General features: G+C 68.3%; 45 protein-coding genes and 1 pseudogene (1 of these 46 only partly in view). 31 read left to right on the top strand and 15 right to left on the bottom strand.

The genetic code is table 11. The annotated features are described in order from the left end of the window. The 4 genes from FNH04_RS00730 to FNH04_RS00745 all read left to right on the top strand — a co-directional run. A protein-coding gene (locus FNH04_RS00730) for an FAD-dependent oxidoreductase (RefSeq protein ID WP_228030935.1) crosses the window boundary here: on the top strand, positions 1-1,360 show its 3' portion. The gene continues 455 nt to the left of window position 1, outside the view; only the last 1,360 of its 1,815 coding nucleotides appear in the window; its start codon lies beyond the left edge, outside the window; it ends in the stop codon at positions 1,358-1,360. Positions 1,361-1,407: 47 nt separating this feature from the next. Then, positions 1,408-1,905: an Hsp20/alpha crystallin family protein gene (locus tag FNH04_RS00735; RefSeq protein ID WP_152779212.1), complete on the top strand. Its 498-nt coding sequence runs from the start codon at positions 1,408-1,410 to the stop codon at positions 1,903-1,905. A gap of 280 nt (positions 1,906-2,185) precedes the next feature. Next, positions 2,186-4,204 carry an erythromycin esterase family protein gene (locus tag FNH04_RS00740; protein WP_152779213.1) on the top strand — a complete coding sequence of 673 codons (2,019 nt, stop codon included), beginning with the start codon at positions 2,186-2,188 and terminating at the stop codon, positions 4,202-4,204. Positions 4,205-4,239: 35 nt separating this feature from the next. Then, positions 4,240-4,893, top strand: coding sequence for a dienelactone hydrolase family protein (locus FNH04_RS00745; protein WP_322722222.1), 654 nt, complete (start codon positions 4,240-4,242; stop codon positions 4,891-4,893). A 200-nt stretch (positions 4,894-5,093) separates the two neighbouring features. Here the strand turns inward: FNH04_RS00745 and FNH04_RS00750 are convergent, their stop codons facing one another. Continuing rightward, positions 5,094-5,333 (bottom strand): hypothetical protein, encoded by a 240-nt coding sequence (locus FNH04_RS00750; RefSeq protein ID WP_152779214.1) that lies wholly within the window; start codon positions 5,331-5,333, stop codon positions 5,094-5,096. 145 nt (positions 5,334-5,478) lie between these two features. Between FNH04_RS00750 and FNH04_RS00755 the strand changes: the two genes are divergently transcribed. The 3 genes from FNH04_RS00755 (at position 5,479) to FNH04_RS00765 (ending at position 8,811) form a co-directional block, all read left to right on the top strand. Next, a complete protein-coding gene (locus tag FNH04_RS00755; protein WP_322722224.1) occupies positions 5,479-7,359 on the top strand; it encodes an MFS transporter in 1,881 nt (626 codons plus the stop codon). 227 nt (positions 7,360-7,586) lie between these two features. Further along, on the top strand, positions 7,587-8,015 hold the full coding sequence (locus FNH04_RS00760; protein ID WP_152779216.1) for a DUF2267 domain-containing protein: 429 nt from the start codon (positions 7,587-7,589) through the stop codon (positions 8,013-8,015). A gap of 430 nt (positions 8,016-8,445) precedes the next feature. After that, the gene (locus FNH04_RS00765) at positions 8,446-8,811 is read left to right on the top strand and encodes a hypothetical protein (protein WP_152779217.1); all 366 of its coding nucleotides are present in this window, start codon (positions 8,446-8,448) and stop codon (positions 8,809-8,811) included. A gap of 187 nt (positions 8,812-8,998) precedes the next feature. Here FNH04_RS00765 and FNH04_RS00770 read toward each other — a convergent pair whose 3' ends face one another. Beyond that, positions 8,999-9,472 (bottom strand): phosphate-starvation-inducible PsiE family protein, encoded by a 474-nt coding sequence (locus FNH04_RS00770; protein WP_152779218.1) that lies wholly within the window; start codon positions 9,470-9,472, stop codon positions 8,999-9,001. A gap of 554 nt (positions 9,473-10,026) precedes the next feature. Here FNH04_RS00770 and FNH04_RS00775 point away from each other — a divergent pair. The 8 genes from FNH04_RS00775 to FNH04_RS00810 are packed head-to-tail and all read left to right on the top strand — an operon-like array spanning position 10,027 to position 13,660. Then, positions 10,027-10,374: a gas vesicle protein GvpO gene (locus FNH04_RS00775; protein ID WP_152779219.1), complete on the top strand. Its 348-nt coding sequence runs from the start codon at positions 10,027-10,029 to the stop codon at positions 10,372-10,374. Positions 10,375-10,428: 54 nt separating this feature from the next. Continuing rightward, complete coding sequence (gene gvpJ, locus FNH04_RS00780; RefSeq protein ID WP_152779220.1) at positions 10,429-10,896, top strand: gas vesicle protein GvpJ; 468 nt, start codon at positions 10,429-10,431, stop codon at positions 10,894-10,896. Next, positions 10,893-11,648, top strand: a complete 756-nt coding sequence (locus FNH04_RS00785) for a GvpL/GvpF family gas vesicle protein (protein WP_152779221.1) — start codon at positions 10,893-10,895, stop codon at positions 11,646-11,648. Before gvpJ ends, FNH04_RS00785 begins: the two co-directional genes overlap by 4 nt. Position 11,649: 1 nt before the next feature. After that, positions 11,650-11,895 (top strand): gas vesicle protein GvpG, encoded by a 246-nt coding sequence (locus tag FNH04_RS00790; protein WP_152779223.1) that lies wholly within the window; start codon positions 11,650-11,652, stop codon positions 11,893-11,895. Continuing rightward, positions 11,892-12,329 (top strand): gas vesicle protein, encoded by a 438-nt coding sequence (locus tag FNH04_RS47180; RefSeq protein WP_322722231.1) that lies wholly within the window; start codon positions 11,892-11,894, stop codon positions 12,327-12,329. Before FNH04_RS00790 ends, FNH04_RS47180 begins: the two co-directional genes overlap by 4 nt. Positions 12,330-12,337: 8 nt before the next feature. Then, on the top strand, positions 12,338-13,168 hold the full coding sequence (locus FNH04_RS00800; RefSeq protein ID WP_152779225.1) for a GvpL/GvpF family gas vesicle protein: 831 nt from the start codon (positions 12,338-12,340) through the stop codon (positions 13,166-13,168). After that, a complete protein-coding gene (locus tag FNH04_RS00805; RefSeq protein WP_152779228.1) occupies positions 13,155-13,385 on the top strand; it encodes a gas vesicle protein in 231 nt (76 codons plus the stop codon). Before FNH04_RS00800 ends, FNH04_RS00805 begins: the two co-directional genes overlap by 14 nt. Beyond that, positions 13,382-13,660: a gas vesicle protein K gene (locus tag FNH04_RS00810; RefSeq protein ID WP_322722234.1), complete on the top strand. Its 279-nt coding sequence runs from the start codon at positions 13,382-13,384 to the stop codon at positions 13,658-13,660. Before FNH04_RS00805 ends, FNH04_RS00810 begins: the two co-directional genes overlap by 4 nt. Before the next feature lie 117 nt (positions 13,661-13,777). Here FNH04_RS00810 and FNH04_RS47185 read toward each other — a convergent pair whose 3' ends face one another. After that, positions 13,778-14,068, bottom strand: a complete 291-nt coding sequence (locus FNH04_RS47185) for a UBP-type zinc finger domain-containing protein (protein ID WP_322722236.1) — start codon at positions 14,066-14,068, stop codon at positions 13,778-13,780. A 113-nt stretch (positions 14,069-14,181) separates the two neighbouring features. On the opposite strand from FNH04_RS47185, the gene FNH04_RS47190 reads away from it, so the two are divergent. After that, positions 14,182-14,526, top strand: a complete 345-nt coding sequence (locus FNH04_RS47190) for a hypothetical protein (RefSeq protein ID WP_228030948.1) — start codon at positions 14,182-14,184, stop codon at positions 14,524-14,526. Between the two features lie 248 nt (positions 14,527-14,774). Here the strand turns inward: FNH04_RS47190 and FNH04_RS00820 are convergent, their stop codons facing one another. Next, positions 14,775-15,434 (bottom strand): hypothetical protein, encoded by a 660-nt coding sequence (locus tag FNH04_RS00820; RefSeq protein ID WP_152779231.1) that lies wholly within the window; start codon positions 15,432-15,434, stop codon positions 14,775-14,777. Beyond that, positions 15,412-16,005 carry a hypothetical protein gene (locus FNH04_RS00825; protein ID WP_152779233.1) on the bottom strand — a complete coding sequence of 198 codons (594 nt, stop codon included), beginning with the start codon at positions 16,003-16,005 and terminating at the stop codon, positions 15,412-15,414. Before FNH04_RS00825 ends, FNH04_RS00820 begins: the two co-directional genes overlap by 23 nt. A 255-nt stretch (positions 16,006-16,260) precedes the next feature. Between FNH04_RS00825 and FNH04_RS00830 the strand changes: the two are divergent. The 6 genes and pseudogenes from FNH04_RS00830 (at position 16,261) to FNH04_RS00845 (ending at position 22,553) form a co-directional block, all read left to right on the top strand. Then, positions 16,261-17,155 (top strand): annotated as a pseudogene (locus tag FNH04_RS00830) (universal stress protein). Between the two features lie 39 nt (positions 17,156-17,194). Next, positions 17,195-19,594, top strand: coding sequence for a phosphoketolase family protein (locus FNH04_RS00835; protein WP_152779235.1), 2,400 nt, complete (start codon positions 17,195-17,197; stop codon positions 19,592-19,594). A 929-nt stretch (positions 19,595-20,523) separates the two neighbouring features. Continuing rightward, on the top strand, positions 20,524-20,694 hold the full coding sequence (locus FNH04_RS46285; RefSeq protein WP_194236494.1) for a hypothetical protein: 171 nt from the start codon (positions 20,524-20,526) through the stop codon (positions 20,692-20,694). Positions 20,695-21,155: 461 nt separating this feature from the next. Then, a complete protein-coding gene (locus FNH04_RS46290; RefSeq protein ID WP_194236495.1) occupies positions 21,156-21,332 on the top strand; it encodes a hypothetical protein in 177 nt (58 codons plus the stop codon). A gap of 151 nt (positions 21,333-21,483) precedes the next feature. Then, positions 21,484-21,837, top strand: coding sequence for a hypothetical protein (locus FNH04_RS00840; RefSeq protein ID WP_152779238.1), 354 nt, complete (start codon positions 21,484-21,486; stop codon positions 21,835-21,837). A gap of 17 nt (positions 21,838-21,854) precedes the next feature. Next, positions 21,855-22,553 (top strand): HAD family hydrolase, encoded by a 699-nt coding sequence (locus FNH04_RS00845; protein ID WP_152779240.1) that lies wholly within the window; start codon positions 21,855-21,857, stop codon positions 22,551-22,553. A gap of 583 nt (positions 22,554-23,136) precedes the next feature. On the opposite strand, the gene FNH04_RS00855 is transcribed toward FNH04_RS00845, so the two are convergent. Then, a complete protein-coding gene (locus FNH04_RS00855) occupies positions 23,137-24,570 on the bottom strand; it encodes an NAD-dependent succinate-semialdehyde dehydrogenase (RefSeq protein ID WP_152779242.1) in 1,434 nt (477 codons plus the stop codon). A gap of 290 nt (positions 24,571-24,860) precedes the next feature. On the opposite strand from FNH04_RS00855, the gene FNH04_RS00860 reads away from it, so the two are divergent. Further along, complete coding sequence (locus FNH04_RS00860) at positions 24,861-25,331, top strand: hypothetical protein (protein ID WP_322722242.1); 471 nt, start codon at positions 24,861-24,863, stop codon at positions 25,329-25,331. Here FNH04_RS00860 and FNH04_RS00865 read toward each other — a convergent pair. From FNH04_RS00865 to FNH04_RS00895, 7 genes are all read right to left on the bottom strand, one after another. After that, complete coding sequence (locus FNH04_RS00865; protein ID WP_152779245.1) at positions 25,297-26,037, bottom strand: IS5 family transposase; 741 nt, start codon at positions 26,035-26,037, stop codon at positions 25,297-25,299. The genes FNH04_RS00860 and FNH04_RS00865 overlap by 35 nt on opposite strands. Positions 26,038-26,043: 6 nt before the next feature. After that, complete coding sequence (locus FNH04_RS00870) at positions 26,044-26,895, bottom strand: aminoglycoside phosphotransferase family protein (RefSeq protein WP_322722244.1); 852 nt, start codon at positions 26,893-26,895, stop codon at positions 26,044-26,046. A 170-nt stretch (positions 26,896-27,065) separates the two neighbouring features. Continuing rightward, positions 27,066-27,566: a helix-turn-helix domain-containing protein gene (locus FNH04_RS00875; protein WP_152779249.1), complete on the bottom strand. Its 501-nt coding sequence runs from the start codon at positions 27,564-27,566 to the stop codon at positions 27,066-27,068. A gap of 39 nt (positions 27,567-27,605) precedes the next feature. After that, entirely contained in the window at positions 27,606-29,033 is a 1,428-nt protein-coding gene (locus tag FNH04_RS00880) for a glutamine synthetase family protein (protein ID WP_228030937.1), read from the bottom strand. Continuing rightward, positions 29,033-30,565 carry an amino acid permease gene (locus FNH04_RS00885; RefSeq protein WP_152779251.1) on the bottom strand — a complete coding sequence of 511 codons (1,533 nt, stop codon included), beginning with the start codon at positions 30,563-30,565 and terminating at the stop codon, positions 29,033-29,035. Before FNH04_RS00885 ends, FNH04_RS00880 begins: the two co-directional genes overlap by 1 nt. Positions 30,566-30,647: 82 nt before the next feature. Then, a complete protein-coding gene (locus FNH04_RS00890; protein ID WP_322722246.1) occupies positions 30,648-31,499 on the bottom strand; it encodes a hypothetical protein in 852 nt (283 codons plus the stop codon). A 363-nt stretch (positions 31,500-31,862) separates the two neighbouring features. After that, a complete protein-coding gene (locus FNH04_RS00895; protein WP_152779255.1) occupies positions 31,863-32,057 on the bottom strand; it encodes a hypothetical protein in 195 nt (64 codons plus the stop codon). A 348-nt stretch (positions 32,058-32,405) separates the two neighbouring features. Here FNH04_RS00895 and FNH04_RS00900 point away from each other — a divergent pair, with 348 nt between their 5' ends. The 4 genes from FNH04_RS00900 (at position 32,406) to FNH04_RS00915 (ending at position 37,098) form a co-directional block, all read left to right on the top strand. After that, positions 32,406-33,923 (top strand): helix-turn-helix transcriptional regulator, encoded by a 1,518-nt coding sequence (locus FNH04_RS00900; RefSeq protein WP_322722249.1) that lies wholly within the window; start codon positions 32,406-32,408, stop codon positions 33,921-33,923. Further along, the gene (locus FNH04_RS00905; protein ID WP_152779257.1) at positions 33,920-34,648 is read left to right on the top strand and encodes an HAD family hydrolase; all 729 of its coding nucleotides are present in this window, start codon (positions 33,920-33,922) and stop codon (positions 34,646-34,648) included. Before FNH04_RS00900 ends, FNH04_RS00905 begins: the two co-directional genes overlap by 4 nt. Before the next feature lie 144 nt (positions 34,649-34,792). Beyond that, positions 34,793-36,226 carry a helix-turn-helix domain-containing protein gene (locus FNH04_RS00910; protein WP_228030938.1) on the top strand — a complete coding sequence of 478 codons (1,434 nt, stop codon included), beginning with the start codon at positions 34,793-34,795 and terminating at the stop codon, positions 36,224-36,226. Then, positions 36,223-37,098, top strand: a complete 876-nt coding sequence (locus FNH04_RS00915; protein ID WP_152779261.1) for a phosphotransferase — start codon at positions 36,223-36,225, stop codon at positions 37,096-37,098. Before FNH04_RS00910 ends, FNH04_RS00915 begins: the two co-directional genes overlap by 4 nt. A 66-nt stretch (positions 37,099-37,164) precedes the next feature. Here FNH04_RS00915 and FNH04_RS00920 read toward each other — a convergent pair whose 3' ends face one another. Further along, entirely contained in the window at positions 37,165-37,524 is a 360-nt protein-coding gene (locus FNH04_RS00920; RefSeq protein WP_152779263.1) for a hypothetical protein, read from the bottom strand. A 239-nt stretch (positions 37,525-37,763) separates the two neighbouring features. Continuing rightward, entirely contained in the window at positions 37,764-38,177 is a 414-nt protein-coding gene (locus FNH04_RS00925; RefSeq protein WP_152779265.1) for a YciI family protein, read from the bottom strand. A gap of 539 nt (positions 38,178-38,716) precedes the next feature. On the opposite strand from FNH04_RS00925, the gene FNH04_RS00930 reads away from it, so the two are divergent. From FNH04_RS00930 to FNH04_RS00945, 4 genes are read left to right on the top strand one after another with little or no spacing between them, the layout of a single operon-like run. Continuing rightward, positions 38,717-39,073, top strand: coding sequence for a hypothetical protein (locus FNH04_RS00930; protein ID WP_152779268.1), 357 nt, complete (start codon positions 38,717-38,719; stop codon positions 39,071-39,073). Positions 39,074-39,077: 4 nt separating this feature from the next. Continuing rightward, positions 39,078-40,379, top strand: a complete 1,302-nt coding sequence (locus FNH04_RS00935; protein WP_322722255.1) for a radical SAM protein — start codon at positions 39,078-39,080, stop codon at positions 40,377-40,379. Next, a complete protein-coding gene (locus FNH04_RS00940) occupies positions 40,376-41,284 on the top strand; it encodes a radical SAM protein (RefSeq protein ID WP_322722256.1) in 909 nt (302 codons plus the stop codon). The genes FNH04_RS00935 and FNH04_RS00940 overlap by 4 nt, the downstream gene beginning before the upstream one ends. A 3-nt stretch (positions 41,285-41,287) precedes the next feature. Then, complete coding sequence (locus FNH04_RS00945; protein ID WP_152779272.1) at positions 41,288-42,073, top strand: hypothetical protein; 786 nt, start codon at positions 41,288-41,290, stop codon at positions 42,071-42,073. The last annotated feature ends 37 nt before the right edge of the window (positions 42,074-42,110 follow it).

The raw sequence follows: 42,110 nt of genomic DNA on the forward strand, positions 1-42,110 counted from the left end.
CGACCTGGTGCTACAGGCCTGCCTGGGCCGCCGCGCGCTGCTCGTCGGACAGGGCGCGGGTTTTCGCATCATCGGCTCGCGCTACTCGCCCGACACCCGGCGGCTGCGCGAGTTCGCCGCCCGCAACCGGCTGCCGCACCGCTGGATCGACCTGGAGACGGACCAGGAGGCGGAGGCGCTGCTGCGCCGCTTCGGCGTCGGCCCGGAAGAGACACCGCTGGTCATCTGGCGCGACACGACGCTGCTGCGCAACCCCGGCAACGCGGAACTGGCCCGGCTCATCGGGCTGCCCTCGCTGCCCGCGGACAACCACCGGGGCGACCTCCTCGTCATCGGGTCGGGGCCGGCCGGTCTCGCCGCCGCGGTGAACGCCGCGTCCGAGGGGCTCAGCACCACCCTGGTCGAGGCGATGGCCACCGGCGGCCAGGCCGGGACGTCGTCCCGTATCGAGAACCTGATCGGCTTCCCCTCCGGCATCTCCGGAGCGGAACTCACCGAGCGTGCCGTGCTCCAGGCCAACAAGTTCGGTGCCCGGATCAGCCTTCCGGCGGAGGCGACGGGCCTCCGTCCCCAGGACGGCCACTACACCGTGACATTCGCCGACGGCAGCGAGATCGCCGCCCGTGCCGTCGTACTCGCCACCGGTGCCCGCTACCGCCGGCTGCACATCCCCGGCATCGAACGCCTTGAGGGTACGAGCGTCCACTACTCGGCGACCGTGTACGAGGCCCAGCAGTGCCGCGCCGACCCGGTGGCCGTGGTCGGCGGCGGCAACTCCGCGGGCCAGGCAGTGCTGTTCCTCACCGGATTCACCCCCCGGGTCTACCTGCTCGTCCGCGGGCCCAGCCTCGCGGCACACATGTCCCGCTACCTGATCGACCAGGTCGAACGCCACCCGCGTGTGCGGGTGATGCTGAATACGGAGGTCACCGAGGCTGTCGGCCAGGAGACGCTGGAGGAACTGCGCGTGGTGGACAGCCGCGCGGGACAGCACCGCAGGCTCGCCGTCCGTGCCCTGTTCGTCTTCACCGGCGCCGAGCCGCACACCGAGTGGCTGGCCGGCACCCTCGCCCTCGACGACCGCGGCTTCGTGCTGACCGGGAACGAGGTCCAGGAAGGTCCGGCGCCCGAGGTGTGGCAGAGCCAGGGACGCGCCCGCATGCCTCTGGAGACCAGTCTGCCCGGTGTCTTCGCGGCCGGGGACGTGCGCAGCGGTTCGGTCAAGCGGGTGGCCTCGGCGGTGGGCGAGGGCTCCATGGCGATCCACTTCGTCCACCGGCACCTGGGGCACACGGCCGCTCCCGGCAACAGCGACAGATCCCCGCACACCCGCCGCAAGGAGTCCGCCTGGCTCGCCTGACCCGGGCGGGCGATGAGATCACGAGAAGGAGAAGGAGGCGATGCGCGATGGCGACGCCCGCACGGCGCCACCCTCGTGGCGCACTTCAGGAACGGCCCGTGGGCTGGGCACGCAACCCCCTGGTCGAGTTCGACGACCTGCTCAACCAGATGAGCGGGCTGCTCGAATCGACGGTGGGCGGCGCGGCGCCCGTAGTCGCGTGGACCCCGTCCGCGGACGTCACGGAGTCCGATGACGCCTTCCAGGTCGAGCTCGAACTGCCCGGCGTCAAGAGCAACGACGTCGACATCGAGGCCAGCGGTCATGAGCTGGTGGTCACCGGAGAGATCAAGGAGAAGGAACGCAAGGGTGTCCTGCGCCGCAGCACCCGGCGCACCGGATCCTTCGAGTACCGGCTGCGGCTGCCCGGAGAGGTGGACACCGACAAGATCACGGCCGACATGAAGGACGGTGTGCTCACCATCACCGTCCCCAAGGCCGAGGTCGCCAAGCCCCGCCACATCGAGATCAAGGAGAGCGACGAGCGCGGCGAGAGCGGCGGCTGACCACCGACCCTTCGGTGCCGGACACCTGTCCGGCACCGGAGGCCGAACGCGTCGTCGACCGGCTCGAAGCCGCAGTGCGGGAGGAGGAGCGAGAGGAGGGGGCCAGGACCTGCCCGAGCCGGCCGAGGCCGTCACCGTCCGGCAGCGCGACGCCATCTCCAGGAGACCAGTTCGCCCAAATGCAGCCGTAGCCGACCGTCGGACCGCGAGCACCACGCCTCCCCCAGGCCATGACTTCAAAACGACCATCAACCGGCCGTCACGCCGCAGAGGAGTGATCATGCAGGAGCGTTTGTTCCGTGATCGCAGAGATGCCGGACAGGTCCTGGCCGGCCTTCTGGAGCACCACCGGGGCGCGCCGGGGCTGATCGTCCTGGCACTGCCGCGCGGCGGTGTGCCAGTGGCCTATGAGGTCGCGGCGGAGCTGGGCGCGCCGCTCGATGTCTTCCTGGTCCGCAAGCTGGGGGTTCCCGGCCAGGAGGAGGTCGCGATGGGGGCGATCGCCGACGGCGGGGTGCTGGTCCTCAACGACGATGTCATCAGGGGCATGGGCCTCCTGCCGGTGACGGTGCGAGCCGCCGTCGAACGGGAGGGCCGCGAGCTGCTCCGGCGCGAGGATGCCTACCGCGAGGGCCGGCCCGCGCCCGAACTGGCCGGCCGTACGGTGATCCTCGTCGACGACGGCCTCGCGACGGGCGCCAGCATGCGGGCCGCCATCCACGCCCTGCGCCGTCATCGCCCAACCCGGGTCGTCGTTGCGGTCCCGGCCGCGCCCGAGGCGACCTGCCAGGAGTTGTCCGACATGGTCGACGAGGTGGTGTGCGCCACCACCCCGTCGCCGTTCTTCGCAGTCGGCGCCTCCTACTGGGACTTCGCCCAGACCACCGACGAGGAGGTGCGGGACCTGCTGCGCGTCGCGTCGAGGCATCCGGCCGCGCCGGGCGCGCAGCCGCGGGGAGACGTGGCGGTGATCCGGGCCGAGGCCGCCCCGACCGAGGACGGGGTGCCCTCGGACGAGCTGCTGTTCGACCTCGTCGGCGATGCCCACTACGTGCTGATCGGTGAAGCGTCGCACGGCACCCACGAGTTCTACGCCGCCCGTGCGCGCATGACCCGGCGGCTCATCGAGGAGAGGGGCTTCTGCGCGGTCGCCGCCGAGGCGGACTGGCCCGATGCCTACCGCGTCAACCGCTACGTCCGCGGCCGGAGCGAGGACGCCACCGCCGAGGAGTCCCTGCGCGGGTTCCGGCGCTTCCCGACCTGGATGTGGCGGAACGCCGCCGTGCTCGACTTCGCCGGCTGGCTGCGGCAGCACAACGAACGGTACGGGCGCGACGACGAGCGGGCCAAGGCCGGCTTCTACGGACTCGACCTCTACAGCCTGTACCGGTCGGTCGAGGAGGTCATCACCTATCTGGATCGCGTCGACCCGGACGCGGCGGCCCGCGCCCGCGAACGCTACTCCTGCTTCGACCACTACCAGGGAGGGGAGGACGATGCGCAGTCCTGGGGGTTCGAGGCCGCCTTCGGCGCGGGCGAGACCTGTGAGCAGGAGGTCGTTGACCAACTGGTCGACCTCCAGCGGCACGCGAGCGACTACGCGCGCCGCGACGGGCTCCTCGCCGAGGACGAACTGTTCTACGCACACCAGAACGCGCTCCTGGTGCGCAACGCCGCAGAGTACTACCGCACCATGTTCGGCGGCCAGGTGTCCTCCTGGAACCTGCGCGACCGCCACATGACCGAGACTCTGGAGGCGCTGAGCGAGCACCTGAGCCGGCAGCGGGGCACCCCGGCGAAGGTCGTGGTGTGGGAGCACAACTCCCACATCGGTGACGCGCGGGTCACCGAGGCGGCGTCCCGGGGCGAGGTCAACGTCGGCCGGCTGGTACGGGAGGCCCACCCGCACGACTGCCGCCTGCTGGGCTTCACCACGTACACCGGCACGGTGACCGCCGCGGACGACTGGGGCGGCCCCGCCGAACGCAAGCGGGTACGGCCGGCCCTCGCCGACAGCGTCGAGGAGCTGTTCCACGAGGTCGGGGAGAAGGAGTTCCTGCTCGCCTTCGACCATGCGCCCCGCACCGCGGCAGCACTCCGGACGGCGCGCCTGGAACGGGCGATCGGCGTCATCTACCGCCCGCACACCGAGCGGGCCAGCCACTACTTCCGTGCCCGGATGGCGGACCAGTTCGACGCCGTGATCCACATCGACGAGACCCGGGCGCTGGAGCCACTGGAGCGTACCGCCCGGTGGACGGAGGGCGAAGTGCCCGAAACCTACCCGGCCGGGGTGTGACCCGACGTCGTAGGACTGGACTGGAGGAGGTCGCTGTGGACGCGGTCATGGAAAGCGTGCGGGTAACCGCCGCGGGTGTCGTGCTCGACGCGGACGTGGTGGTGCCCTCGAGGGCGCAGGGCGTGGTGCTCTTCGCACACGGCAGCGGCAGCAGCCGCAGCAGCCCACGGAACCGATACGTCGCCGGTGAATTGCAGACCGTCGGCGTCGGCACCATGCTGGCCGACCTGCTGACCCGGCAGGAGGAACGCCTCGACACCCTGACGGGTGAGTACCGTTTCGACATCGGGCTCCTCTCGGCGCGGGTGATGGAACTCGCCGACTGGCTCCGGGAGTACGAGCCCACCATGGACCTCGGCATCGGGCTCTTCGGAGCCAGCACGGGCGCGGCAGCCGCGCTCGTCGCGGCCTCGGTGCGGCCCGACTCAGTACGCGCGGTGGTCTCCCGGGGCGGCCGCCCGGACATGGCCGACAGGTTTCTCGACTCGGTCCGCCAGCCCACGCTGCTGATCGTCGGGAAGCTGGACCGGGAGGTCGTCGAACTCAACCGCGAAGCGATGAAGCGGATCCCCGGCGAGACCCGGCTCGAACTGGTACCGCATGCAACGCACCTGTTCGGGGAGCCGGGCGCCCTGGAACAGGTGGCGCGCCTGGCACGCGAGTGGTTCCACCGCCACCTCCCGGACTGACCGGCAACTCGTCTTCAACCAGGCCGGCCGACGTCACAGACGGCCATGCACTGGGGCGGCCCGCACGGCGGGGCTGCCCTGGCGCTTCCTTAAGAAATCGAGGTGAGGCCATGTATGGCACCCCCCTTCATGCCCGGCGCCGCAGGCCGTGGCCGCCACGCGGCGTGCGCCCTCGTCGCAGCGTGGCGCTGTGCAGTGTGTCAATGCGACCGGCGCTCCGCGCCGGCCCCCGCTTCGGACTTCTGCTCCCGTTTGCGCTCCCGGCGCATCCGCAGGGCGCGCATGAGACGCAACGGGAAGAGACCGACGAGCGGTGCCCGGCGTCCCAGGTCCTCGCGGTCCTCGCGGTCCAGGGCGCGCGCGTAGCGATCCGCGTCCTCAGCCGTCGGATACCGCTTGGAGCCCCCGGCGCCGCAGCCACGGACGCAGTGCCAGCGCATCGTGTCGCCGTCGCTGAGAAAGCGAAAGCGATGCCCGAGAAGACGGCAGCTCAACACAGGGACCCACTCTATGCGGAGCGGGGCGTTCCAGCCTGTTCGCTCGTATGTCCTTCGATGTGCCGATGTGAGGGACGGGAGGAACGCCGTGACCACCACGCATGAACTGGGCACCGTCACCACGAAGGTCCCGGCGCGCCTCGACCGGCTGCCGTGGTCCCGCTTCCACTGGCGGATCGTGATCGGTCTCGGGACCGTCTGGATTCTCGACGGCCTGGAAGTGACGATCGTCGGTGCGATCGCCTCCCGGATGACCGAGCCGGGCAGCGGCATCTCAGTCACCAGCGCCGACATCGGCACGGCCGCCGCGATCTATGTGGCGGGTGCCTGCTTCGGCGCCCTGCTCTTCGGTCGGCTCACGGACCGCTACGGCCGCAAGAAGCTGTTCATGCTGACGCTGGCCCTCTACGTCCTCGCCACGGTCGCGACCGCGTTCGCCCAGGAGGCCTGGTACCTCTTCCTCTTCCGGTTCCTGACCGGTATGGGCATCGGCGGTGAGTACGCCGCGATCAACTCGGCCATCGACGAGCTGATCCCGGCCCGCAACCGCGGCCAGGTGGACCTGGCCATCAACGGCAGTTACTGGGTCGGCGCCGCGATCGGCAGTCTGGGCGCCGTGCTGCTCCTCAACGAGGACCTCCTCGCGGCGGACCTCGGCTGGCGGCTGGCCTTCGGTCTCGGCGGCATCCTCGGGCTGGGCATCATGCTGGTGCGCCGGCATGTCCCGGAGAGCCCACGCTGGCTGTTCATCCACGGGCGGGAGGAGGAAGCCGAACGCGTCGTGGACCGGATCGAGGCCGAAGTGCGGGAGGAGACCGGTCGGCAGCTGCCGGAGCCCGATGAGGCCATCACCGTCCGGCAGCGGGACGTCATCCCCTTCACCGAGATCGCACGGGTCGCCATCAAGCGGTACCCGCGCCGCGCGATCCTCGGCCTGGCGCTCTTCATCGGACAGGCGTTCCTCTACAACGCGATCGTCTTCGACCTGGGAACGATTCTGAGCGGGTTCTTCGGTGTGAACTCGGGCTCGGTCCCGTACTTCATGGCCGTCTTCGCGATCGCCAACTTCCTCGGACCACTCCTCCTCGGCCGGCTGTTCGACACCGTCGGCCGGATACCGATGATCGCGGGCACCTACATCGGCTCGGCCGTCGTCGCCGTCATACTCGCGATCCTGCTGATCAACGGCTCGCTCACGGCGTGGTGGTTCTTCCTGCTGGTCGCGGTGACCTTCTTCGTGGCCTCCGCGGGAGCGAGCTCGGCCTATCTGACGGTCAGTGAGGTCTTCCCCATGGAGACCCGCGCGCTGTCCATCTCGCTCTTCTTCGCGGTCGGCACGGCCATCGGCGGTATCACCGGCCCGCTGCTCTTCGGCCACTTCATCCACAGCGGTGACGCCGAACTCGTCGCTCTCGGCTTCATCATCGGAGCGGCGGCCATGGCCCTCGGCGGCCTGGCCGAGGTGTTCTTCGGCGTCCGGGCGGAGCAGCAGTCGCTGGAGAACATCGCCCTGCCCCTCACCGCCGAGGAGGCCGAGGCGGACTGGCGCAACGAGCCCTCCCCGCAGGCGCTGCGCGAGCGCGGCCTGCCGGAGGAGGTGCGGCGCGCGGAACACGAGCGGAACCTGCGGGTCGCCGACCGCACCGCCCGGCGCCAGGCACGCGAGCGCGCAGGCGCCAACCGCTACCGGCCGGGCACCGGACGTTCGTTCTACTCGCCGGGCATGGTCGGCACGGCCGACGCGTCGAGCCGGACGGCGGCCATGGCGGACCGGCGTCTCGACGAGGAGATCGAGCAGGTCTCCCAGGCCCTCGCGGAGCGCGGCCCGACCAGCCGCAGTGAGCTCCAACAAACCGTCAGCGGCCGAAGGTGGGGCCCCGGGCGCTTCCGCCGGGCACTGCGCGAAGCGGTCAGGGAGGCGCGCGCCACGTACCTGGGCCAGGACACCTACGGTCCTCCGGACCGGTGAGCCGGACCCGGCGGCACACGGTGCACCGCGCCCCGGCCAGTGTCCCCGGCCTCCACGGTTCACCCGGAAACCCGTCCCGGCGGGCGGGGGCGCTGCGGTCCCCGCCCGCCGGGACCACCCACAACCAGCACAGCGGCGGCAGCGACCACAGGGGCCCGGCTTCCATCCCCCTGGGCGGTTCCACGAGTCCCATGCCGTGCTGCCGCGGACAGCGGAAGGACACCAACATGGTCGAGACAGGCTTTTCCTCGTTCGACACCATGGTCGACAAGGCCAACCGACTCCTGAAGGAGATCGAACAGGTCTTCGGCTGGCCCAAGGAGCGCCGGAACCAGTCGTACGCCGCCCTGCGCGGGGTGCTGCACGCCCTGCGGGACCGGCTGTCCGTTGACGAGACCGCGCAGTTCGGCGCGCAGCTTCCGACGCTGATACGCGGCATCTACTACGACGGCTGGAAGCCCGCGGGAACCCCCGTCAAGATGCACCGTGAGGAGTTCTTCGCGCGCGTACGGACGGAGTTCCCCTACGCGGTCGAGGGGGGCACTGAGGAGCTGGTCCACAAGGTCCTCGACGTATTGAAGGACCACGTCAGCGAAGGTGAGTGGGGCGACCTGAAGGCCCGTATGCCGAAGTCGCTGGCGGCAGTCCTGCCGTAACCGCGCCGACGGGTAACGATCCCGTGCCCCCGGCTCCGTGACGGGCCTGGTCAGCCGACGCAAGAGGCCCGTCGTCGTCCCGACGCCGCGCTCGACCCTCGCCGCGGCTCGGCAGCACCGCTCTCGAGAACGGCAAGCTCGCTCAGGATCTCCTTCGCGGAATCCTGTCCTGCGCAAGCAGACCAGGTGCGGCGAGGATCTCCGACCATGGAGGTAAAATTGATTGGTCCAGCGAATTCCAGCGTCCCGCTTCGCAGGCGATAGGCGCTACGCTGCAGCCGATCACTTGCCGAAGTTTTTCCTGCTACCCAGCAGGAAGCGTTGACTGCCCCGAAGCGCACGGCTGAGGCGCCCGGGAGACAACAGGTCAATCTCGCGGTCACTCACGCAGAACCCACGACCTGCGCCGACGCCGGAGGTGGTGGAACTTATGGCAGTAAGACTGAACAACAAAGCGTTCGCACACGCCAAGAGGCTGGTGGCGGAGCAAACGGTCGTCCTCGACGAGCGGGACGACTGGAGCGAGCACCGACCGTCGTCCAAGGCAGAGAATGCTTACCTCGAAGAGCACGGATTCATCGAATACAGAAGCTGGTACCTCGGTATCGACGACGAACAGGCCGAGGAAAACAAAGGCCGATACAAATTTCCCTATGGAGATTTCGAGAAGGTTCATCGGTGCGGTGTGCTCGCCGCGGAATCACGCGCCGGGCAGAACGACTACACCGACATAGAGCTGGCAGCCGCGCACTTGCACGGCATGCTCGAAGAATTGCGCCAGAGGGTTCAGAGATGACGGTTCCCCGACCGCAGAGATGCCGGACCGGATCCTGGCCAAGCTCCTCGAACTCCTTCGCGGCGACCCCACCGTCATCGTCCTCCGAGCCCATTGAGCACATGCGAGTGCGCCCGGGACCCGCCGACGGCGACACGGGAGCGGTGTCCGTTCGCCACTCACCACGTCAGCGAAGGTGACCGAGACGTCACGAGCGATCAGGCCCTTGACTGCGCGGCCTGGGCCTTGGGTTGCTCGAAGACGCGATGTCAGGTGCGGACGCGCGGCCATCAGGGCAACACCGCCAGACGTAGACGGCCAAAGCCATCACGAGAATCAGCCCTGCCAGGATGAGAAGCTCGACTCCTTGGACGTTCCATCGGAAGGACTTGTCCGCTTCTGCTGTCACGATGAGAACCTTGCGGATGCCCGCGATCAGACCCACAACGAGAAACGGCGCGGCGTCCAGCGTCCGATTCCTGATGGTGAGACGGACGGTATGCAGCAACTCGGCCACGATGAACAGCACCAAGCTGTTGTCCAGCGCGGCCAATACGACCTTCTCCTCCTGGTACGGGCCCTTGATCGCATCCACGACATCGTTGACGACACTGATGGTCAACAGCCCCGCGAGCAGCACAAGAAGTACCGCGACGATCAGATGAATGCCGTCTTCTGCCATCTGCAGAAGGCTCTGAACGCGGCGGCCCTCGACTCTGTGGGAAAGGTCTGGCACACGCAGCAATCTACGGCCGGTTCACCGAACACGGGCGCCGCCGCGATCTGCCGATCAGGTGGTACCGCCTTGCTCCTCAAGGAGGCCTCGCGGACCGTTGGGACAACGGCATCAAGGGACGCGGTGTGCCGGTCGATTCCGTGCGATCGGGTCTACGCACTGCCTGGCCACGCTCGCCCTGCCGGAACTGGACCTCGACACTTCGCTGGCCGGATGGTGTCTGGCTGCCCCTGGCCGACGGAGCGGAGCGGCTGGGCGCCGCGGTGTCGCTAGGCAACACCAACGGGCATGGACCGCATGCAAGCAGGGCGCCCGATCGGCGAGTTCGACGACCGGCCCATGTGCTGCTGTGCCGACGGCACCGACAAGGTCGGCCCCACGCGTGGATGGGCAGAGTGCGGCACCGGTCGGATCGCCCCACTATGGGCGCGTTCGGACGCGTTCGCCGGATCGGCCGCTGAGAAGATGCTTCCAGCAGGCCGCCCGGTCACGCTGGCGTCATGCCTGAGCAACGCCGCACCGGTAGCAGTACAGCCTCCAAGGGCGAGCGTGCCCGCGGTCCTTCAGCGGACGCCGGTCGGGGAACGGTCGCGCAGGTCGGGCCTGAGAAGGCCGCCCGCACCGCCTGCGACTGGTTGCAAGGGTTCATCGTCCACCGCATCGAGAGCGTGTGTGCCGTGCGGCGCACCGAAGACGGCTGGTGCGTTGCCGTCGATGTGCTGGAGGTACCTCGGATCCCCGATACGACCAGCCTGCTCGCCACATACGAGGTGGTGCTCGATGAATCCGGCCGGCCTGCCGAGTACCGCAGGGTGTGCCGCTATCACCGAGGCGCCGCCAACGGCTGACCGACAGCCCTGCCGGCGCCCACCGGAATGACCTCTGAGAGGACCTACCTGACCATGGCCACGACCACCACCTACTCCAGCAGCGAGGTCGTGTACGTACCGCGCGCCGGGACGCTGTACGACACCTTGGAGCTCATCCTGGACCGCGGCATGGTCATCGACGTCTTCGTCCGGGTCTCCCTGGTCGGCATCGAGATCCTGAAGATAGACGCGCGCATCGTGGTCGCGAGCGTGGACACCTATCTGAAGTTCGCCGAGGCGTGCAACCGGCTAGACCTGGAGGCGACCTCGCGCAGCACCACCATCCCCGAGATGTTCAGCGGGACAGCCGCAAAGAGTCTGGGCAAGCGCAAGGTCAAGAAGACTATTGAGTCGGTGGGCGAGAAGCTGCGCGACGTCGTCGGCGGTTCCGAGGAGGGCGACGAGGAGCAGGAGGACGAGGGGCCGGAGACGCGGCCGCGGCGCCGCACTACGAAGGCTCTGTCCGAGAAGCCACGCCGCAAGCGGGAGAGTGAGCGATGACCGCGGCCGGTCCTTACGTCTACGGCATCGTGGCCTGCGACCACCCCATGCCCGCGGAACTGCGCGGGGTGGGTACGCCGCAGACGGCCCTGGAGCTGCTGCCCGTGGGCGCGACCTCGGCCGTGATCAGTGCCGCCCCGGTCCCTCTGCGTGCGCGACGGCGGGATTTGCTGGCTCACCAGGAAGCGCTGCTCACGCTGGCCCTTGACGGACCGGTGCTGCCGATGCGCTTCGGCATGGTGGCTCCGGACGCCGATGCGGTCCGTGAGCAGCTGGAGTCGGGCCACGAGCGGAATCTGCGCGCGCTCGACCGGCTGGCCGGCCGTGTGGAGATGAACGTCAAGGCGCTGCCCGCCACCGGCGCGCTCGCAGCGCTGGTCGCCGAGGAGCCCCGGATCAGGGAGCTGCGCGAGGACGTGCGCCGCCGTCCGGCCTACGAGGCGAACGTGCGCCTGGGCGAGGCGGTGGTCCAAGCCCTGGCGCGCCGTGCGGCAGACGCCGCACAGGAGGTCCAGCCGGAACTGGCGGCGCTGGCTGTCGCCTGCTCGACCGGGCCGCACGTCGATGGAACCACGCTGAACATGTCGTTTCTGGTCGCCCGGCGGGACATCGTGGCCTTCCGGGCGGCTGTCGACCGCCAGTCCGCCAGGTACCGGGACCGGGTCGAGCTGCGCGCGGCCGGGCCGTTGCCCTGCTACAGCTTCGCCGAGCCCGAGGGCGCGACCGCCGCCGCGGCGCGGGCGGGGGGCTGACATGGGGTTGCTCACCGCACTGCTCACCGCGCCGCTGGCCCCCGTGAGAGGCGTGGCCTGGGTCGCCGACCAGCTTGCCGAAGCCGCCGATCGCGAGGTCAACGACCCGGCAGCGGTCCGCGCCCGGCTTACCGCGCTGAACCAGGCCCTGGAGGACGGCGAGATCGACATGGCTGAATTCGAGCGGGAAGAGGACCGGCTGCTCGATCGACTGGAAGCGAGAACGGGCCCGGAGGTGGCCCGGTGACCGAGGTCGACTACCGGCGAGCCGGCCAGCTTCCGGGCCCCTCCACCGGCAACCTCGCCGACATCCTGGAACGCGTACTGGACAAGGGCATCGTCATCGCCGGCGACATCAAGATCGACCTTCTGGACATCGAGCTGCTCACCATCCGGCTTCGCTTGTTCGTCGCTTCCGTCGACACCGCGAAGAAGGCAGGTATCGACTGGTGGGAGACCGATCCGGCACTCTCCTCCCGCGCCGCGCACCGGGAGCTGGTGGAGGAGAACCGACGACTGCGCGAGCAGCTCGCGGCACCCACGTCCGCGCAGGGTGCGGGGCTGCCCGGTGACGGCACGGCCGCATCCCCAGCAGACGTATCGACAGCGAACGCATCCGCAGCAGACGAAGATAATCCAGAGGGCCGGCCCAGCGGACGGACCCGACGGACCGAGGAGTGACCGGTGTCATGACGCAGCCCGTCCCCGCAGTGCCGCCCGCCACGGCGGCGACCTACGTCTTCGCCGTCTGCCGCCACGTGGACGAAGACGTCCTTCCCCAGTTGCCGGGAATCACCACCGCGCCTGTGCGGGTGCTGCCTTTCGAGCGGCTGCACGCCGTTGTACAAGAGGTGCCGGCGGCCGACGCCGACCGCCGGTCCTGGACCGAGCGGCTGTCCGACCCTCGTGAGCTGGAGCGATGCGTTCGCGCCCACCACCAGGTCGTGACGGCCGTCGCGGCTCACGGGCCCGCTGCGCCGATGGCGCTGGCCACTCTCTACAACAGCGAGGAGCGCGCACGGCAGGCGCTCGGCGCCGATGCGGCCCGCTTCCACACGGTGCTGGACCGCGTCGACGGGCGGGTCGAGTGGGGTGTCAAGGTGTACGTGTCCTCGGCCTCCGCAGCGACTAAGGCGGGCCGCACCGCCGTCCCGACTCGCGTGCCGGCCGGGCCACCGCCGTCCGGTGCCGGACGCGCCTACCTTGAGCGGGTACGAGGTACGCACCGGGCACGGGAAGACAGCCGGCGCGCCGCTCTGCTCACCGCCAAGGAGACGGACGCGGTGCTGCGAGGCTTGGCGGTGGCCGCACGCCGGCTCCGGCTCCAGGACCAGCAACTGACCGACTGCCACCGCGCCCAGGTCCTCAACGGCGCCTACCTGGTGGACGAGAGCCAGGCGGCACAGTTCACGGAAGCCGTGGCCACGCTGCGGGAGCGCACCGGAGCACTGATCGAGCTCTCCGGCCCATGGGTGCCCTACTCCTTCGCAGGGGAGGACGGACTCCATGGAGAGCGTTGAGCCCGTGCCGTGGCAGGAACGTGAGCCGCTTGAAGGGCCGATCGGCGTACCGCTGGTGGATCTGCTGGACAGGCTGATGGCCACGGGCGTGGTGATCAGCGGGGACCTGGTGATCGCCATCGCGGACGTGCCACTGGTCCGCCTGTCGCTGCACGCCCTCCTGTCATCGGTCAGCGAGCGGGTACCCGCCCCCTGGGCTGACTCGGGGCCACTGTGACGGGCCCCCGCTTCGACGTCGACCCCGACACGGTCGGACGTGATCTGCTGGCCCTGGTACTGACCGTCGTCGAATTGCTGCGACAACTGATGGAGCGGCAGGCGATCCGCAGGGTGGAGCAGGGCGACCTCAGCGATGAGCAGGTCGAGCGGATCGGGGTGACGCTGATGATGCTCGAGCAGCGAATGACCGAGCTGTGCGACCAGCATGGGCTGCGGCCTGAGGACCTCAATCTGGATCTCGGGCCGCTGGGAACCCTGCTGCCTCGCGACTGACCGCCCCTACGGCAGCCCAGACGTCCAAGGGATCAGGCTCGCCGCTCCGGCGCTCAGCCGGACCTCCGAACAAGAAGGAAGGCTCATGGATGGCCTTCCTTCAGCCCAGGCCCGCCGTCAGTCCCAAAAGGCCAAGGGAACCTTGTCCTTGGGGCCAGGCACCGGCTGTGCTTCCGGACGCGAGGTGGGCGGCAACAGCTGCGGCCCTTCCAAGAACGTCTCGGTCTCAACATTCCAGAACCAGCTCTCTCCGGGTTCGAAGCTGGTCGAAACGGGGTGCCTGACCTCACGCGCGTGGTTAGTGGCGTGCCGGGCGGGTGAGGAATCGCAGCATCCGATATGCCCGCAGGCGGCGCAGCGCCACAAGTGCAACCACCATCCAGGGCCGTCACCCGCCAAGCACTCCACACACCCCTCCCCGCTGCGTCCGGGTTGGGTGTGGAAGCCTTGGCGGTGAGGCGTCCGAGGCGGCTGCGGGTGACTTTGACGGATGCTTCGTGGGTGGGCATGCCAAGGAGTTCGTGCAGCTCGCGGGCTCGGAACTCCTGGTCGGGGTGCTGGCTGAAGGCGTTCACGATGGCCTGGTAGGCGGTGCTCGACTCGGGCGGTTCGGGATCTTCCCCGGCCGGTGCGAGTTCGGCGATGACCTTCTGCGTGGTGGCCAGGTCCGCGAGTCGCGCTTCGGTCTCGGCCAGGGCGGCGGTCAAGTGCGCGATCCGGCGCTGTCACCGGTTCCCGGCCCGCCTGCCGTCCAGCAGTCCGTGCAGGCGCGCGGCGGCGTTCTCGATGTCCGCGTATTTCTGCTGTGCGGCGCGACCTCGGCAGAGAGCACACCGCAGCGGTGGACGCGCTCGAAATCGCCGTAGGGAAACTTGTACCGGCCCTTGGTCTCCTCTCCCATCTCGTCATTGATGCCCAGGTACCACTTTGCGTACTCGTTGAATCCGTGCTCCTCGAGGTAGGCATTCTCGTCCGCTGCCGAAGGCCGGTGCGCTCCACTCGTCCCGGTCGTCCAGGACGATCCGGCCCTCTTCGGTCCGTTTCCTTGCGTGGTTGAAGCCCTCGCGTTCAGTTTTCACCGTCATGCCGTTCACCGCCCTATCGACAGTCGTGTTCAGATGTCGGCTGCTGCCGCCCGGATATCCTGTCGAGCCTGCCCCATCAGCTCGTTCAAGTCGCCGACCTCAGGAGTGAGTTCACGCGCGCGCGGCGCGATCTGCTGCAGCCATGCCGCAGTGGCCAGGGCCAGTTCGACGGCCTCCCGGGTCCGCCCCTCGCCGAGCAGTTTCTCGACCTTGAAAGCAATGCTCGCAAGCGTGTCGTCATCGGTGGCGGGCACCAAGTAGGGCTCCAGGCCCGACGGATACGGTCGCCGCTCCCGGTACTCACGCATCGCCGTCACGACCGCGGGCACCGCGCTGTACCTGTCGAGGAGGCCCATGAAGACGTACAGGCGGGCCACCAGCCGTGGCAGGCCGGGGTGCCGATCCAGCCAGGCCATCAGCTCGCGCTGATCACCGACCTGGTCCGTGATCTGCGACATCTCCTCCGCGACCCGGTTGGGCCAGGTCCAGTGGAAGGGCAGCAGCCGCGCCACCTGATGGGCGAGCGCCGCCTCGCCCTCCGCGTCCAGCGTGCCGACGACGAATTCGGCGACCTGCCTGTGGTCCAGTCCGTAGTCGGCCGGCGCCGCCCGGTCCTGTGAGCTCTGTGACGAGTCGTGGCGCAGACGCAACAGTTGTGTGCCGATCTTACTCAGTGTCGGGTTCCGCATTGTTCCTCCCAGCTCTCGATGTGTTCTTCATCGTCCGGAGCGGCCGAACGACCAGCTCCTGCTGAGCCACGCGACCGCCCCACCACCCCCGCAGTTGGCCGGACCGCAGCGAACGCAGCAGATCTCCCAAGGTGGTCCGGTCGCGTCGGCGCCGGGCTCCCGGGCGGTCCTCGGTGTGCGAGACGCGCAGGCGTCGGTCGATGTCCAGTCGGTTCATGAGTGGTAGGTCGGCGAAGGTCCGGCAAAGGGAGCGCGGGCCGACGGCGCAGTGCTCCATGGCGTTCAGACCGCTGCGCAGGACCAGCCGGGTGCCGGGTGCCGGACGTCCCCGCGGATTCAGGCGCAGGCTCTCCTCGGCCCTGGCCAGGGCCGCGTCCAGATCGGCGGTCTGGTGATCCAGTCGCCGCGCCTCCTCCAGCCAGGCCGTCACATGGCGGGCGGAGGCGCCGTGCACAAGTTCCTCGCCGATCCGCAGGAGCAGCAGTAGCCGCAGCCGTGCCGCGAGGTCCCTGGTCGCCTCGCTGGCAGGCCCCACAGCGCGGAGCATGGGGGAGGTGGGGGGAGCATTCATGGCGGTGCCTCCACGGGGCGTACGGACGGACCTGCCACCTCCAGCGTCGCTCCACGGCCCCGGGACTGCCATGGGCCGTACTGCACGAACAGGCCGGAAAACGGTGCGGGGCGGCTGTGCGGGTACTCGCCAGTGGAGTGGACGGACACGCAGACTGTGTCGGTGGGAGGGCCCCTCATCCGGTGATCGTGCCTGTCGGCGCCGATCCGGGTGACTCGTCCCGTGCAGGCATCCCCGTTCAGGGAGGTACGCACCATGTCCCGCCCCGTGACTGTCGGGATCGACGGCTCGCCCGAGAGTCTGGCCGCCGCCGAGTGGGCGGCGCGCGAGGCCCAGCTCAGGCGGCGGCCGCTGCGGCTCGTCAACGTCTGGGAGCCCGTACCCGAACCGATGGGACAGGCCCCGCCCCTCGGTGCGGATGCCGAGCACGAGTGGCGGGAGCGGATCCCCCGGGAGGCGGCCGACGGCATCCGGGCGCGTCACCCCGGTGTCGAGGTGCTCGTCGAGCAGGTCTCCGGCCGGGCCGCCGCGGCGCTCGTCGAGGCGGCGAAGGACGCCGAGCCACTGGTCCTCGGGTCCCGCGGACTGGGCGGGGTCGGTGGTTTCCTGATCGGCTCCGTCGGTCAGTCCGTCGTCGCGCACGCCGAGGTGCCCGTCGACCTCGTACGCGCATGGGAGCAGGCCGCCGACGAGCACACGAGGGACCCGGCGGGCATCCCGTCCGCCGCGACCCCCTACCGGCCGGTCGTCCTCGGTCTCGACACGGACAGGCCGGACGACACCCTGATCGGGTTCGCCTTCGACGCGGCCTCCCGGCGCGATACGGCTCTGAAGGTCGTCCACGCCTGGAGTCCGCCGGCCCACTTCACGCACAGCGTTCCCGAGCACCGGGAACGCTGTGCCGAGATGTTGACGGTGGGACGCCGCCGTGCTGGCCGAGGTGCTGGGCCCCTGGAAGCAGAAGGTCCCCTCCGTGGAGGTCGTCGGGGAGTCCCGGCCCGGCAAGGCGGCCTCCCACCTGGTGGAGGCGTCCCTCGTGGTCGTCGGGCGCCGTATCCGCCGCTCCCCGCTCGGTGCCCACATCGGGCACGTCACCCACGCGGTCCTGCACCACGCCACCGCCCCGGTCGCCGTCGTCGCCCACGGCTGAGACCCGTCCGGGGCCACACCGTCGACCCAGGAGTCACCCATGCCGCAAGACGCACACAAGGACCGGGACGGCACCACGCCGGCCGTGCTGACCGACGAGGAACTGCGTGCTCTGGACGCCCACTGGCGGGCCGCGAACTACCTCGCCGCGGGCCAGATCTACCTGATGGCCAACCCGCTGCTGACCGAGCCCCTGACCGCCGGGCACATCAAGCCGCGGCTGCTCGGTCACTGGGGTACGTCACCGGGGCTCAACCTCGTGTACACGCACCTCAACCGGGTGATCAAGGCCCGCGGTCTCAACGCGCTGGCCGTCTGGGGACCCGGCCACGGCGGGCCCTCCGTGCTCGCGAACTCCTGGCTGGAGGGCAGCTACACCGGGACGTACCCGGACGTCACCCGGGACACCGAGGGCATGGCCCGGCTCTTCCGGCAGTTCTCGTTCCCCGGCGGGGTGCCCAGCCATGTCGCACCGGAGGTTCCGGGCTCGATCCACGAGGGCGGGGAACTCGGCTACTCGCTCGCCCACGCGTACGGGGCCGCCCTCGACAACCCGGACCTGCTGGTCGCCTGTGTGATCGGCGACGGCGAGGCCGAGACCGGGCCGCTCGCCGGCTCCTGGCACGCGAACAAGTTCCTCGACCCGGTGCACGACGGCGCCGTCCTGCCCATCCTCCACCTCAACGGCTACAAGATCGCCAACCCGACCGTCCTCGCCCGGATCCCGGAGCCCGAGCTCGACGAGCTGCTGCGGGGGTACGGCCACGACCCGATCCACGTCACCGGCGACGATCCCGTCCAGATCCACCGCGCCCTGGCCGAGGCCTTCGACCGGGCGCTGGACCGCATCGCGGAGTTCCAGCGGACGGCGCGCGAGGAGCGCGTGACCGAGCGCCCGCGCTGGCCCGTCATCGTGCTGCGCACACCCAAGGGCTGGACGGGCCCGGCCGAGGTGGACGGGGAGCCGGTGGAGGGCACCTGGCGCTCCCACCAGGTGCCGCTGGCCGGAGTGCGCGAGAACCCGGAGCACCTGCGGCAGCTGGAGGCCTGGCTGCGCTCGTACCGCCCCGAGGAGCTCTTCGACGCCGAGGGCCGGCCGACCGCCGACGTCCTCGCCTGCGTCCCCCAGGGCGAGCGGCGGCTCGGCGCCACTCCGCACGCCAACGGCGGCCTGCTGACGCGCGAGCTGCCGCTGCCGTCCCTGGACCGCTTCGCCGTCCCCGTCGACAAGCCGGGCGCCGGCATGCACGAACCCACCCGGGTCCTCGGCGGCTACGTCGAGCAGGTGATGCGGGACACCGCGACCCGCCGCGACTTCCGCCTGGTCGGCCCCGACGAGACCGCCTCCAACCGGCTGGGCGCGGTCTTCGACGCCAGCGGCAAGGCCTGGCAGGCCCAGACGATCCAGGTCGACGAACACCTGGACCGGCACGGCCGGGTCATGGAGGTCCTCTCCGAGCACCTCTGCCAGGGCTGGCTGGAGGGTTATCTGCTGACCGGGCGGCACGGGCTGTTCTCCTGTTACGAGGCGTTCGTGCACATCGTCGACTCCATGGTCAACCAGCACGTCAAGTGGCTGAAGACCTCACGGGAGCTGGCCTGGCGCGCCCCGGTCCCCTCGCTGAACTACCTGCTCACCTCGCACGTGTGGCGCCAGGACCACAACGGCTTCTCCCACCAGGACCCCGGTTTCGTCGACCACGTCCTCAACAAGAGCCCCGAGGCCGTGCGCGTCTATCTGCCGCCGGACGCCAACACGCTGCTGTCGGTGACGGACCACGTCCTGCGCACCCGCGACTACGTGAACGTGGTCGTGGCGGGCAAGCAGCCCTGCTTCGACTGGCTGTCCCTGGACCAGGCCCGCGCCCACTGCGCCCGCGGCGCCGGGATCTGGGAGTGGGCGGGCTCCGCCGACGGCGACCGTGAGCCGGACGTGGTGCTGGCGTGCGCGGGCGACGTGCCGACCCAGGAGGTGCTGGCCGCGTCCGGCCTGCTGCGGCGCCATCTGCCGGAGCTGGCCGTACGCGTGGTGAACGTCGTCGACATGGCGCGGCTCATGCCCCAGGGCGACCATCCGCACGGGATGCCCGACTCCGAGTACGACGGTCTGTTCACCACCGACAAACCGGTGATCTTCGCCTACCACGGTTACCCCTGGCTGATCCACCGCCTCGCCTACCGCCGCACCGGGCACAAGAACCTGCATGTTCGTGGCTACCGGGAGATGGGCACCACGACGACGCCGTTCGACATGGTCGTCCGTAACGACCTCGACCGGTATCGCCTCGTCATGGACGTGATCGACCGTGTGCCCGGGCTGGGGGTGCGTGCCGCCGCGGTACGTCAGCGCATGGCCGATGTCCGTAGCCGTCATGATGCCTGGATCCGTGAGCACGGTACGGACCTGCCGGAGGTGGCGGAGTGGACGTGGACGGGCTGAGCCCGGAACGTCTCGGGCGCCGTGGAGGGTTTTCGCCCCCGCCGCCCCTACCCGTCCCATCCACGTCCCATCCCCAGGGGCGCTGCCCCTTCGACCCCGCCAAGGGGGCTGCGCCCCCTTGCACCCCAGTCCTTTTCGGGGCTTCGCCCCGGACCCGGTCTTCCCCTTCCGCCTGTTGCGTGCTGTGCGGCTGGCACGGGCGAGACGTTGTCCTGTGCAACGGCATTCATGGCGTCACCTCGATCTCTGATCAAACGGTGACGGGATTTCCGACGGGGCGACCGCCGCCGAGCTCGGCCACACCCTGGCGGTCACCTCACGCAGTCTGCCGCCCAGCGGTCGCTCCAGGACGTGCCGGACTTGCCGGAGTCCCACGCTTCGCCGCCCGGATCTGCTCGCCCCTATGGTCCGCAGTTCGCCAAAGCGCGGCGCAACGCCACTGTCTGGAAAGGCGCCGAGTGCCGTGGCCCGGCTCGGGTCCCGTGCGCAGGGGGCGCTCGCATTCCGTCGGTCGTCAGCGGTTGGTCCGTGCGTCAGGGCACGGAACGCTCGCCGTCACCGTGCCGACGACGTGCGGAAGCAGCGGACACGTGTTGTGTCGTGTGTTCACGGTGTCGAGCATTTCGTCCCGGCGCTTCCGCCTGCAGGATCAAATGGCGACTTCGCCTCTTGTTGCTGCCGCCGCCTTACGAGGCACCGGAGCCGCCCGCCTCGTGCCAGAGGCCCTGCACCCTGAACCACACTCCCGGACTGAACATGGACTCCACTGCCGCAGGCAGTCCGACCGGCACCCGGATGACCCTCAGAGCTCCACTGGAGTGCAGGTCGTATGCGTAACTGAGTTCGTTCACCTCGCGGTACGCACGGCGGTGGGAACCGGACATGTGCCCAGCGGGCGCGATCGCGGGTTTCGCGCATATGGTCGGGATATGTCCGTCTTCATTAAGCTCGTAGAGGTTGGTGATCCCAACGGCTACACCAACCGCACCATCTGGGACGTCGCCTACGAAGATGTGGCCGCCGCTTTCCTGACGACGCCCCCCCACGAGCCGTTGCCGGTGCCACGGTGTCTCCTGACGCCCGATCACCCTGTTGGCTGACATCCGCCCGCCGCGGGCTCCCCTAGGCCGTCTCGTTTGGATCATGAGATCGATGGATTGGGTGTGCCGTTGCCTGACGTCCAGCGGGTGCGGATCGATCGCGTCCCTTCGAGTGGGACAGCCGCTCACGGCCCCGCAGTCACGGTGGCGCAGCGCGAACGTCCAGGTACTGGCCCCGCCGGGCAGGTCAGCCTGCCGTCGCGGCCCTGCAGCGCCGGCATCCCGGCAGGCAGGACGCGCCGAGGGCGACGACATCGCCCTCCCCGGCGGACTCGAACATCAACGTGGCGCGCGTCGACAGTTCGAACACCTCACCCAACTGCTCCGGTGCCGTCTCGCGACAGGCCGAATTCCTGACCCATGCGCCGTGCATTGCTGGCCTTCCGAGAACCGCCCGCCCGTCCGTGGTGTCTCAGCCCGCTGGGTCGATTCCGACCGCGCGATTTGGTCACCGTGCACCGATGCCGATCGCATACCCGGCGCGCAGCATGGCATTCGTCGACCGCCGAGTAACTCACGCCGATGCCGGCGCCGGTGAGCTCGTCCCGGCCCGCGACCGCGGACGGGTCGACCTGACCATCAACGGCAGCAACTGGGTCAGGGCCGCCGTCGGGAGCCTGGGCGCTTCGTCCTGCTGAACACCGCATGGTTCCCCGCGGACGTCGGCTGGCGGGTGGCCTTCGGCAACGGCGGCTTCCTCGGACTGGGGATCATGCTGGTCCGCCGCAACGCTCCGGAAGCCCTCGTTGGCTGTTCATCCATGGGCGGGAGAAGGAAGCCGAGAAGATCGTGGACCGCATCGAGTCGGAGGTGCTAGCCCGGGAAGGCATCGAACTGCCGCCGACCAGCGGGTACCTCACCGGACGGCAGCGGGCGTCGATCCCGTTCCGGGAGATCGCTCGGGTGGCGGCACAGCGCTATCCGCGCCGGACGCTGCTGGGCCTGACCCTCTTCGTCGGGCAGGCGTTCCTGTACAACGCCGTGAGCTACGACCTGGGCACGATACTCAGCGGCTACTTCGGGGTGGCCTCTGGCGCGGTGCCGCGGTCCATGCTGCTCTTCGCGATCAGCAACTCCTCGGTCCGCTGCTGCTCGGGCAATTGCTCCGGTGCCTATACCCCGCCGGCCCTGGCCGGCCGCTGACGGGAGGGATGTGGAAGATGTCCGACGGTACGGCCACCAGGCCCGCGGCGTTCGTCTTCGACTTGGACGGGACACTCGTCGACAGCGTCTACCAGCACGTCATCGCCTGGCAGCGGGCGTTGAGCGAGATGGGCATTGGCCTGGCGATCTGGCGGATCCACCGGAGGATCGGGATGAGCGGTGGCCTGCTCGTGCAGGCCATGATGCGCGAGGCCGGCGTACGGCTGACGCCGAAGGAGGCCGATGAACTGCAGAACGCCCATCACCGCCACTTCGAAGGCTGGATGGACGCCATCCGGCCGCTGCCCGGAGCCGCCGAGCTTCTCCGGACGCTGACGGACTGCGGCGTCCCCTGGACGATCGCCACCAGCGCCCGCCGGGACGACGCCGCACCCATGTTCGCCAGACTCGCTGTGCCGCCTGACGTGCCGACGGTCACCCGCGAGGAGGTCGGCCGCGCCAAACCCGACCCCGATCTGTTCCTGGCGGGCGCGGCGCGGCTCGGAATCCCCGCCCGCGACTGTGTCGTCGTCGGGGACAGTGTGTGGGATCTGCTGGCTGCGCGGCGGGCGGAGGCACTCGGAGTAGGGCTGCTGTCCGGAGGATACGGGCAGGACGAACTGGAGCGGGCCCAGGCGATCCGGGTGTACGCCGACCCCCTCGACCTGCTGGGGCACATCGACGAACTCGGTGTCCGGGACGCGCACGGCGCCTGAGCGCGACGTACCCGTCCCCGGGCGGTCCGGCCGGCACCCGGCGGCCGGGGGAATCCCGTGCCCGACACCCGAATCCAGGACGGTTCCCCGTATCCGCACCGGGGATACCGCGTATCCACCATCAATGCGCACCGCATCGGTGCGCACTGCACGGCGGTGGTGTGGACCGACTGCCGCGCGGCACGCACCAGGTGCCCACGGTGGCGCGGTACTGCTGCGCACCGGCCTGATGATGCACCGCGAGAGCCCGCTCCAGGTACGCGGGAGGACGTTGTCGGCGAACCGGATGATGGTGTTGACCGATGCCCCGGATTGCGCTGCGGACCGTGTCCACTCCTCAGCCGCTTGAAGCACAGCCCCTCCTCCACGCCGGCCGCCGTCCATGCCAAGCCAATCCGGCGTCAACGTGAACGGCGCCGCCAGGCCGCGGTCTGCGAACGACGCCTCCAGCGCCGCCCGACGCCGCGCGTACGGCCAGCCGGTCAGGTCGTCGCCTCAGTCGACCAGGTCGAAGGCCACGAAGTGCGCCGGCCACTCCCACGGTGCCTGGGGGAGTCGTCCCAGCAGTCGACCGGCTCGTAGGTCAGCCCAGCACTTCTTCGATCGGGGCGTCGGCATCCACGTAGCGCACGAGCTTGCGGTTCGCGAATTCCACGATGCCCACGTCGCCGAGTTCGCGCCCGTAGCCAGAGCGCTTGATGCCGCCGAAGGGCAGCTCCGGTCGGGACGCGGTCGGATGATTGATCCATACCATGCCCGCCTCCAGCCGGTCCGCGACTCCGCGAGCACGTTCCGGGTCGGCGGCGAAGACCGCGCCTCCCAGACCGTAGGGGGAGGTGTTGGCCAGTGCCACGGCCTCGTCCTCGTCGGCGACCCGGTAGACCGTGGCGACGGGGCCGAAGAGCTCTTCCCGGTAGGCCCGCATGTCCGGTGTGACGTCGGTGAGAAGAGTCGGCTCGACGAAGGCACCCGGCAGGTCGGGCCGCCCGCCGCCCAGCACCACCGTGGCTCCCTTGTCCACCGCGTCACGAACCTGCTCCACCAGGAGTTCGGCCGCGGCCTCGGAGGACAGCGGGCCGAGCGTGGTGGCGGGGTCAACCGGATCTCCCGGTTGCACCTCGCTCATCCGGTCACGCAGCCCGGTGACGAAGGCGTCGTAGACCTCGGCCAGGGCGATGAAGCGCTTGGCCGCCACGCAACACTGCCCCATGTTGCCCATCCGGCCGAGGAACGCGGCGTACACGGTGCGCTCGAGGTTGTGACCGTCCAGCACGACGAAGGGATCACTGCCACCCAGCTCGAGGACGGACTTTTTGACATTGCGGCCAGCGATCTCGCCCAAGCTCACGCCCGCCCGCTCGCTTCCGGTCAGCGACGCTCCCTGCACTCGAGAGTCATCGATGATCTTGCCGACGTCTCTGCCCCGCACGAAAAGATTGGTGTAGACCCCGCTCGGCACACCCGCATCCGTGAACAGCTGCTCGAGTGCCAGTGCAGACTGGGGGCAGCTACTCGCGTGCTTGAGCAGGATCGTATTGCCGAGGACGAGGTTCGGCCCCGCGAATCGGGCGACCTGATACAGCGGGAAGTTCCAGGGCATCACACCGAGAAGGACGCCGAGCGGCTCGTTCACCAGCACGGCCGTGCCCTCGGGCACCGACAGGGGTCGCAGGGGTCGTTCTTCCAGCAGCTCGGGGCCGTGCTCGCCGTAGTAGGTCAGGATGTCGGACGCGAGGTCGACCTCTGCACGGCTCGAGTCGATCAGCTTGCCGACCTCAAGGGTCAGGAGGTGCGCCAGTTCCTCCTTGCGCTCCCTCATGAGCCGGCCGGCGCGTTGCACGAGGGCCCCCCGGTCGGCCGTCGACCGGGCACGCCAGTTCGGAAAGCTACAGTGCGCCGCGTCTATCGCGCGCCCTACGTCCTCCGTGCTCAGCGCCGGGAACTCGCGAACCCTTTCACCGGTGTACGGGTTGACCGTGGCGATGGAGCTTCCCTGAGCAGTGACATGGACGTCCATGACGCCTCCCTGCAGTCGGGGCCCCTCGGGTTTCCACGCCCGGACCCGCTCACACGTACTGGTTCGTCCATGCCACGGCAAACTGTGGCACCCGGGTCCTCTGTGGTTCACATCGAATGCGCAGAGTCGCCGCCCGAGTTCAGCCACGTCTGCGCTCTCGGCGGCCTGGCCTCAGGGCCCTAGTCGCGGGAGCCGCCGCCGAGTGGCTTCCCACACCCCTGATCACCGCCCAGGCGATCTTCACGCTCGCCATGGCAGTGCCTGGCGCTGGTGCTGTGCACCCGGAGACCGTGGACCTCGAGTTGCCCGCGGCCCAACCGCCCAGCAGGTTCGTCCTGCGCCCCGGCGGCCGGCGGGCGTTCGGCGCGCTGGGCGCCTTCGCCATCGCCTTCGCGATCCTCGGCCTGATCTCCTCCCTCGGGGCGAGCGTGCTCCACGGCACCCCGCACACCGACTCGCACCTCGTGGTCGGCCTGGCGGCCTTCCTCATGTTCGGTTCCGCGGCGGCCGCCCAGCTGCTGCTGGGCAGCCTCCCACTGCCCCGGCTCCTGACCGTGGGGGCAGTGGTCTTTCCGGTCGGGCTGGTCCTGTGCGCCGTCGCCCTCTGTCGTCAACTCGCGGCTACCCTCGGGCTGGAGCTGGTCCCGGCGAAGGTGGAAGGGGTGCGGTCGAAAGCCAAGCGGCTGGCCGCGCGGGGCTGGCTGGCGGAGGAACGGCCGGGGCTGTTCAGCGTGCCCGTCGGGCGAGGCGGCGGCTCATGACCGTGCTCATCGCCCACGTGATCACTGCCTCCGAGGTGTCGGTGCGTGTCTCGTAGTCGCGGGCCAGCCGGCGTGAGTGCATTAGCCACGCGAACGTGCACTCCACCAGCCACCTCTTCGGCAGCACGGTGAAACCGCTGGTGTCGTCGCTGCGTCTGACCACGGTCAGCGCGATCCGCCAGGCGTCGCGGGCGAGGTCGACCAGGCGCCCGGTGTAGCCACCGTCGGCCCACACCCGCGTGATGCGCCAGTGCCGTTCCCGCAGCCGGTCCAGGAGTGCCTGTCCCGCGTCCCGGTCGGTGACCGAGGCCGCGGTCACCATCACGGCCAGCAGCAGTCCGAGGGTGTCCACCACGATGTGCCGCTTGCGGCCGTTGACCTTCTTCCCGCCGTCGAAGCCCCTTGTCACGGCTGGCACCGATGCGGCTGCCTTCACCGACTGCGCGTCGATGACGGCTGCGGTCGGCTCCGGGTCCCGGCCCGCGGCCTGGCGGACCCGGTCGCGCAGCCGGTCGTGGAACTCGGCGGTCAGGCCCTTGTCCCGCCAGCGCCGGAGTGAAGTAGGCCGCCGACGAGGTGCCCGTGGCCCGGGTCCTTTTCCGCAGGCACAGCGGAGAGCCCGCGGGCGTCTCCTGGGCGAGAAGCGCGGCGAGCCCGGCTGGAATGCCGGGGCGAAAGCGCCGGTAATAGGAGGAGGTTCCGGCAAAGGCGTTCACGCACCCCACCCGCCCCACATACGCGCGCCACGCTCCCGGCGCAGGTTCTCCAGCATGGTGTGGGCCTCGTCGACGAGCCCGATGTCGTGGTGCTGGATCCCCCAGGACAGCGAGTCGAGCGCGTCGAAAGCCCCGAAGGCCCGGCATGCCACCAGCTCGTCCTCGGTGAGCCGACGGCCGTACCCGTGGTGGAAGGCGGCATCGAGGTCGGGGCGCTGCAGCAGGACCCGGTAACGCAGGCGGCTGAAGTCCCGGCGGGCAGCGGGCTGGAGTTCGGCCCGCTCGAAGTCAATGACCCGAAGCCGCTGCTCGGCCTCGTCCCACATCCAGTTCTTGGGCATGTAGTCGCCGTGTGCCGCTACCTGCGGCAGACGCGGCGGAGCCTCCTTGACCAGCGCCCGCACCATCGCGATGTCCTGTTCGAGCACGTAAGGCGCGTCATCCTCCAGCAGCTTTGCAACGGTCGCGTCCCAAGTCTCCTCGGCGATCTCCGCGGCCGGCTCGTCCACTGCCGCGGTGTGAAGCCGGGCCAGGAGTTCACCGGCCTGCTCGTACGCTTTGCGCTCCTGCTCGACCGGCAGCCGCAACGTGTCCAGGCTCCGGCCGGGCACCGCGGTGACCAAGACGGTGCGCGTCTCCGTGTCGGCAGCGATCAGTTCGGGCGCGCGCCCGGCGCCCAGGCAGACCGTCCACTTCCGGTACGCGTCCACCTCACGCCCGTGCAGCTTCGGGCCCGCGTGCTGCTTGGCGAACCACCGTGCGCCGTGCAGCCCGTCGATCTCCCACAGGGATGGTCTGATGTTGCCGGGCCGGGGGTGTTCGGCGAGCACGATGTATGTGTCGGTCACCGATCCCACCAGCTGGTGGAGTGCACTGGGCATATCGGTCACGTCTGGTGCGCCCTTCCGTTGACCAAGCCACCCAGTCGAATCACACATGGTGATGCACTGGGTGCTCTGAGCATTCACGTGCGGGTGGGGAGTGTGCCAGAGGGCACTGAGAGCGCGGCCTGAGCTGGTCATACGCGGGCCGGGGCGCGGAGGACCGTGCCGGAGACCATCTCGACGAGGGACTCGTCGAGGACCTCGTACGTCCAGCCGAGCGTCACCAGGTGCGGGTCGTTGTGCGCCTGGACCCGCTGTCGAAGTGCCCTCATCCGCTGCCGGGCTTCGTCCCGGCTGATGCGGGCACGGTTCGCGTAGACCTCGGAGGTCGCGCCGGCGGCGATCATCTGCCACGTTTCGGTCTCGACTTCCGAGAAGGACCCCGGGAAGGCGGCGTTCTTGGGGCGTTCGAGCTGCCCGGTGACGTAGCAGGCGTGGACGACAGCGGCCCGACCCCTGACCCCGAGCTTCTGACCGCAGTGCTTCATCTGCACGTTGATCGTTCCGGCGGTGATCGTCAGGTCGGATGCGATCGCATCGGTGCTCTTGCCTTCCGCGACCTGCTGCGCGATCCGAACCTGCGCGGGGGTGAGATCGAGGGGTGTCGCGGGTGGGCGCGCCGATCGTGCACTCACGGGAGCCTTGGATCCTTTCCTTCTCGATGGGCGTCGTCATCAGGCGCGGGCCAGCCACCGCTGCCGCTCGGCATCGGTGACCTGGCGCTGATGGTGGTCGAGTTCCAACTGGGCGAGACGGGCGTAGTGCTCGACCACCTCGGCGCCGAACGCGTTCTGGGCCAGAGCGCTGCTGTAGAAGGCGGCCAGGGCCTCGGCGAGGGTGAGCGGCACGAGGGTGCCGCTGCTGCGGTAGGCATTACCGGTCTCTGCGGGGCCGAGGGGGAGCCGCTGCTCGATGCCGTGGTCGATGGCCGCCAGAACCGCAGCTAGGGCCAGGTACGGGTTGGCGTCCGCTCCCGGTACGCGGATCTCCAGATGGAGTCCTTCACCGCGGCCGACAACGCGGACGGCGCACGTGCGGTTGTCGCGGCCCCAACTGAGGGTGGTCGGTGCGAAGGAGCCGGGCGTGAACCGCTTGTAGGAGTTGACGTTTGGTGCGTAGAACGGGCCGAGTTCCGGCAGGCCGTCGAGCAGCCCCGCGATCGCGAGCCGCCCGGTCGGCGACAGCTCGTGGTCGTTGTCGGGGGCGTGCAGTTGGCTGATGACCTGCGACCACAGGGACACATGCAGGTGCAGACCGTTGGCCCGGCCGGTCTCAGGGGCGGCCATGAAGGTGGGTGCGAGTCTGGCGCGTGAGCCCAGAGTGCGTACCGCGTGCTTGAAGAGCAGGTGCTGGTCGCAGGCGGCGAGCGCTGGCCCGTAGGGGAAGGTCACCTCGACCTGGCCGGGGCCGGCTTCGGTCTTGATCGCCTCGATGGGCATGCAGGCGCCGGCGAGCGCACGCTGCAGGCGGCGGAAGAACCGATCGGAGACCGGATCGTGGTTAAGGGCGTAGTCCAGGTTTTCCGTCGTCACCGGCCGCAGCCCCTGATAGCCGGTCTGCTCCGCGTCCGCATACGTGCCCTGGTAGAGGACGAACTCGGTCTCGATGCCCACCTGGGCGTGCAGGCCATGCCGGGCCAGCCGGGTCAGCTGCTGGTGGAGGATCTGGCGGGGAGCGATCTCGATGGGCGTGCCACATTCATGCACGGCGTGGCCGAGCACCACGGCGGTACGCGGCATCCACGGCACTACGCGCACGGTCGCCAGGTCCGGCCGCACCGTCAGGTCCTGATAGCCGGTCTCCCAGGAGGTCAACTCGAAGCCGTCCGTCGGGCTCATCTCGATGTCGGTTGCCAGGATGTAGGCGCACATCTCCGTACCGCTGTGGGCGACGCGCTTGAGGAAGTGACCCGCGTCGTACCGCTTCCCTTTCAACCGCCCCTGCAGGTCCGGCACGGCGAGCAGCACTGTGTCGATCGTGCCTCCCTTGACCAGGTTGCGCAGGTCGGCCAGGGGGGTCGCCTTCTGTGAGCGCCCGCCCGAGGCGGGGGCCGGCGCGGCATTGCGTGCCAGGGCGCCGTTGTCCGTCGTGGTCCCGGTCATCACACGACCTCGTCTTCGTACGCAGCAACAGGGCGGTCGCGGCTCGGGGCCGGGACGTCGTACGAGCTTTCCCGCTTGTGCCACCACCCCCAGGCGAGCAGGAGCACTACGAGCAGAGCGACCGGCGCGTAGTTGAACGTCTCGACCGAGATGAGGGCGCCGCCCTCCGGGCGGGTCTGCGGCAGGCAGAACAGGACGGTCACGAACCCCACCCAGATGACCGCGATCGTGCCCACGGTCACGCCCCAGCGACCCAGGTTCCACGGACCAGGCCGAAACCGGTGCCGGTTCTTGACCCGCAGGAAGATCGGGATGGCGTACGCGGGCGTGATACCGATGACGTTGATGCTGGTGATCGCCGCGTACGCCACCGGGCTGTGGAGGCTCGGCAGGGCCAGCACCGCGGCGCACACCACGGACAGCACCACGGCCTTGCGCGGAGTCCCCGTACGGTGGTCCAACTGGCGCCACAGGCGTGAGCCCGGCATCGCCGGGTCACGCGAGAACGCGAACACCATCCGGCTGGCGGTGGCGGTCTCGGCGTTGCCGCAGAACAACTGGGCCACGATCACGACCAAGAGCAGCGCCTTCGCCCCTGCTATGCCCAGGGCATCGAGGAAGATCTGCACCGGCGGCGCCCCCGTCGCCGTGCCCACTGTGCCCGCGTAGTCCTGGATCGCGAAGGTGAGCCCGGCCAGCAGCACGAACCCGGCCAGCCACGACCAGCCGATCGCGTGGATGATCCCGCGGGACGCGGACACCTGCGCGTCCGTGGTCTCCTCCGACAGGTGGGCGGAGGCGTCGTAGCCGCAGAAGGTGTACTGGGCCAGCAGCAGGCCGAGCACCGCCACGTACACGGGGCTGGACCAGCCGGTGTTGTTGACGAACTCTCCGAACACGAAGTCGGCCGACTGGTGATGGGACGGCACGATCGCCAGCGCGCCGACGATCAGTGTGACGCTGCCCAGGTGCCACCAGACGCTGATGCTGTTGAGGATGCTGACGAGCCGGACCCCGAACAGGTTCAGGACGAGGTGCAGGGCGAGGATGCACAGGAAGATCACCATGATCTTGCTGGGCGTCGGCTCGAAGCCCCACTGCAGGTTGAGAAAGGCGCCGGTGAACAGGGCGGCCCCGTAGTCGATGCCGGCGATCGCCCCAAGCAACCCGAGCAGGTTGAGCCAGCCGGTGTACCAGCCCCACTTCCGGCCGCCGAGCTGCTCCGCCTGGTAGAACAGGGCCCCTGCAGTCGGATAGGCGGAGGTCACTTCAGCCAACCCGGCGCCGATGAACATCACCATGGCGCCCACGACGATCCAGCCCCACAGCATCACGGACGGGCCGCCCGTGTTCAAACCGAAGCCGTACAGGGTCATGCAGCCAGACAAGACGCTGATGACAGAGAAGCTGATCGCGAAGTTCCCGAACGGCCCCATCCGTCGGATCAGTACCGGCTCGTAGCCGAGCTCCCTCAAATACACATCGTCGGGCTTCCTGGGTCTGGCGCGATGATTGGAACCCAAGTGGGGCATAGGACAACCTCCGAGTTATTAGGAGAAACAGACTGGACGTGCTCATGCCAATGCGGTTGCGGGGTTGGGCAGCCGAACTCGCTCACGGGTGCGGGCCGTCGCGCGACCCGTGGGAGCGGGCGTAGGAGAAGGACTCAGCACGCGCTCGAAGCAGCAGTGCCTCGCCAGGGTCTGGTCCTGCGGCCCCCTCGTGCACCGAAACCCACGGCTCGCGGGCCGCGTAGGGCCCCATCGCTGCGAACACCTCAGCGGCTTCTAGATACTGATAGCCCGCCCACAATGCGTAGGCGAGACAGTTCAGATCAGCGACCGAACACTGCCCGACGGGCGTCTTGCGGAACCAGCCGTGGAAGGCATCCAACGTGTAGTCCCGCGTGGAGGCATGCGCCCACTGCTGCCGCCACAACGGATCGATATGCGATCGTCGGCGCTGCTCGATCTGCGCGTACGCCGGCAGGAGCAACAAGGGCGACCCCATTGGCCGCTGCGACGCCACCCACCTTCCCAAGTCGAAGACAGCCGCCAAGGACGCGGCCCGCGGTCCGTCAAGAGCAAGCAGGAATTGCAGCACGCGGTGGTAGGCCTCGCGGTTGTACGGATCGCGCTGGTTGACCTCGTACAGCAGCCCCCAGGGACCGCTCGGCAGCATCCGCTCGGCGGGCTCCATGCGGTGCTCAGGACGCACCTGCCGGGTGTCGGTCTGCGCCAACGTCACGAGGCACACCCATGGCACGGGATCCTGCGGGGCGCGACGGGCCGCCAGTAACGCCTCACGCCGCGCCCGGGTCTCGAACTCCCAGGCGTACGGATGCCCTTGGCGGTGTGCGCGTAGCGCGCGCTCTACGGCGACGCGGGCGCTCATCAACTGCGCGTCGTAGTTCCCGGGCTCTTCGTCGAGCCACACGCTGACCACGTCCGAACGAGCTGCTGCCACGGCCAGCACCTGAGTGCGCGATGTACGCAATGCCCAATGCGTTCCCGTATCCAGGAGCAGCTTCCCGGCTGTTCGCCAGCGGCCTGTGTCTAGCTCTTCCAAGGCCACGCGGAGGTCGTCGTCGTGACCCGCCGGGTGATACACAAGCCTCATCACGGACCCTCGAATCGAGAACGACGGCGCCCGATGGGCTGAAGACCGCTGGTCACATGCGGAACACGAGTAACGCGATGTGAGGTGCGTTTCTGGATGCGCGTGGATGTCATCAAAGGGCCTCAGAAGGATTGGGGGGAGTGAACCACAGAAGATCGGGCGCGCCCCTTCGGTCAAACGAAGCAACCGTCCGGCTCTGGGTAGACCGCCCTAAAAGCGGATCTGGCCGATCATTTCCGCAATATTGGCGACGAAGCGGTTGACGCTCGGGGCAATCGACGTACTTGCCAGGAAGAAGCCGAAGAGAGTGCATACGATGGCGTGCCCCGCATTCAGTCCGCTCTTCTTGACGAAGATGAAGACGAGAATGCCCAGGAGTACGACGGCGGAAATGCTAATGGCCACCGCGCACCACCCGCTGACGACGAGGCACTACTGCCGAGGGAGGCGGCTGAGGCGAACCGCTGGGTGACAGGAGCAGGCTGCAGGTCGGCCTTGTTCGTCTGGGGGGCGACAACGTGGACTCCGGGAGAGGGAATCAGCGGCAGGTTCGTGATCCCGTGGCGCGACGAGCGGCAGGTGGACCGAATGATCACGCTCTCGGTCGGTTCATCACTACGCCGTGCTGCGGGAGTCCCAACACTGGCGGCAAAACGTCCCGTGCACACATTCCGAGGGTGATATCACTTGTGTGATTCCCGCTCCGCCAGAAGTAATTGAGGTTGCGCACGCTCACTCACGGGGAGGCATGACGTGCATCAGCAGCCGCTGCGACGCTGCGGCCGGTGCGGCGGCCAGCTGAGCAGCTACAACACGGGCACCCTGTGCTTCGCATGCGCTCGCTCCCACAGCCTGGATCACCTCACCCTAACCGTGCCGGAACACGTTTGGTCCGACCCAGACGTCCGCGACGCTCTCGCCACCTGGGACTTTGGCCAGGCCAGCCGCCTGATTCGGCTGCGGGGCTCACTTCGGCAGGGTGACATGGCTCAACTCACCGGCCTGAGCCAGGCGTTCCTGTCCATGCTGGAGGCCGGAAGCCGTCGCCTCACGAACATCGACAAGATCGTCGAGTTCCTGACAGGACTGGACGTGCCTGCGGAGCTCGCCCCGCTTCCCCTCCCCCGAAGCACGGTCGACGCACCAGAACCACCCCGGGACCAGTTCGCTGGTGACACTGATCCGACCCTGCCCTGGACGACGGCCCGTATGGTGGCAGCACTGGAGACTGCGGTAGGAGGTAGCGCGATGGATCGCCGACGATTCCTCACCGCGAGCGGCATCGCCTTCACCGCCTTCGTCAACGCGTGGGACACCGCGGAAGCTGAACCTCTCCTCCGCGCCGCGGCGGGAAGCCGCCTCTCCGACGAACTACTCGATGGCCTTCAGCGCACCACGGACAGTCTTCGGACCATGGACGCGAGCGACGGCAGCGGCACCCTCACGAGCCTCGGCAACCGACATCTCCAGTTCCTCAAACACCTCATGGACGAAACGTCGTACGACGAGGCAACGGGTCGACGGCTGGCAGCGATCATCGCCGACACCGCAACGCAAACGGGTTGGTTCGTCTTCGACTCGGGCGACCGCGACCGACCGCTCGGCTACCTGTACGCCGCACTGCGCGCTGCCAAGGCCGCACAAGATGTCAGGCTCGGCGCCGGCGCCTTGTCCTACCTCGCCATCCACGCGTATTCCACCGGAGCCCCGCACCGTGCCGTCACCGCGGCGCAACGGGCCCGCGGCAGGATCAAGAAACTCGGCACGCCGGCGCTCGAAGCCATGCTGCTGACCCGACAAGCCCGCGGTCACGCGAAACTCGGCGAACGTCAAGCGTCGCTCACCGCCCTCGGGAAAGCCGCTGAACTCTGCGCTCAGGGGCGCTCCGAGCACGATCCGGACTGGCTGTACTGGATCAATGAAGGGGAGATCCACGGACAGGCCGGCAGTTGCTACCTAGATCTCGGCGACCCTCACAGCGCCATCGCCAGCTTCGCCAAGGCGCGGGAAGCACTCAACCCGAGTGACCACCGAACCCGGGGCCTGTTCCTCTCGCGCGCCGCAATTGCCCACTTCGAGCAAGGCGACCTCGAGGCCGGCAGCGCCACAGCGCATGAAGCCCTGGACCTCGCCGATCAACTCCAGTCGGCCCGCCTGAGCGACCACATCGACGTCATGCTCCGCCAGCTCCAGCCGGTGATCCACAGCCCGTACGCTCAAGACGTACTGGAACGAGCCGCCGGCATGACGGGGACAGGGAGCCGAATTTGACTGGGACCGAGCGGATTCTCGTGCTGTGGGACATCGACCGCACGCTGCTGTACGTCGGCGACATCGACCGACAGGTCTACCGCGAAACCTTCGCCGAGATCATCGGGCGCCCCGCAGAACGTCTGCCAGCACGGGGAACCGGCGTCACCATGCCTCTCGCGATCCGGTCACTGCTTCTGGACAACGGCGTCCCGGAATCCGATGTACCCCACGTGGTGCCACGCATGGTGGACCTCCTTCCACACCGTCTCGCTGCACATTCAACGGACCTGCGCGAGCAGGGCATCCTCATGCCGGGCGCCATCGCAGCCCTGAAAGCGGTCCACGCGCAGCTGGACTTCGTGCCCACCGTCGTCACGGGGAACCTCAAATCCAACGCGCTTCTGAAGCTCGAGGCCTTCAACCTCCACGGATTCCTCGACACAGAGATCGGCGGATACTCCTCGGACGACGACCACCGCCCCGCCCTCGTCGCCGTCGCACAGCGGCGAGCCCAGGCCAAGTACGGGACAGCCTTCACCCGCTCCAACACCGTCATCATCGGAGACTCTCTCGAAGACGTCCGCACGGGACTTGAGGGAGGCGCTCCCGTGATCGGGGTTCCCTCCGGGAAGATCTCAGCCGACGAACTGGCATCGGCCGGAGCCGACGTCGTCCTCGAGAGCCTCGAAGGCGTACCGCGGCTCCTTGACGCGATTACGGCAGTCACGCTGGAACGCGCCTGAGGTAACCCACAGCCCCTCTGAGCTGTCCGTATCACTCCCGTGATACGGACAGCTCAGTGCCCGCACGTACGCTGGCGCGCGCAGACGAGGAACGGGGGTGCGATGCGAAAGCATGCTCGCGCTTGTGCCGACTGCGGGTGCCGATTGAGCCAGTACAACCTGGAAGACCGGTGCGCCGCGTGCGCACGCGGCAAACGGCTCGACGCCCACCCTGGACCGCACGTCCCAGACGAGGTCTGGCTGGACCTCGACCTCCAAGCTGCCATCGCCGCCTGGGACTTCGGTCGCGCGAGCCGCCTCATTCGCGACAAGGCAGGCCTCCGGCAGGACGACATGGCGTTCATGACCGGGTTGAGCCAGGGCTTTCTGTCGATGCTCGAAGCCGGGAACCGCCGTTTAACGAACATCGACAAGGCCGCACAGTTCTTGCAGGGCGTCGGAGCACCGGATGCTCTGCTAGGGCCGCCGTTTCGCGAGCATTCAGCATCCTTCACACCTGCCCACGCGCCGCAACTCGGGCGCGACCGTGACGACGTCCGGCCAGAGACAGGCAACACCACGAACTTGAACGAGCTGGCAGCGCAGGCCGCTGCGCGGTCGCTGCAATTCACAGACGAGATCACGAAGACCAACGTGAGCGATGTCGAACTCGAGCGACTTGAGTCCGCGCTCACCCACATCGCGGTCGACTACGTACACGCTCCACTGCACCAGGTCTTCACCGACCTCGTCTCAACCCGAGACCGCCTCCTCTCCCTGCTGAGCGGACACCAACCGCTGAGCCAGACCCGCGAACTACTCCTCCTCGCCGGTACGAGCTGCCTCCTGCTCGCCCATGCTTCACAGAACCTCGGGGACGAAGACGCCGCGGTCGCACAGCTCCAGGCAGCTTGGACATTCGCCGAGCAGGCCGACAACAACGACCTACGGGCCTGGGTGAAGGGCAGTGCCGCCCTGATCGCCGAGTGGTCGACTCACCGGCAAACGGCTCTCGACTACACACGACAGGCCATCCGGCTCTCGCCCAGTGGTGAGACTCGGATCCGGATAGCCGCGATTGAAGCGAGAGCAGCAGCGCGAATCGGAGATCGAAGTGCAGCCATGGCTGCACTCGAGGAGCTCCAGCGTGCCCGTGAGCAGGAGGCGGCCCCGGACGCCCTCACCAGGTTCGGCGGACTTCTCACCTTCCCTGAGGCCAAGCAGGAGTACTACATGGGCGGCACCTTCGCCCTGCTCGGCGAACATCAGCGGGCCGAACAGCATGCCACCGCAGCAATCGAGTTGTACGAGAGCGGGCCAAAGGTTCAACGGTCATACGGTGACGAGGCTCTAGCCCGGCTCGACATCGTGACAGCGCGTATCACTGCCGGGGAGATCGAAGGCGCCGGCGAGCAGCTCCAGCCCCTCCTGGAGCTTCCGGCGAACCAGCGCATTCGACAGCTGGGCGACGCCATGGAGGGAGTAGCTAGGCTTCTGGAAGAGCCGCGGCTCGCCCGTAGCCGGGTCGCCCGCGAGCTGGCGGACGCAACCCGCGGCTATAAGGCGATCGACACCCAAGCGAAGGCCCTTACTCCATGACATCGACGGTCTCACCTGAGTCGGCCGCCCGCTTCGCCTGCCGGGCGTCAGGACTGTCAGACCGCTCCCTCACTCAGCTCCACCAGCACGCCACCTCCGTCTTCCTGCTGGCTGATGAAGGCGTCGTCGTCCGCGTCAGTCCCGCCTCCCAACAGCAGCGGCTGAAGACCGCTGTGGCCCTGACCCGCTGGCTCGTCGCGAACGACTTCCCTGCGACAGAACCCGTGAGCGTTCCGCAACCGGTGACATACGAGCCCTACGTCGCAACCTTCTGGCGGCACTACCCGCAGCCCCAAGACGGCGCACCGCCCACAGGGCGTCTGGGCACGCTGCTCCGCGCCCTCCACGCCCTGCCGCTGCCCCCGATACCGCTCCCCCAGTACCGACCGCTCGCCTCACTCAAGAACACCGTGGAATCCAGCACCTATCTGGAGCCGGACCAGCGCGCCTGGCTCACGGTACGAAGAGAAGAACTACTGGACGCGTACGGATGCCTTGACTTCCCACTGGGCCATGGACACATCCATGGAGACGCATACCCAGGGAACACGCTTTGGGCCCACCAGGACGTCCGACTCGGTGACTGGGACGAAGCGGCTCTTGGCCCTCGCGAGATCGATCTGGCCAATACCTTCCAAGGGGTCCGTTTCGGTCGCACCCCCGGAGAACTTGACGAATTCAGCCAGCAGTACGGATACGACATCAGGCGGTGGTCTGGACTCCGCGTCCTGTGCGAAATCCGGGATCTGCACACCCTCGGCTCCTACATTCGACGTGCAGATCGCGGAGACATCGCTGCCGCGCAACAGCTTGCCCATCGCATCGAGACGCTCAGAAGCCGCGATGGCCAAGCCCGGTGGGTCGCTGCCTGACATATTCGACGCCATACATGCGACCGCTGCTCACAGGTCACCTCATTTGGATGGATGAACGGCAGATCACTGCTCTTCGACGGGAGCCAAAGCTATGAGGAGTGCGCGTCTGAGAGGCTCGACTGCTGCGTCGTCCGCAACAGCGAGGCATAGGTCTGTCTCCATGCCCAAAACGGTGGAGGCTTGGCTTGTAAGCCGCATTCGCAGCAGGTTTCCGTCTATAGACCAGTCCTCGACGCCGGCTTCGGTGACGTCGTGGTTGGCGTTGGCAAGCTCGTAGTCCTCCAGTTCGGCATCGAAGGCTCCGTCGTCGGGCAGAGCACGCATGACATGCAGCAAAAAGCCGTGCTCTCCCGGGCCCTCCGCAATCGTTACGGTCAGGACTGAGTCCACCTCTTCGACGTGCGTGTAGTGAATGTCGAACACTCAGTGCCTCCTGCCGATCGATGTTGATGAGCGGGGACATGCTGCCACGACGTATCGCCCTTGGCATGCAAGGCGGCCGAAGTAGATTGCTACCCATACGCAGCGGGTCGCGGCCAGACGCGGACCGCCTCCACCAGGGCGTCCTGCACGGCGTCCTCGGCCGCCGCGAAGTCGGCTCCGCGGCGGACGAGGACGGTGAGCACGCTCGGCGTGAGGCTCCGATCAGAACCTCGTTCACCTCAATGGCACTCCGTGATGCTAGGCGTCGCGGTCAGGAACGGGCGCACCTCGAGCCACTCGTGGATCGGCTTCCCGCCGGCCCCGGGGGCGGCCGACAGTTCCCCGGCCAGCTCGACGGCACGCTCGTAGCTGTCGACGTCGAGCACCATCCAGCCGGCGATGAGGTCCTTGGTCTCGGCGAACGGACCGTCGGTGACCGGCGGACGGCCCTCACCCTCGTAGCGAACCCACTTCCCCTCGGGGGCGAGCGCCTGACCGTCGACGAACTCGCCGGTCCTCTCCAGCCGGGCCGCGAAGTCGTTCATGTACTCCACGTGCGCCGAGATCTCCTCCGGCGTCCACCGGTCCATCGGCACGTCGTTCACCGCAGCCGGGGCGCCCCGGTAGTGCTTGAGCAGCAAGTACTTGGCCATCATTCTTCTCCTCGGTGCTGTACGACCCATGCCGGTCGCGTTCACCCCGGGGACGGAGCCAGCCACGGGTTCTCGACATCGCCGTCCGGAATTTTTTTGGGGCTCTCGTAGATGAGCCCAGGTGGGCCGTCTCCCGGTGTCCGGGTCCACGACGTGGCGCGAGGGCTGAACCATCCAAGATCAACAGCGGCCAAGCAACTGTCCATCGGTTGCGGTGTCATCAAGCACGGCGGTCGTCGTCGCACCTGCTCCCTGCTGCTGCAAATGGTTGTTACGTGGGAATGGGGCAGATATCACTGCCGTGATATGCGAATTCGAAGTAGACGTGCTATGAGCCCGAGCGCTAGATCGCCGGTGGCTCGCAGCACCTTCCAAATCCCGAAAAATTCGCCCCTTGAATCCATATCACACGGGTGATATCACTCGTGGAATTCCCCCCATCCACATTGTGCGGAAAGCTACTCGTCGCAGAGCCTTATACGGCTCTGCGCCCAGCAGTATCGCTCGTCGTCAGAACAGAGCAATCGAAGGGAGAGAGCATGCCGACTCCTCGTCGCGCCAAGAACGATCACCTGCTCTACGCCGACGTCGTCGACTCCAAGCAGAAGGCCGGCGTCTGGATGGGCGAGCGTGACGCCTACCAGGCGAAGCAGACCGAGATCCTGGAAGCGGTGAAGGACCAGGCGGACTGGGTCCCGATCGAGAACGCGATCATGGTGGTCAGCACCGAACCCGCTGGCATCACGATCATCGCCCCGAACCCGACCCTTCCCGGCGTGATCGTCCTCGCCGACGGCGGCTCGCCGGAGGCCTCAGCCCAGCTGCAGGCCGCCGGCGAGGAGCTCGTCCGCAAGGTCATGGCCGAGCGCGGCATCCTCGAAGAGGAAGCGGCCTAGCGCTGTGACCTCCTCACAGCTTCTGTGGGGGAAGTACATCCAGTACGTCCGGGACGGCGAGGGCGCCCTCCTCGACCCGGTCACGCTGGACAGCGTGTACCTCGACCGCGGGGAGGTCACTGATCTCTCCGCGGTTCCCCCGACCGCGACCCACAAAGCTCTCGCCGAGCTCGGCTTCACGCCCGACAGCCCCCGCGCCGATCAGCGTGAAGCACTCCGTAACCGGCTCCACCGACTCAGCCTGGACCCCGTCCCCCTACGGATCAGCGGCCTGCGCGTCGTCCTCACCGACCGCTGCAACATGAAGTGCAGCTACTGCTTCGTCGAGACCAACACCGGCAAGCCGGACATGACCGAGCAGGAAATCGCCGAAGGTCTGACCTACCTCTTCGAGACCAACGCCGGCCGCAATGAGGTAGCCATCCAGTGGTTCGGCGGCGAACCGACAACCCGGTTCGATCTGATGCAACACGGGGACACCCTCGCGGACGCCCTCGCCGAGCAGTACGACGTCAAACGGGTCCGCCGAACAGTCGTCACCAACGGGGCCCGCATCACCGACGCCATGATCGACCACTTCGCCCGCTACGAGTACGGCGTCGGGATCTCCATCGACGGACCACCCGCCGTCAACGCCGAAAACCGGCGACTGCTGGGAGGTCAACCAGCCGACGACCGCATCCGGCGCAATGTCCGCAGGCTCCTCGACGCAGACGGCATCCACGTGGGCTGCAACCTCACCCCCACATCCGCGAACATCGGCCGCCTGGCCGAAACCGTCACCTGGATCATCGACCATCTCGGGCTGAAGTTCATTTACGCCAACACCCCGATCCCCACCAGCGGACGCTGGACGGTCAAGGGAAGGGAGCTGGCTCAGGAGCTGTACCAGGCGCGCCTCGTCGCCCTTGGGCGCGGTGGAATGATGTTCTCCGTCCTCGATCGGGCATTCCAGGCCCTCGACCGGCGCCGTCCTATGCTCTTCGACCACATGCAGAGCGACCGGACCCTGAACGTCGCCCTGCTGCCAGGCAGCCGAGTCAGTCTCTGCGACATCAATTTCACCGCATCCGACTTCCTGTACACCCTCGACGAGCTGCGAGCGGATCCGAACCTGCTGGGAGGCATCGCCAAGGACGTCGCCCCCATCCCCGAATGTGGCCAGTGCCCGGCCCTGGCAATCTGCGGGGGGCCCTCACGCAACGAACAACTCCTCGTCGGTGGAGACCGGCCTGACCCTCAGATGTGCGACTTCTACACGAGCACCGTGGAGATCGCCGTATGGGACAGCACGGGGGTCCAGTGAACACTGCCATCCATCCTGAGAGTCCGCTCGCGCCAGCCAGGCAGCTGTTCCGCTCCGCCCTCATCAGTACAGCCGGCCACTGCAAGATCGCCTGCGGATTCTGCTTCCGAGCCGACCGGGCCCACGGCTTCCTCGACATCTCCACGTACACCCGGACTCTGTCCCGGCTGAAGGAGATCGGCGCCGAAGCGATCTGCCTGACCGGCGGAGAACCCACGCACCACCCCGAACTCCGCCAGCTCGTCCGGCTCGCCCACCAGTTCGGGATTCCCGTGTCGATCGTCACCTCAGCCCGAGACCCTGATGACGTCGACCGCCTGGCCGACGTCGGACGCCTCCTGGCGAACGTCACCGTCTCCGCTGACTCGGCCGGTGCCATGGAACTCGGGCGCACCACCCGGTCCGTTGCATCAGCGGTCGTGACCCTTGAGCGAATCCCCACCCCAGAGAAAGTTCTCCACCTCACGTACTGGAAACTCACAGCCGACGAGTGCCAGGACGTCTACGAGCGCGTCGACGCGTCTGGGGTGCAGATTCAGCTCAGTCCGGTGGCGCTCGACGATACGACTCGACAACGCGTCGGCTGCACCTTCTACGAGTACCTTGCCCAGCATAGGGAGGACGCTGCTCTTCTCAGCCGCTACTTCCAGTTCACGTCCCGGTTCCAAAAGCACCTCACCACCCTCCGAGGCATGCACCTGTACCCCGAGCGGCGGTCATCCTGCGTCTCCGCGGCCCTGTACGTGTCCGCGAACGGCGAGATCCGCCGCTGCCCCTACGGCAAGTCAGGGGTGAGTGTCCACGCGCCACGCGCAGAGATCAGTCGCTTCCTCCACGCCGGCCCCCGGGACCGGACTACCCCAGAGTGCGCCGCCATCTGCCGCGCCGACGACACCTGTGAGTAGGCGATGACGACCTCAGTCACCACACCGGAAGAGTTCATCGAACGGTGGTCGACTCCTCCCAACAAGCGCCTCAGCGACGTCCTCACCGCCGCCGACTTCACTTTCCCGCCGGCTCTTGACGTCCTCGACACCGTCCGGCAAGACGACGAAGTACGCTTCACCATCCTCGGAGACGAGGACTGGTCCGTACGCATGGACCGCACATCGGCTTTCCGCACAGCCCCGGTCGAAGAAGTGGCCACCTGGACCTTCCGCCTCGTCCACTTCAACCTCACCCGCTTCTACGACGGGCTCCTCAGCGGATTTCAAGAGAAGGTCATGATCCCCTGGCGAACCCAGCTGTCGAGTTGGGGATTCACCTGGCAACGATGCGCGCCGCTGCTGTTCATCTCGACAGGCGGCGCCTCATCGACGTACCACAACGACAACTCACATGGCCTCGTGTGGCAGGTTGAGGGCACCAAGACCTTCCACAGCTACTGGGATCCCGACCGACATCTCACGGCCCAGGCCGCTGTCGTGGGCGAGACCACCGCAGAGGAACCGCCCGAACACGATCCGGCCGACCGCCAGTCCGTACGGATGGGCCCCGGGGACCGGCTGTGGAGCCACGCCCTGACCCCGCACTGGGTGACCACAGAGTCCCCGCTCGCGATGAGCGTCACCCTCTCCCACGGCGGCCTGTGCCACCAGGGTCACTTCGCGGACCGTGAATTGGCCCTGCGCACCTACTGGGACCAGCACCCCGACGAGGCATGGAAGCTCGATCTGCGCCACGTTCGCTACTGACCGGGCCGGGGCCGCCGCAACCCTTTGAGGGGTGCGG

It is taken from the genome of Streptomyces phyllanthi (assembly GCF_009377205.1).
In the GTDB taxonomy this organism is placed as follows: Bacteria; Actinomycetota; Actinomycetes; order Streptomycetales; family Streptomycetaceae; genus Streptomyces; species Streptomyces phyllanthi.

Bases quoted from the DNA above. Each gene is read 5' to 3' on its own strand.
- FNH04_RS00735 (WP_152779212.1), top strand. From the start codon at position 1,408: ATGGCGACGCCCGCACGGCGCCACCCTCGTGGCGCACTTCAGGAACGG.
- FNH04_RS00740 (WP_152779213.1), top strand. From the start codon at position 2,186: ATGCAGGAGCGTTTGTTCCGTGATCGCAGAGATGCCGGACAGGTCCTG.
- FNH04_RS00750 (WP_152779214.1), bottom strand. From the start codon at position 5,333: ATGCGCTGGCACTGCGTCCGTGGCTGCGGCGCCGGGGGCTCCAAGCGG.
- FNH04_RS00760 (WP_152779216.1), top strand. From the start codon at position 7,587: ATGGTCGAGACAGGCTTTTCCTCGTTCGACACCATGGTCGACAAGGCC.
- FNH04_RS00765 (WP_152779217.1), top strand. From the start codon at position 8,446: ATGGCAGTAAGACTGAACAACAAAGCGTTCGCACACGCCAAGAGGCTG.
- FNH04_RS00770 (WP_152779218.1), bottom strand. From the start codon at position 9,472: ATGGCAGAAGACGGCATTCATCTGATCGTCGCGGTACTTCTTGTGCTG.
- FNH04_RS00775 (WP_152779219.1), top strand. From the start codon at position 10,027: ATGCCTGAGCAACGCCGCACCGGTAGCAGTACAGCCTCCAAGGGCGAG.
- gvpJ (WP_152779220.1), top strand. From the start codon at position 10,429: ATGGCCACGACCACCACCTACTCCAGCAGCGAGGTCGTGTACGTACCG.
- FNH04_RS00785 (WP_152779221.1), top strand. From the start codon at position 10,893: ATGACCGCGGCCGGTCCTTACGTCTACGGCATCGTGGCCTGCGACCAC.
- FNH04_RS00790 (WP_152779223.1), top strand. From the start codon at position 11,650: ATGGGGTTGCTCACCGCACTGCTCACCGCGCCGCTGGCCCCCGTGAGA.
- FNH04_RS00800 (WP_152779225.1), top strand. From the start codon at position 12,338: ATGACGCAGCCCGTCCCCGCAGTGCCGCCCGCCACGGCGGCGACCTAC.
- FNH04_RS00805 (WP_152779228.1), top strand. From the start codon at position 13,155: ATGGAGAGCGTTGAGCCCGTGCCGTGGCAGGAACGTGAGCCGCTTGAA.
- FNH04_RS00820 (WP_152779231.1), bottom strand. From the start codon at position 15,434: ATGCGGAACCCGACACTGAGTAAGATCGGCACACAACTGTTGCGTCTG.
- FNH04_RS00825 (WP_152779233.1), bottom strand. From the start codon at position 16,005: ATGAATGCTCCCCCCACCTCCCCCATGCTCCGCGCTGTGGGGCCTGCC.
- FNH04_RS00835 (WP_152779235.1), top strand. From the start codon at position 17,195: ATGCCGCAAGACGCACACAAGGACCGGGACGGCACCACGCCGGCCGTG.
- FNH04_RS46285 (WP_194236494.1), top strand. From the start codon at position 20,524: ATGTCCGTCTTCATTAAGCTCGTAGAGGTTGGTGATCCCAACGGCTAC.
- FNH04_RS46290 (WP_194236495.1), top strand. From the start codon at position 21,156: ATGCCGATCGCATACCCGGCGCGCAGCATGGCATTCGTCGACCGCCGA.
- FNH04_RS00845 (WP_152779240.1), top strand. From the start codon at position 21,855: ATGTCCGACGGTACGGCCACCAGGCCCGCGGCGTTCGTCTTCGACTTG.
- FNH04_RS00855 (WP_152779242.1), bottom strand. From the start codon at position 24,570: ATGGACGTCCATGTCACTGCTCAGGGAAGCTCCATCGCCACGGTCAAC.
- FNH04_RS00880 (WP_228030937.1), bottom strand. From the start codon at position 29,033: ATGACCGGGACCACGACGGACAACGGCGCCCTGGCACGCAATGCCGCG.
- FNH04_RS00885 (WP_152779251.1), bottom strand. From the start codon at position 30,565: ATGCCCCACTTGGGTTCCAATCATCGCGCCAGACCCAGGAAGCCCGAC.
- FNH04_RS00915 (WP_152779261.1), top strand. From the start codon at position 36,223: ATGACATCGACGGTCTCACCTGAGTCGGCCGCCCGCTTCGCCTGCCGG.
- FNH04_RS00925 (WP_152779265.1), bottom strand. From the start codon at position 38,177: ATGGCCAAGTACTTGCTGCTCAAGCACTACCGGGGCGCCCCGGCTGCG.
- FNH04_RS00930 (WP_152779268.1), top strand. From the start codon at position 38,717: ATGCCGACTCCTCGTCGCGCCAAGAACGATCACCTGCTCTACGCCGAC.
- FNH04_RS00945 (WP_152779272.1), top strand. From the start codon at position 41,288: ATGACGACCTCAGTCACCACACCGGAAGAGTTCATCGAACGGTGGTCG.